The 55,154-nt window shown below is 66.1% G+C and carries 53 protein-coding genes (2 of these 53 cut by a window edge); 30 read left to right on the forward strand and 23 right to left on the reverse strand.

Annotated elements, in window-relative coordinates; genetic code table 11:
- The 5 genes from ACWKWX_RS23435 to ACWKWX_RS23455 all read left to right on the forward strand — a co-directional run.
- Nucleotides 1–546, forward strand: partial view of an MFS transporter gene (locus ACWKWX_RS23435; protein WP_483829047.1) — the 3' end only. It extends 660 nt beyond the left edge of the window; only the last 546 of its 1,206 coding nucleotides appear in the window; its start codon lies off the left edge, out of view; the stop codon is at nucleotides 544–546.
- 51 nt (nucleotides 547–597) lie between these two features.
- Nucleotides 598–1,032, forward strand: coding sequence for a hypothetical protein (locus ACWKWX_RS23440; RefSeq protein WP_483829048.1), 435 nt, complete (start codon nucleotides 598–600; stop codon nucleotides 1,030–1,032).
- Nucleotides 1,019–1,645, forward strand: a complete 627-nt coding sequence (locus tag ACWKWX_RS23445) for a hypothetical protein (protein WP_483829049.1) — start codon at nucleotides 1,019–1,021, stop codon at nucleotides 1,643–1,645. The genes ACWKWX_RS23440 and ACWKWX_RS23445 overlap by 14 nt, the downstream gene beginning before the upstream one ends.
- A 157-nt stretch (nucleotides 1,646–1,802) precedes the next feature.
- Nucleotides 1,803–2,903, forward strand: a complete 1,101-nt coding sequence (gene zapE, locus ACWKWX_RS23450; RefSeq protein WP_483829050.1) for a cell division protein ZapE — start codon at nucleotides 1,803–1,805, stop codon at nucleotides 2,901–2,903.
- 87 nt (nucleotides 2,904–2,990) lie between these two features.
- On the forward strand, nucleotides 2,991–3,470 hold the full coding sequence (locus ACWKWX_RS23455) for a P-loop nucleotide/nucleoside kinase family protein (RefSeq protein ID WP_483829051.1): 480 nt from the start codon (nucleotides 2,991–2,993) through the stop codon (nucleotides 3,468–3,470).
- On the opposite strand, the gene ACWKWX_RS23460 is transcribed toward ACWKWX_RS23455, so the two are convergent.
- The gene (locus tag ACWKWX_RS23460; protein WP_483829052.1) at nucleotides 3,456–5,327 is read right to left on the reverse strand and encodes an AMP-binding protein; all 1,872 of its coding nucleotides are present in this window, start codon (nucleotides 5,325–5,327) and stop codon (nucleotides 3,456–3,458) included. The two genes, ACWKWX_RS23455 and ACWKWX_RS23460, sit on opposite strands and share 15 nt — an antisense overlap.
- 89 nt (nucleotides 5,328–5,416) lie before the next feature.
- Between ACWKWX_RS23460 and ACWKWX_RS23465 the strand changes: the two genes are divergently transcribed.
- The gene (locus ACWKWX_RS23465; RefSeq protein WP_483829053.1) at nucleotides 5,417–6,700 is read left to right on the forward strand and encodes a leucine-rich repeat-containing protein kinase family protein; all 1,284 of its coding nucleotides are present in this window, start codon (nucleotides 5,417–5,419) and stop codon (nucleotides 6,698–6,700) included.
- A 135-nt stretch (nucleotides 6,701–6,835) separates the two neighbouring features.
- On the opposite strand, the gene ACWKWX_RS23470 is transcribed toward ACWKWX_RS23465, so the two are convergent.
- Both ACWKWX_RS23470 and ACWKWX_RS23475 read right to left on the reverse strand, forming a co-directional pair.
- Nucleotides 6,836–7,543, reverse strand: a complete 708-nt coding sequence (locus ACWKWX_RS23470) for a YebC/PmpR family DNA-binding transcriptional regulator (protein WP_027978204.1) — start codon at nucleotides 7,541–7,543, stop codon at nucleotides 6,836–6,838.
- A 140-nt stretch (nucleotides 7,544–7,683) separates the two neighbouring features.
- Nucleotides 7,684–8,997 (reverse strand): MFS transporter, encoded by a 1,314-nt coding sequence (locus ACWKWX_RS23475; protein WP_476295870.1) that lies wholly within the window; start codon nucleotides 8,995–8,997, stop codon nucleotides 7,684–7,686.
- Nucleotides 8,998–9,240: 243 nt separating this feature from the next.
- On the opposite strand from ACWKWX_RS23475, the gene ACWKWX_RS23480 reads away from it, so the two are divergent.
- Nucleotides 9,241–10,110, forward strand: coding sequence for a LysR substrate-binding domain-containing protein (locus ACWKWX_RS23480; protein WP_483829054.1), 870 nt, complete (start codon nucleotides 9,241–9,243; stop codon nucleotides 10,108–10,110).
- A 137-nt stretch (nucleotides 10,111–10,247) separates the two neighbouring features.
- Here ACWKWX_RS23480 and ACWKWX_RS23485 read toward each other — a convergent pair whose 3' ends face one another.
- Entirely contained in the window at nucleotides 10,248–11,105 is an 858-nt protein-coding gene (locus tag ACWKWX_RS23485) for a LysR substrate-binding domain-containing protein (protein WP_416425300.1), read from the reverse strand.
- Nucleotides 11,106–11,212: 107 nt separating this feature from the next.
- Between ACWKWX_RS23485 and ACWKWX_RS23490 the strand changes: the two genes are divergently transcribed.
- Together ACWKWX_RS23490 and phnX are read left to right on the forward strand one after the other, a co-directional pair.
- Nucleotides 11,213–12,322, forward strand: coding sequence for a 2-aminoethylphosphonate--pyruvate transaminase (locus tag ACWKWX_RS23490; protein ID WP_483829055.1), 1,110 nt, complete (start codon nucleotides 11,213–11,215; stop codon nucleotides 12,320–12,322).
- A gap of 40 nt (nucleotides 12,323–12,362) precedes the next feature.
- On the forward strand, nucleotides 12,363–13,190 hold the full coding sequence (phnX, locus tag ACWKWX_RS23495) for a phosphonoacetaldehyde hydrolase (protein ID WP_416425302.1): 828 nt from the start codon (nucleotides 12,363–12,365) through the stop codon (nucleotides 13,188–13,190).
- Nucleotides 13,191–13,298: 108 nt separating this feature from the next.
- On the opposite strand, the gene ACWKWX_RS23500 is transcribed toward phnX, so the two are convergent.
- The gene (locus ACWKWX_RS23500; protein ID WP_473003194.1) at nucleotides 13,299–13,853 is read right to left on the reverse strand and encodes an NADPH-dependent FMN reductase; all 555 of its coding nucleotides are present in this window, start codon (nucleotides 13,851–13,853) and stop codon (nucleotides 13,299–13,301) included.
- 175 nt (nucleotides 13,854–14,028) lie between these two features.
- Between ACWKWX_RS23500 and ACWKWX_RS23505 the strand changes: the two genes are divergently transcribed.
- Together ACWKWX_RS23505 and ACWKWX_RS23510 are read left to right on the forward strand one after the other, a co-directional pair.
- Nucleotides 14,029–14,247 carry a hypothetical protein gene (locus ACWKWX_RS23505; RefSeq protein ID WP_416425304.1) on the forward strand — a complete coding sequence of 73 codons (219 nt, stop codon included), beginning with the start codon at nucleotides 14,029–14,031 and terminating at the stop codon, nucleotides 14,245–14,247.
- 93 nt (nucleotides 14,248–14,340) lie between these two features.
- Entirely contained in the window at nucleotides 14,341–15,234 is an 894-nt protein-coding gene (locus ACWKWX_RS23510) for a LysR family transcriptional regulator (RefSeq protein ID WP_483829056.1), read from the forward strand.
- 79 nt (nucleotides 15,235–15,313) lie between these two features.
- On the opposite strand, the gene ACWKWX_RS23515 is transcribed toward ACWKWX_RS23510, so the two are convergent.
- The 3 genes from ACWKWX_RS23515 to dnaQ all read right to left on the reverse strand — a co-directional run bounded on the left by ACWKWX_RS23515 (nucleotide 15,314) and on the right by dnaQ (nucleotide 19,007).
- Entirely contained in the window at nucleotides 15,314–15,862 is a 549-nt protein-coding gene (locus ACWKWX_RS23515; RefSeq protein ID WP_416425306.1) for a GNAT family N-acetyltransferase, read from the reverse strand.
- Nucleotides 15,859–18,114 (reverse strand): Orn/Lys/Arg family decarboxylase, encoded by a 2,256-nt coding sequence (locus ACWKWX_RS23520; protein ID WP_483829057.1) that lies wholly within the window; start codon nucleotides 18,112–18,114, stop codon nucleotides 15,859–15,861. Before ACWKWX_RS23520 ends, ACWKWX_RS23515 begins: the two co-directional genes overlap by 4 nt.
- Before the next feature lie 134 nt (nucleotides 18,115–18,248).
- Nucleotides 18,249–19,007: a DNA polymerase III subunit epsilon gene (dnaQ, locus tag ACWKWX_RS23525; RefSeq protein ID WP_416425308.1), complete on the reverse strand. Its 759-nt coding sequence runs from the start codon at nucleotides 19,005–19,007 to the stop codon at nucleotides 18,249–18,251.
- A 283-nt stretch (nucleotides 19,008–19,290) separates the two neighbouring features.
- On the opposite strand from dnaQ, the gene ACWKWX_RS23530 reads away from it, so the two are divergent.
- From ACWKWX_RS23530 to ACWKWX_RS23540, 3 genes are all read left to right on the forward strand, one after another.
- Entirely contained in the window at nucleotides 19,291–19,464 is a 174-nt protein-coding gene (locus ACWKWX_RS23530) for a hypothetical protein (RefSeq protein ID WP_483829058.1), read from the forward strand.
- Nucleotides 19,465–20,127, forward strand: coding sequence for a hypothetical protein (locus ACWKWX_RS23535; protein ID WP_483829059.1), 663 nt, complete (start codon nucleotides 19,465–19,467; stop codon nucleotides 20,125–20,127).
- A 63-nt stretch (nucleotides 20,128–20,190) separates the two neighbouring features.
- A complete protein-coding gene (locus ACWKWX_RS23540; protein WP_483829060.1) occupies nucleotides 20,191–21,363 on the forward strand; it encodes a MalY/PatB family protein in 1,173 nt (390 codons plus the stop codon).
- Nucleotides 21,364–21,459: 96 nt separating this feature from the next.
- On the opposite strand, the gene rnhA is transcribed toward ACWKWX_RS23540, so the two are convergent.
- Together rnhA and ACWKWX_RS23550 are read right to left on the reverse strand one after the other, a co-directional pair.
- Nucleotides 21,460–21,909, reverse strand: a complete 450-nt coding sequence (gene rnhA, locus ACWKWX_RS23545) for a ribonuclease HI (RefSeq protein ID WP_416425312.1) — start codon at nucleotides 21,907–21,909, stop codon at nucleotides 21,460–21,462.
- Nucleotides 21,910–21,928: 19 nt separating this feature from the next.
- Nucleotides 21,929–22,687, reverse strand: coding sequence for a class I SAM-dependent methyltransferase (locus ACWKWX_RS23550; protein ID WP_416425313.1), 759 nt, complete (start codon nucleotides 22,685–22,687; stop codon nucleotides 21,929–21,931).
- 83 nt (nucleotides 22,688–22,770) lie between these two features.
- Between ACWKWX_RS23550 and gloB the strand changes: the two genes are divergently transcribed.
- The 8 genes from gloB (at nucleotide 22,771) to ACWKWX_RS23590 (ending at nucleotide 32,893) form a co-directional block, all read left to right on the forward strand.
- Nucleotides 22,771–23,550, forward strand: coding sequence for a hydroxyacylglutathione hydrolase (gene gloB, locus ACWKWX_RS23555; RefSeq protein ID WP_476300899.1), 780 nt, complete (start codon nucleotides 22,771–22,773; stop codon nucleotides 23,548–23,550).
- A gap of 99 nt (nucleotides 23,551–23,649) precedes the next feature.
- A complete protein-coding gene (locus tag ACWKWX_RS23560) occupies nucleotides 23,650–25,116 on the forward strand; it encodes a transglycosylase SLT domain-containing protein (RefSeq protein WP_483829061.1) in 1,467 nt (488 codons plus the stop codon).
- A 121-nt stretch (nucleotides 25,117–25,237) separates the two neighbouring features.
- On the forward strand, nucleotides 25,238–25,468 hold the full coding sequence (locus ACWKWX_RS23565; protein WP_475504178.1) for a hypothetical protein: 231 nt from the start codon (nucleotides 25,238–25,240) through the stop codon (nucleotides 25,466–25,468).
- A gap of 70 nt (nucleotides 25,469–25,538) precedes the next feature.
- Nucleotides 25,539–27,365: an extracellular solute-binding protein gene (locus ACWKWX_RS23570; RefSeq protein WP_483829082.1), complete on the forward strand. Its 1,827-nt coding sequence runs from the start codon at nucleotides 25,539–25,541 to the stop codon at nucleotides 27,363–27,365.
- On the forward strand, nucleotides 27,362–29,200 hold the full coding sequence (locus ACWKWX_RS23575; protein ID WP_483829062.1) for an extracellular solute-binding protein: 1,839 nt from the start codon (nucleotides 27,362–27,364) through the stop codon (nucleotides 29,198–29,200). The genes ACWKWX_RS23570 and ACWKWX_RS23575 overlap by 4 nt, the downstream gene beginning before the upstream one ends.
- A gap of 1 nt (nucleotide 29,201) precedes the next feature.
- Complete coding sequence (locus ACWKWX_RS23580) at nucleotides 29,202–30,275, forward strand: microcin C ABC transporter permease YejB (protein ID WP_416425318.1); 1,074 nt, start codon at nucleotides 29,202–29,204, stop codon at nucleotides 30,273–30,275.
- A 1-nt stretch (nucleotide 30,276) separates the two neighbouring features.
- Nucleotides 30,277–31,296, forward strand: a complete 1,020-nt coding sequence (locus tag ACWKWX_RS23585; RefSeq protein ID WP_416425319.1) for an ABC transporter permease — start codon at nucleotides 30,277–30,279, stop codon at nucleotides 31,294–31,296.
- A gap of 1 nt (nucleotide 31,297) precedes the next feature.
- Nucleotides 31,298–32,893: an ABC transporter ATP-binding protein gene (locus ACWKWX_RS23590; RefSeq protein WP_483829063.1), complete on the forward strand. Its 1,596-nt coding sequence runs from the start codon at nucleotides 31,298–31,300 to the stop codon at nucleotides 32,891–32,893.
- Between the two features lie 282 nt (nucleotides 32,894–33,175).
- On the opposite strand, the gene ACWKWX_RS23595 is transcribed toward ACWKWX_RS23590, so the two are convergent.
- Complete coding sequence (locus ACWKWX_RS23595) at nucleotides 33,176–33,478, reverse strand: DUF3077 domain-containing protein (protein WP_483829064.1); 303 nt, start codon at nucleotides 33,476–33,478, stop codon at nucleotides 33,176–33,178.
- Between the two features lie 360 nt (nucleotides 33,479–33,838).
- A complete protein-coding gene (locus tag ACWKWX_RS23600; RefSeq protein ID WP_483829065.1) occupies nucleotides 33,839–35,107 on the reverse strand; it encodes a sensor domain-containing phosphodiesterase in 1,269 nt (422 codons plus the stop codon).
- Between the two features lie 193 nt (nucleotides 35,108–35,300).
- On the opposite strand from ACWKWX_RS23600, the gene msrB reads away from it, so the two are divergent.
- Nucleotides 35,301–35,813 carry a peptide-methionine (R)-S-oxide reductase MsrB gene (gene msrB, locus ACWKWX_RS23605; RefSeq protein ID WP_473003217.1) on the forward strand — a complete coding sequence of 171 codons (513 nt, stop codon included), beginning with the start codon at nucleotides 35,301–35,303 and terminating at the stop codon, nucleotides 35,811–35,813.
- A 100-nt stretch (nucleotides 35,814–35,913) separates the two neighbouring features.
- Here msrB and ACWKWX_RS23610 read toward each other — a convergent pair whose 3' ends face one another.
- Complete coding sequence (locus ACWKWX_RS23610; protein ID WP_483829066.1) at nucleotides 35,914–36,801, reverse strand: LysR substrate-binding domain-containing protein; 888 nt, start codon at nucleotides 36,799–36,801, stop codon at nucleotides 35,914–35,916.
- 127 nt (nucleotides 36,802–36,928) lie between these two features.
- Between ACWKWX_RS23610 and ACWKWX_RS23615 the strand changes: the two genes are divergently transcribed.
- Genes ACWKWX_RS23615 through ACWKWX_RS23625 form a run of 3 tightly spaced genes read left to right on the forward strand, consistent with a single transcriptional unit; the run spans nucleotide 36,929 to nucleotide 40,024 of the window.
- Nucleotides 36,929–37,693, forward strand: coding sequence for a glucose 1-dehydrogenase (locus ACWKWX_RS23615; protein WP_473003219.1), 765 nt, complete (start codon nucleotides 36,929–36,931; stop codon nucleotides 37,691–37,693).
- A 24-nt stretch (nucleotides 37,694–37,717) separates the two neighbouring features.
- Nucleotides 37,718–38,533 (forward strand): shikimate dehydrogenase, encoded by an 816-nt coding sequence (aroE, locus tag ACWKWX_RS23620; protein WP_473003221.1) that lies wholly within the window; start codon nucleotides 37,718–37,720, stop codon nucleotides 38,531–38,533.
- Between the two features lie 57 nt (nucleotides 38,534–38,590).
- The gene (locus ACWKWX_RS23625; RefSeq protein WP_416425327.1) at nucleotides 38,591–40,024 is read left to right on the forward strand and encodes an MFS transporter; all 1,434 of its coding nucleotides are present in this window, start codon (nucleotides 38,591–38,593) and stop codon (nucleotides 40,022–40,024) included.
- A 479-nt stretch (nucleotides 40,025–40,503) separates the two neighbouring features.
- On the opposite strand, the gene ACWKWX_RS23630 is transcribed toward ACWKWX_RS23625, so the two are convergent.
- From ACWKWX_RS23630 to ACWKWX_RS23640, 3 genes are all read right to left on the reverse strand, one after another.
- The gene (locus ACWKWX_RS23630; protein ID WP_416425328.1) at nucleotides 40,504–41,235 is read right to left on the reverse strand and encodes an alpha/beta hydrolase; all 732 of its coding nucleotides are present in this window, start codon (nucleotides 41,233–41,235) and stop codon (nucleotides 40,504–40,506) included.
- On the reverse strand, nucleotides 41,232–42,008 hold the full coding sequence (locus ACWKWX_RS23635; RefSeq protein WP_483829067.1) for a class I SAM-dependent methyltransferase: 777 nt from the start codon (nucleotides 42,006–42,008) through the stop codon (nucleotides 41,232–41,234). Before ACWKWX_RS23635 ends, ACWKWX_RS23630 begins: the two co-directional genes overlap by 4 nt.
- Before the next feature lie 130 nt (nucleotides 42,009–42,138).
- Entirely contained in the window at nucleotides 42,139–43,116 is a 978-nt protein-coding gene (locus ACWKWX_RS23640; RefSeq protein WP_483829068.1) for a GlxA family transcriptional regulator, read from the reverse strand.
- A 115-nt stretch (nucleotides 43,117–43,231) separates the two neighbouring features.
- Between ACWKWX_RS23640 and ACWKWX_RS23645 the strand changes: the two genes are divergently transcribed.
- Nucleotides 43,232–43,873, forward strand: coding sequence for an HD domain-containing protein (locus ACWKWX_RS23645; RefSeq protein WP_473003228.1), 642 nt, complete (start codon nucleotides 43,232–43,234; stop codon nucleotides 43,871–43,873).
- Nucleotides 43,874–43,899: 26 nt separating this feature from the next.
- Here ACWKWX_RS23645 and ACWKWX_RS23650 read toward each other — a convergent pair whose 3' ends face one another.
- Nucleotides 43,900–44,847, reverse strand: a complete 948-nt coding sequence (locus tag ACWKWX_RS23650) for a GlxA family transcriptional regulator (protein ID WP_483829069.1) — start codon at nucleotides 44,845–44,847, stop codon at nucleotides 43,900–43,902.
- 40 nt (nucleotides 44,848–44,887) lie between these two features.
- On the reverse strand, nucleotides 44,888–45,439 hold the full coding sequence (locus tag ACWKWX_RS23655) for a cysteine hydrolase family protein (RefSeq protein ID WP_483829070.1): 552 nt from the start codon (nucleotides 45,437–45,439) through the stop codon (nucleotides 44,888–44,890).
- Nucleotides 45,440–45,628: 189 nt separating this feature from the next.
- Between ACWKWX_RS23655 and ACWKWX_RS23660 the strand changes: the two genes are divergently transcribed.
- Nucleotides 45,629–46,549: a cupin gene (locus ACWKWX_RS23660; protein WP_483829071.1), complete on the forward strand. Its 921-nt coding sequence runs from the start codon at nucleotides 45,629–45,631 to the stop codon at nucleotides 46,547–46,549.
- Here the strand turns inward: ACWKWX_RS23660 and ACWKWX_RS23665 are convergent.
- The 4 genes from ACWKWX_RS23665 to ACWKWX_RS23680 form a co-directional block, all read right to left on the reverse strand.
- Nucleotides 46,542–47,429, reverse strand: a complete 888-nt coding sequence (locus ACWKWX_RS23665) for a LysR substrate-binding domain-containing protein (protein ID WP_483829072.1) — start codon at nucleotides 47,427–47,429, stop codon at nucleotides 46,542–46,544. The genes ACWKWX_RS23660 and ACWKWX_RS23665 overlap by 8 nt on opposite strands.
- A 113-nt stretch (nucleotides 47,430–47,542) precedes the next feature.
- Nucleotides 47,543–48,970 (reverse strand): c-type cytochrome, encoded by a 1,428-nt coding sequence (locus ACWKWX_RS23670; RefSeq protein WP_483829073.1) that lies wholly within the window; start codon nucleotides 48,968–48,970, stop codon nucleotides 47,543–47,545.
- A gap of 4 nt (nucleotides 48,971–48,974) precedes the next feature.
- Nucleotides 48,975–50,627 (reverse strand): GMC family oxidoreductase, encoded by a 1,653-nt coding sequence (locus tag ACWKWX_RS23675; RefSeq protein ID WP_475504159.1) that lies wholly within the window; start codon nucleotides 50,625–50,627, stop codon nucleotides 48,975–48,977.
- Nucleotides 50,624–51,205, reverse strand: coding sequence for a sugar dehydrogenase complex small subunit (locus ACWKWX_RS23680; protein WP_476300865.1), 582 nt, complete (start codon nucleotides 51,203–51,205; stop codon nucleotides 50,624–50,626). The genes ACWKWX_RS23675 and ACWKWX_RS23680 overlap by 4 nt, the downstream gene beginning before the upstream one ends.
- A 1,654-nt stretch (nucleotides 51,206–52,859) precedes the next feature.
- Between ACWKWX_RS23680 and ACWKWX_RS23685 the strand changes: the two genes are divergently transcribed.
- Nucleotides 52,860–53,486, forward strand: coding sequence for a hypothetical protein (locus tag ACWKWX_RS23685; protein ID WP_416425339.1), 627 nt, complete (start codon nucleotides 52,860–52,862; stop codon nucleotides 53,484–53,486).
- A gap of 24 nt (nucleotides 53,487–53,510) precedes the next feature.
- Here ACWKWX_RS23685 and ACWKWX_RS23690 read toward each other — a convergent pair whose 3' ends face one another.
- Entirely contained in the window at nucleotides 53,511–54,413 is a 903-nt protein-coding gene (locus tag ACWKWX_RS23690) for a LysR family transcriptional regulator (protein WP_476300862.1), read from the reverse strand.
- A 99-nt stretch (nucleotides 54,414–54,512) separates the two neighbouring features.
- On the opposite strand from ACWKWX_RS23690, the gene ACWKWX_RS23695 reads away from it, so the two are divergent.
- Nucleotides 54,513–55,154: the start of an aldehyde dehydrogenase family protein gene (locus ACWKWX_RS23695; RefSeq protein WP_476300860.1), read on the forward strand. 780 nt of this gene lie beyond the right edge of the window; the window shows 642 of its 1,422 coding nt (coding positions 1–642); its start codon is at nucleotides 54,513–54,515; its stop codon lies off the right edge, out of view.

Consider the following 55,154-nt stretch of genomic DNA (forward strand, 5'->3'; position numbering starts at 1 on the left):
TTCGCCGACTTCAGCATCCTCTGGTCGAGCATGGCCCTGCCCCTCAGCGCCCCGCCGTGGTCACTCAACCACACCCAGGTCGGCCTGTTCGGCCTGGCCGGCATCGTCGGCGCCCTGGGTGCGGCCCGGGCCGGGCGCTGGGCCGACGCCGGCCTGGCCCGGCGCACCAGCGGCTGGGCCCTGGCGCTGCTGGCCGGCGCCTGGCTGCCGATCGCCTGGGCGCCGTCCAGCCTCTGGGCGTTGCTGCTGGGCGTGCTGATGCTGGACTTCGCCGTGCAGGCGGTGCACGTCACCAACCAGAGCCTGCTGCTGGCGGAGCCATCACAGGGGCAAAGCCAGCTGATCGGCGCGTACATGTGTTTCTATTCGGTGGGCAGCGCGCTGGGGGCGCTGGCGGCCACCCAGGTGTATGCGCAGTGGGGGTGGCAGGCGGTGTGCGCGCTGGGCGCAGGAGTGGCCGTGCTGGCGCTGGCCTGGTGGCTGCTACAGGTGCCAGGCCTTGGAAAATATTCCTACACATATTTCAGACCACGTCGGGATAGGTAAACCCGTCCATCACCGATAACCTTCTTGCACCCACCGAGACAGGATATCGACGTGAACACCTTCGAAACAATTCAACAATCATTCGACGATGTGGAATGGTGCAAGGAATGCAAAGGCTTTGAATTCAAGAGCCGTTACCCACAGTTTCCATGTATCTGCGACGTGCTGGTCGTGCTGCGTAAATCCGATGGCGTGGCCTGTGTCGTGTGCAGCGAGCGCAGTGATAATTACGGCAGGTCCATCTCCCAAGGGGTGATGGACATTCGTGAACTGCTTGTTTCAACACTGAACCTGCAAGCCCCACTACTGTGGCTTGAACACTACCCCCACGGCACCGTGAACTTCCTGGACAAGTACACGATCAGGCAAGTTTACTTCTATCCGGGCATGGCCGGTCGTAATCATCGTTTGTCATGGTGGGCCGCCGGGGAACTTTGCGGGCTAGCCCCTGAGCTGTTGGCCAGGGGTTACCATGATGAACTCTGACCCTATACACCTGCCCCCTTTGACCGCCAACCTGGAACTGAACTGGGAGACAGTGGCGACCCGACTGACGATCAAGATGATGGCTCTGTATTTCGATGCAGGGGCTGAAGTAGATCGTGCCATTGACGAATTCGTCATCCGCCAGGCACTGCGCGAGGTATTGGTCGACCTGTTATCAACCTCGTTCGTCTCCACTAAAGAAACCTTTTACCCCAACAGCAGGCAACGGATGGACCTCACCATCGGCCCAGCAAACTGCCCCGTGGATTTTGCCATTGAACTTAAAAGTACGAGTGCAAGCGTTAACCTGTTGGTGGAGGATTGGAAGAAAATGCTTCTGTTCAACAGTGGATTTTGTGTTTCGATACTGGCGGGCATAGTTTCAACGCAACGGTTCGATCGATTGAACGGCGTACTACAGCGGACCGATGGCAACCTCGGGGGCGGAAATCAAGCTCAGCAGATAGCCGGGGATTTTTTCCTGCTCTCAACTGACACCCTCAAGCGCCCCGCAGATGAGACAAAACAACAAGTTTCCTTCGTGTACATCTGGCACATCGGCAACTCGTCCAATCCATTGCCCAACATTGGCTATCACCTGCTCCCGTCCTGACTCGTATCGCAGGGCGTAGCTGGCCGACTTTGAAATCGACCACAGTCCGACAATCGCCCACCCCTTCACCCACCGCGCTGGCCGCCACCCCGCCGCTTTTGCTTAAATACCCGCCACGGCCCACCGTGGGCCTCCTGTCCAGTATGAGGAAAGCCCCTTGGCCGCGTTACCGCCAAAGAAATCCTGGTTCAAGTCCCGCCTGGGCAACGCCCTGGGCCGCCGCCACCTGGGGCGCGGGGCGCAGATCACCGAGTACTTCCAGCACAAGGCCCAGCAACAGGGTTATACCCTGAGCCACGGCCAGCAGCAGGTCATCGACAGCATGGCCGAGCGCGTGGAGCCGCTGTTGCAGGAAGACGTGGCGCAGCCGCGCAGCCTGTACCTGTACGGCGCCGTGGGGCGCGGCAAGAGCTGGCTGCTGGATGGTTTCTACCAGGCGTTACCGATGGCCCATAAACGCCGCCTGCATTTCCATGACTTCTTCGCCCGGCTGCACGAAGGCATGTTCCGCAACCGCGAGCAGGCCAATGCCCTGGAAACCACTCTGGACGAGCTGCTCAGCGACTGCCGGGTGCTGTGTTTCGACGAGTTCCACGTGCACGACATCGGCGACGCCATGCTGCTGACCCGCCTGTTCAAGGCGCTGGATGCGCGCGGCATCTTCCTGATGGTGACGTCCAACTACCCGCCCGAGGGCCTGCTGCCCAACCCGCTGTACCACGAACGCTTCCTGCCGGTGATCCGCCTGATCAACGCGCAGATGCAGGTCATGGAAGTGGGCGGCGCCCAGGACTACCGCGCCCTGCCCAGCGCCGCCAGCGAGCAGCAATTCACCCTGGGGCACTACGTGTGGCCGGGCACTGCGGCCCAGCGCCAGGCGCTGAAGCTGCCGGCCGCCGACCTGCCGCCCTTCCCCCTGGCCGTGGGCAAGCGCCAGCTGCGGGCGCGCATGAGCCATGAGCGGACCATTCATTTCACCTTCGACGACATCTGCGAGCAGCCTACCGCGGTGATGGACTACCTGGACCTGAGCGGGCGCTTCGACACCTGGATCATCGACCACCTGCCACTGCTGGACGAGTGCTCGATTGCCGTGCAACAGCGCTTCATCAACCTGATCGACGTGCTGTACGATCAGGACAAGCGCCTGATGCTGATCAGCGAGCGGCCGCTGGCCGAAAGCCTCGCCGGCCAGGCCATTGACCTGGCCCGCACGCGCAGCCGGCTCGGCCAGCTTCAGGAACACGCAGTCCCGTGACATTGTGGGAGCTGGCTTGCCAGCGAGCCGTTGGCGTCTGAAAAGCTCGCTGGCAAGCCAGCTCCCACTTCCAAGGACGAACACCCCATGGCCACCCTGCACCTGCTCTGCGGCAAGATCGCTTCCGGCAAATCCACCCTGGCCACGCGCCTCACCGAGGCGCCGAACACCGTGCGCCTGAGCGAAGACGTATGGCTGGCCCGGCTGTACAAGGACCAGTTGCACGACGTCAGCGACTACGTGCGCTGCGCCGCCCTGCTGCGCGACGCCGTCGGCCCCCACGTGGAGTCCCTGCTGCAATTGGGCGTCAACGTGGTGCTCGACTTCCCCGCCAATACCCCGGCCAACCGCCTGTGGATGCGCGGCCTGTTCGAGCGCAGCGGCGCCGAGCACCTGCTGCATGTGCTGCAAGTGCCCGACGAGGTGTGCAAGGCACGCCTGCGCGCACGCAACGCCAGCGGCGAACACGCGTTCGCCGCCAGCGACGCGCAATTCGAGCTGATCAGCCGTTACTTCAGCGCACCCGCGGCCGAGGAAGGCTTCAACGTGGCGTCAACCACGGCCTAGCACTGCCGCGATCTCCTCCAGGATCAGCGGATCGTCCAAGGTCGGCGGCGGCGCGAACACCTCGCCGTCGGCGATCTTGCGCAACACCGCGCGCAAAATCTTCCCCGAGCGGGTCTTGGGCAGCCGCTTGACCACCTGCACCCGCCGCAGGCACGCCAGCGCGCCGATGTGCTCGCGCACCTGGGCCACCAACGCTTCTTGCAGGCCGCTGGCGTCGACACCGTCCTTGAGCACCACCAGGGCCATGGGCACCTGGCCCTTGATGTCGTCGTGCACGCCGAACACCGCGCACTCGGCCACCGCCGGGTGCGCCGCCACCAGGTCTTCCATCTCGCCGGTCGACAGGCGGTGCCCGGCCACGTTGATGACGTCATCGGTGCGGCCCATGATGTAGACGAAACCGTCCTCGTCCAGGTAGCCGCCGTCGCCGGTGTGATAGTGCCCGGGATAGGCACGCAGGTACGCTTGCAGGTAGCGTTCGTGGTCGCGCCACAGGGTCTGGCAGCACCCGGGCGGCAACGGCAGGGCGATGACGATGTCGCCCTGCTGCCCCGGCCCGCACTCGCGGCCTGCTTCGTCCATCACCCGCACCGCATAACCGGGCACCGCGCGGTTGCTGGAACCGGCGCGGGCGCCGGAACCGTCCAGCCGTGCACAGGGCGCGGTCACCGGCCAGCCGGTCTCGGTCTGCCACCAGTGGTCGTGCACCGGCTTGCCGGTGATGGCTTCCAGCCAGGCGTGGGTGCTGGAGTCGAGTTTTTCCCCGGCCAGGTACAGGCAGCGCAACGCGCTCAGGTCGTGGCGCGCCAGCAGCAGGCCATCGGGGTCTTCCTTGCGGATCGCGCGCAGGGCCGTGGGCGCGCAGAACAACGCATTCACCCGGTATTGCTCAATGATGCGCCAGTAGCTGCCGGCATCCGGGGTGCGGATCGGCTTGCCCTCGTACATCACGCTGGTGCAGCCGGCCATCAGCGGCCCGTAGACGATCAGCGAATGGCCCACCACCCAGCCGACGTCGGAGATGCCCCACCACACATCTCCCGCCTGCAGGCCGTAGACCTGCTCCAGGGCGAAACGCATGGCCACCGCGTGGCCGCCGTTGTCGCGGACGATGCCCTTGGGCCGGCCTGTGGTGCCGGAGGTGTACATGATGTACAGCGGGTCGCCACTGGCCAGCTCCACCGGACCTACCGGCTGGGCGTCCTGTACCTCGCGTTGCCAGTCCAGGTCGCGCCCCGGCACCAGGCTGGCGGTGAGTTGCGGGCGCTGCCACAGCGCCACGCGCACGGGTTGGTGCCGGGCCAGTTCCAGGGCCCTGTCCAGCAGCGGCTTGTAGGGCACCACGCGGTCAAACTCCAGGCCGCAGCTGGCGGTGAGAATCAGCACCGGCCGGGCGTCGTCGATGCGCACCGCCAGCTCGTTGGCAGCGAAGCCGCCGAACACCACCGAATGCACCGCGCCCAGGCGCGCGCACGCCAGCATGGCGATGGCGGCCTGGGGAATCATCGGCAGGTACAGGATCACCGTGTCGCCCTTGCCCACCCCCAGGCTGCGCATCCAGCCGGCCAGTTGCGCCACCTCGTCGCGCAGCTGGCGGAAGCTGAAGCGCTGCTGGCTGCCGGACACCGGCGAGTCATAGGCCAGCGCGGTCTGCTCGCCACGGCCCTGCTCCACCTGGTAGTCCAGGGCCAGGTAGCTGGTGTTGAGGCGGCCGTCGGCGAACCATTCATGGGTGCCGTCGGGGCGTTCGTGGAGGGTGTGGGTGGGGGCGCGGAACCAGGCCACTCGCTGGGCCTGCGCGGCCCAGAAGGCGGCAGGGTCGGCGAGCGACTGTCGATAGGCGTGCTGATAGTTCATGAATCCTGTCCTGGATTGTTGTTATGGGACGGGCGAAATCTGAGTATGGCCGCTATGATGGGCATCGCGAATTTTCCAAGACGAGCCCTATGGATACCCTTGCCCTTCTGAAGGCCGGCAAACTGGCCGGCAGCACCCGCCTGGACCTGGCCTGTGGCCTGACCGAGTTCCCCCGCGAGATCTTCGAGCTGGCCGACACCCTGGAGGTGCTCAACCTCACGGGCAACGCCCTGCGCAGCCTGCCCGACGACCTGCACCGGCTGGCCCGGCTGAAGATTCTGTTCTGCTCCAGCAACCAGTTCACCGAGCTGCCGGCCTGCATTGGCCAGTGCCCGCAGCTGAGCATGGTGGGCTTCAAGTCCAACCGTATCGCCCAGGTGCCGGCCGCCGCGCTGGGGCCCAAGCTGCGCTGGCTGATCCTGACCGACAACTGCATCGAGGCGTTGCCGGACGAGATCGGCGACTGCCACTTGATGCAGAAATTCATGCTGGCCGGCAACCGCCTGACGCAGTTGCCGGCGAGCATGGCCAAGCTGCACAAGCTGGAGCTGCTGCGCCTGTCCGCCAACCGCCTGGCCGCCCTGCCCGACTGGCTGCACAGCCTGCCGAGCCTGGCCTGGCTGGCCTGGGCCGGCAACCCGATGAGCGCCGCGTTCACCACGCCCCACGACGAGGACGGCATCACCGCCGATATCGCCTGGCAGCAGTTGCAGCTGGAGCAGAAACTGGGCGAAGGCGCCTCGGGCATCATCCATCAGGCGCAATGGGGCGACACGCCGGTAGCGGTCAAGCTGTACAAGGGCGACATCACCAGCGACGGCACGCCGCTGAACGAGATGAACGCCTGCATTGCCGCCGGCCTGCACCCCAACCTGATTCGTATCGAAGGCAAGCTCAAGGGCCACCCCGAAGGCGTGGCGGGCCTGGTGATGGACCTGATCGGCCCGGCGTTCATCAACCTGGCCGCGCTGCCCAGCTTCGACACCTGCAGCCGCGACGTGTACCCCGAGGGCACGCGGTTCACCCCGCAGACCTTGCTGGCCATGGCGCAAGGCATGGCCTCGGTGGCGGCGCACCTGCACCGGCACGGCATCAACCACGGCGACCTGTACGGGCACAACACCCTGTACAACGCCCAGGGCGACTGTTTGCTGGGGGATTTTGGCGCCGCCTCGTTCTACCCGCAGGACGGCAGCCAGCTGGCCGCGACGCTGCAACGCATCGAGGTGCGGGCGTTCGGGATCTGGCTGGGGGAATTGATCGAGCGCTGCGAGGGAGTGGATCAGCGCTGGGTGGCGTTGCAGCAGGCGTGCGTGCAGCCCGACGTGCTGGCACGCCCGGACTTCAACGCCGTCACCACGGCATTGGCGTAACCACCACCAACGCGTAGCCGCTGCCGCAGGCTGCACTGGCCGCTGAGTACGCTGGAGATCTCCAGCGTGGACAAGGGCCAGCGCAGCCTTCGGCAGCGGCTACAGGTGCGCAGTTGCGGCGGGGTTGCGGCAGGTTTAGCCGGCCAGGCCCACGTACACGTTCTGCACGTCGTCGTTCTCGTCGATGGCTTCCAGGAACGCCTCGACTTCGGCCATGTGCTCGTCGCTCAGGCCCGACACCGGGTTCTTCGGCATGTAGCCGATTTTCGCCGAGACCACGTTGAAGCCTTGCTCCGGCAGGGCCTTGCACACGGCGTCCAGGTCGGCGAAGTCGGTGACGAACAGGGTCGAACCCTCTTCCTCGCCCGCTTCGAAGTCCTGCGCGCCGGCTTCGATGGCGGCCATTTCCGGGTCAGCGTCGGCGCTGGCCGGGGTGGCTTCGATCATGCCCACGTGGTTGAAGTCCCAAGACACCGAACCTTCGGCGCCCAGGGTGCCCTTGCGGAACAGCACGCGGATCTGCGAGACAGTGCGGTTGACGTTGTCGGTCAGGCACTCGACGATCACCGGCACCTGGTGCGGGGCGAAGCCTTCGTATTTGACCAGGGTGTAGTTGACCGCTTCGCCGCCAATGCCCGCGCCTTTCTTGATGGCACGTTCCAGGGTCTCGCGGGTCATGGAGGCTTTCTTCGCCTGCTCGATGACCAGGCGCAGGCGCGCGTTGGTGTCGGGGTCGGTACCGGCCCGCGCGGCAATCGAAATTTCCTTGGACAGCTTGCCGAAGATACGCCCTTTGGCGTTGGCTGCTGCTTCTCTGTGTTTAGCTTTCCACTGTGCGCCCATTTCAACTCTCTTTCTCTGGCGCCGATACCGGTATCGATCAGCGCATGGCGCCAGTTTATACGCCCTTAAACCGGCAATCGACAAAAAATCCCGGTCAGTCTGCCGAGACCTGACCGGGCAACGTCACCGCGCTTGAAGCTTCAGGTGCGCAGGGCCTTGGCCGCCAGCGGCGTCGGCGCGCTGGCCAGGGGCTCCTGGCTGAGCGCCGCCGGGCGGCTGTTCCAGTGCGGGACCAGCACCGCGGCGGCGAACAGCGCGCAGCCGGCAAAGACGATGAACACCGTCACCGTGTCGAAATAGCCGGGCAACAACCCGCCCAGCACCGCGCCCACCGAGCCGCAGCCGTTGACGAAACCGGCAGCGGTGGCGCCGGCCTTGGCGGTGCCGAAGTCGATGGCGGCGGCGCCGCTGATCATCGAGTCGGGGCCGTACAGGGTCAGGCCCATCACGAACAGCAGGCTCACCACCAGCAGCACGCTGCCGGTGTGCATGGCGCCCATGAACAGCGCCAGGGTCACGGTCAGCGCCAGCAGGCTGAGCACGCAGGCCGGCATGCGCCGCGCGCCGAACAGCTTGTCCGAGGCCAGGCCGATCATGATCGGCCCCAGCAGCCCGGCCAGCTCGAAGGCGGTGGGCACGATGGCGGCGCCGACCTTGCCCACCGACGGCATCTGCTCGAAGACGATCACCGGCCCCCACAGCAGAATCGCGTAGCGCGCCGGCTTGAGCATGAAATACGCAAGGCCCAGGATCAGCACGGTACGGTTGCGCAGCACCTCGCGCAACGGCGCCCAGACGCTGCTGACGTGGGCTGCGGCCTGGCGCTCGGGCTCCGGCTCCACCGCCGGCAGGCCGACGTCCTCGGGCTTGTTGCGCTGGAAGATGAAGAACAGCAGCGCGACGCCGGCGACCACCACGGCGCAGCTGATGAACGCCGCCTCCCAGTTGCCGAACACGTCGTAGGCCCACCAGCCGGCGAACGGCGAAGCCACCAGGCCGCCGAAGGCGTAGCACGAGCTCCACCAGCCCAGCACCTGGCCGCGCTCGCGGGCCGGGAAGAAGCTGCCGATGTTCTTGCACAGCCCCGACCAGCCGGTGGACTGCGCCAGGCCCTGCACCAGCATGCAGCTGGCGAACACCGGGAAGGTCGCCCAGGTGCCCATCACCAGGGCCGCGGCGGCGGAAATCAACAGGCCGCCGAGCACCACCACCCGTGGCCCGAAGCGGTCAGCGAGCATGCCCCAGGTGAACTGGCCTACGGCGTAGGCCGCCAGGTAGATACCGTCGAGGTTGGCCATGGCCATCTTGTCGAGGTGAAAGGTAGGGTCGTCGGCGATGCCGAGCTTGGCCACCGAGAAGGCCTTGCGGGTGAAGTAGAAAGCGGCGTAGGCCAACCAGGTGATGGCGAAGATCTGCATACGCCAACGCTTGATGGTTGCGATGTGCTGAGTCATGTGAGTCTGACCTCGGGGATGAGTGTGCCGGCAGAATTGAAGAAAAATTGCCTTCGTTCTTATTGTGTTGCGCACTTCAGGGGCGGGCCCGCACCTGGTCAGAGGAGGCGCGTGGGCGCCCCCGGCCCGTTGCGATTTCTGCGTCGGACAATCGGGCTGGACATGATGGAAACAATTCCTTAACCATAAGGGAAATCGATTTATCGTATTTCACACATAAGCCCAGCTTGTAAGGCGCACACCATGGCCGTCTCCAACGCACAACTCAAGGCGTTCCATGCCGTGGCGGTCCACGGCAGCTTCACCCGGGCCGCCGAGCGGCTGTTCCTGACCCAGCCGGCCATCTCCGACCAGGTGCGCAAGCTGGAGGAGCGCTTTGGCGTGCTGCTGTTTCACCGCAACAAGCGCTCGGTGCGCCTCACCGACCTGGGCGAGCGCCTGCTGGGCGTTACCCAGCGCCTGTTCGCCTGCGAGAACGAGGCCCAGGAGCTGCTGCAGGCCTCCCAGGCGCTGCAGACCGGCAGCCTGGTGCTGGCGGTGGACGCGCCGGTGCACGTGCTGCCGCAGATCGCACGGTTCTGCCAGCGCTACCCCGGCATCAACGTCAAGGTGGAGACCGGCAACACCGACGACGCCCTCACCCGCCTGTTCAGCTACCAGGCCGACCTGGCACTGCTGGGCCGCGACGTGGACGACGAGCGCCTGTTGGTCATACCCCTGCGCGATGCGCCCATGGTGGCGTTCGTGGCCCACAGCCATCCCTGGGCCGGGCGCCAGGCCATTCACCTCGCCGACCTCGACGACACGCCAATGGTGCTGCGCGAAACCCGCTCGGTCACCCGCCAGACCCTGGAGGCGGAGATGCACGGCCGTGGCCTGCGGGTGCGCGCGGCCATCCAGGTGGAAGGCCGGGAGGCGGCGCGCGAAGCGGTGGTGGCGGGGATTAGCGTGGGCGTGGTGTCGGCCGCCGAGTTTGGTGCCGACTCGCGGGTGTGCGTGCTGCCGATCCTGGACTGCACCCGGCGCCTGACCGAGAACCTGGTGTGCCTGAAGGAGCAAAGCAACCGCCGGGTGGTGGCAACGTTCTTGGACATCATGCGCGAGAGCCTGTAACCCTCGGCTGCTACGCGAATGCGTATACCGCTTGGACCGCGTTGCCTGCATCGCGGCCAAGGCCGGCTCCTACCACGTACGCGGTAGGAGCCGACTTTAGTCGCGATGCAGACGACGCCATTTCAAAACAGTTGCTGCTACGGGGGTGGGGCCAGGTCGAGGAAGGCGCGAATCAGCCGCAGCTCGCGCCGGCGTTCCAGGCAGCCGATCATGTGCCGGTTGACCAGCCCCTCGCCGCGCACCGGCACCGCCACCACCCGCGGGTCGTGGCTGACCTCCACCGACGAGACAATGCCAACCCCCAGCTGCGCCGCCACCGCCTCGGTCACTGCCTCACGGCTGTCCAGCTCCAGCAGCACCCGCGGCGCCACCCCAACCTCGGCGCACGCCTGGTCAAAGGTGCGGCGGGTGATGGAATGGGGCTCGCGCAGCACCATGATCTGCTCGTGCAACTGCGCCAGGTCGATGGCCTGCCCGGCCCACTCATGCCCCGCCGGCACCAGCGCGCAGATCTGCGACGGGCTCAACGCCTGCAGGTGCAGACCCTTGCGCGGCTCCACCTCGGTCATCACCGCCACGTCAGCGTGCTCGGCGGTCAGCGCCGCCAGGGTTTCCTGGGCGTTGCCCAGGCGCAGGTTGACGGTGATGCCGGGGTACCGCTCGCGCAGGCTGGCCAGCATCGGCATCACCCGGTGCGGGCCATCGGCAGCCACTTCCAGGCGCCCGGTGAGCAACTGGCGGTTGGCCTCCAACATCGCCTGGGCCTCCTCGGCGAGGCTGAACATGGCCCGGGTGATGGCTGCCAGCTTGGTGCCCTCCTCGGTCAGTTCCACTCGTCGGGCGGTGCGCCGTAACAGCGTCAGCTGGTAGTGCTCCTCCAGCGCCTTGATGTGCCCGGTGACCGCCGGCTGGCTAATGAACAGGCGCTCGGCGGCGCGGGTGAAGCTGCCCTCGCGGGCCACGGCGTCGAAGGCGCGCAGCTGGAAAAGGTTCATGAATCGGCCTGACTTATAGTTGGGATAACAACAAACAATTTGATTGATGCTTCATGGAATTGCAACTTAGGCGCCGTAAGTTCAGCCCACCGCTTGCGAGGAACACCATGAGCACCACTGCCCCGATCCTGCTTACCCCTGGTCCACTGACCACTTCGGCCCGCACCCGTCAGGCAATGATGATGGATTGGGGCTCCTGGGATGCCAGCTTCAACCAGCTCACCGCCAGTGTCTGCGAACAACTGCTGAGCATCATCAACGGCGCCGCCAGCCACCACTGCGTGCCCCTGCAAGGCAGCGGCACCTTCGCCGTGGAAGCCGCCATCGGCACCCTGGTACCGCGCGACGGCAAGGTACTGGTGCTGATCAACGGCGCCTACGGCAAACGCCTGGCCAAGATCTGCAAGGTGCTGGGCCGCGCCTTCAGCACCTTCGAGACCGCCGAGGACGAGCCCACCACCGCCGCCGACGTCGACCGCCTGCTGGGCGAAGACCCCAGCATCAGCCACGTGGCGCTGATCCACTGCGAGACCAGCACCGGCATCCTCAACCCGCTGCCAGAGATTGCCCAAGTCGTGGCCGGCCACGGCAAACGCCTGATCATCGACGCCATGAGCAGCTTCGGCGCACTGCCGATCGACGCCGCCAAGGTGCCGTTCGACGCCCTGATCGCCGCCTCCGGCAAGTGCCTGGAAGGCGTGCCGGGCATGGGCTTCGTGTTCGCCAACAAGGCCGCGCTGGCCCAGGCCGAGGGCAACTGCCACTCGCTGGCCATGGACCTGCACGACCAGTATCAGTACATGGCCAAGACCGGCCAATGGCGCTTCACCCCGCCCACCCACGTGGTCGCGGCGCTGCACGAAGCCCTGCTGCAATACAACGAAGAAGGCGGCCTGGCCGCGCGCCACGCCCGCTACGCCGACAACTGCCAGGCGCTGCTGGACGGCATGGCCGCCATTGGCCTGCGCAGCTTCCTGCCGGCGGCCATCCAGGCGCCGATCATCGTCACCTTCCACGCCCCGCAAGACCCGCGTTACCAGTTCAAGGAGTTCTACGAGCGCGTCAAGGCCAAGGGTTTCATCCTCTACCCGGGCAAGCTGACCCAGGTCGAAACCTTCCGCGTCGGCTGCATCGGCTGCGTGGACCGCAGCGGCATGCAGGCCGCCGTGGACGCCGTGGCCCAGGTGCTGCGCGAAATGGAAGTGCTGGATATCTGACCTCTCTCCCTCTATTTGAAGTATTGATCAGGACGTACCCATGAACTACAGCAACCCCAGCAAAACCCAGGCCGTGATCCTCGACTGGGCCGGCACCGTGGTCGACTTCGGCTCGTTCGCCCCTACCCAGATCTTCGTCGAGGCCTTCGGCGAGTTCGACGTGCAAGTGTCCATCGAGGAAGCCCGCGGCCCCATGGGCATGGGCAAGTGGGACCACATCCGCACCCTGTGCAACGTACCGGCCATCAGCGAGCGCTACGCCAAGGTGTTCGGCCGCGCCCCCACCGACGACGACGTGACCGCCATCTACAACCGCTTCATGCCGCTGCAGATCGAAAAGATCGCCACTCACTCGGCGCTGATCCCCGGCGCGCTGGACACCATCACCGCGCTGCGCAACGACGGCCTGAAGATCGGTTCGTGCTCCGGCTACCCGGCCGTGGTGATGGCGAAGGTGGTGGAACTGGCCAAGCAGAACGGCTACGTCGCCGACCACGTGGTGGCCACCGACGAAGTCCCCAATGGCCGCCCATGGCCGTCCCAGGCCCTGGCCAACGTCATTGCCCTGGGCATCGACGACGTCGCCGCCTGCGTCAAGGTCGACGACACCGTGCCGGGCATCCTCGAAGGCCGTCGCGCCGGCATGTGGACCGTGGCGCTGGTGTGCTCGGGCAACGCCCTGGGCCTGACCTACGAAGGCTACAAGGCGCTGGCGCCTGAGAAGCTGGACAGCGAGCGCAAGCGCATCCACGCGCTGTTCGAAGGCTCGCGCCCGCACTACCTGATCGACACCATCAACGAGCTGCCGGACGTGATCGCCGACATCAACCGCCGCCTCGCCGCCGGCGAGATGCCGCAAAGCGCGTAATCCTGCACGCCTTGTAGCCGCTGCCGCCAGGCTGCGCTGGCCCTGACGTACGCTGGAGGTCTTCAGTGTGGTCCAGGGCCGGCGCAGCCTGGCGGCAGCGGCTACAGGTCAGGCGTGATACCGCTCCACCCACTTCGCATACGCATCGATGAAGCCCTGCAGGAACGGCTTGCTCTTCTCCGCCAGCGCCCCGCTGTCATCGAACAACGCCCCCGCATTGCCCACGTACGCCTCGGGTTGCTGCATGCACGGCACATCCAGGAATACCAGGGACTGGCGCAGGTGATGGTTGGCGCCAAAGCCGCCAATCGCCCCCGGCGACACGCTGATCACCGCACCCGGCTTGCCTGCCCAGGAACTCTTGCCATACGGCCTTGAACCTACGTCAATGGCATTTTTCAACGGCGCCGGCACCGAACGGTTGTATTCGGGGGTGACGAACAACACGGCATCCGACGAACCGAGCGCATTGCGAAAGGCCGTATAGGCCGCCGGTGGTGTACCATCGATGTCTTCGTTATAAAGCGGCAAGTCGCCAATTTCGATGATCTTCAATGACAGGCTCGGTGGTGCCAGGGCGATCAAGGCCTGGGCGACCTTGCGGTTGAGGGATGCTTTTCTCAAGCTGCCGACCAGGACGGCGACGGAGTACACCTTGCTCATGACTGCTCCAACATTTCCGGCAAAAGGAGGTGTAGGTATAGATGAGCCTGGCGTGGTTTGCCTCGCGACGTTCCGGGAGACGGTTTTTTTTCATCAACGGTAAAACTTCCCAGGTAAAACAGTGGTCTACAGGGCGCAAGTTTCACACGTGGATATATTCAGAGGTTGTAATTCAATGGCTGCAGTACTCGTTGGACAGTTTCATGCGCGGGATGCCGAAGGTCGGATCTACCCGGTGCATGAATTCCAGGAAGCCACCTTGGAGGCGGACGGCAGCAGCGGCTCGGCCCCTAGAACCACTTATCGTCTGGCCATTGGCGACCGCGTCAACCACCTGGGTGATGACCGTTTCGAACTGGTCCAGAGCGGCGTCGAGATCATCCGTATCCCGTGAGCCCTTCCCGCGTCGCTGGCAGTGGTCGCGCAACGCCCGGCATAATGCCCCATCGAGCCGGCCGGCTCCCCTCACCGGGCACGGATTGCACTCATGCGACTACGCCACATTGAAGTGATTCAGGCGCTCATGCACGGCGGCAGCCTCAGCGCTGCCGCCGAGTTGCTGCAACTTCCCCAGGATACCCTCAACGCCACGCTGCAGGACGCCGAGACCCAGAGCGGCCTGTTGCTGTTCGCGCGCGTGCGCGGGCGTTTCCAGCCCACCGCCGAAGCCCTGGCCCTGGCCGCCACCCTCGACCTGCTGGACGCGCCGCTGGAACAGCTGCGCCGCCAGGCCGCCGACCTGCGCCTACACCAGGAAACACCCCTGCGGGTAATCTGCACTGAAGCCCTGGCCCACCGCCTGCTGCCGCAAAGCCTGGCCGCCCTGCGCCGGCGCTTCCAGGACACGCCCTGCCAACTACTCAGCCAGCCCACCGCCAGCATCGTCCGCAGCCTGCTGCTGCGCGAAGGCGAACTGGGCCTGAGCCTGCACCCGCCGCACCATCCCGACATCGACTGCACGGCGCTGCTGGAGGGCAAGCTGCAACTGCTGGCGCCCCACGGCTGGCTGTCGCCCAAGCACAAGTACATCGGCATCCAGGAGCTGGCCGGTCAGGCCATGATCGGCCTCGAAGGCCAGGACCCGCTCAGCCTCAAGCTGGACGCCAAACTGGAAGCGCTGCGCCCGGCGCCCAAGGTGCAGACCCGGGTGCAGAACTACTCGATGATGCGCAGCATGGTCGAGGCCGGCGAAGGCCTGGCGGTGGTGGACCCGTTCACTGCGGCAGGTGCGCGCGAGGCCGGGCTGGACGTGTGCCCGATCTCGCCGGCGGTGCCGGTGACCTTGTACGCGCTGACGCTCAAGGGCAGCGAGCCGAGTGCGGCGTTGAAAGCGTTGCTGGAAATCGTCGAGCAAAAGGCCCAGGGGATGTTGAACCCATGACGCGGCCTGCGGCCGCTGCTACGGGAACCGGCGGGTTTCGCGCGTCCCTGTAGCAGCGGCCGCAGGCCGCGTCCAAGGCCTAAAACATCAAATACCAGAACATCGCCACCTCGCTGGTCTGCGGGTCGATGCCGCGGTAGCGCAGGTGGTCGATGCCGCCCAGCTCGAAGCCGAAGCCTTCATACAAGCGGCACGCCGCCAGGTTGTTGTTCTGGGTTTCCAGCATGATTCCCGGCAGGCGCTTCTTGCGCGCCCACCACTGCGTCACCCCCAGCAAGGCGCGGGCCACGCCATGGCGGCGGGCCGGGGCGTGCACCGCCAGTTCGTCGACGTGGGCCAGGCCGTTCCAGTTGGTGCTCACCACCACGTGGCCCACCGGGCGGCCGTCCAGCCAGGCGACGAAAATCGCGCTGTCGTCCTTGTCGCGGTAGCTGCGGAATTCGTCCGGGTCGATGCCGTAGCACTTCTGGTACGGCGCCACCGCCTGCACTGGCCACTGGGCCACGGGCTTGCCGATCTGCGGGCACGCATAACCGCGCACCTCAAAGGCGTATTCGCTGTCCAGCACATAAGGCGCGAAGGCGTCATCCGCCAGGCGCACGGCAATGGCCGGGTTGACCGTACTCATGACTTCTCGGTCTCCTTGATGCAGTCGACCGTGTAAGGGCCGTATTCGTGTTGCAAGCCGTGCACGTCGGCGACAAAGCCGGGGAAGCCCTGGTCGAACGCGCGGGCGAAGGCCAGGTAGTCGATCACCGAGCGCGTGGAATCGCTGAAGCGCTCCCCCGGCATGATCAACGGAATGCCCGGCGGGTAAGGCACCAGCATGACCGCTGCGATGCGCCCCGGCAACTCGTCTATGGGCACGGCTTCCACTTCACCGCGCACCAGCGCGTCGTAGGCGTCGGCCGGGCTCATGGCCGCTTCGGGCAAGGTCGTGTACATGCGCTTGAGGTGCTTGGCCGTGGCGTTGCTGCGGTAACAGCCGTGCAGCTGGTCGCACAGGTCGCGCAGGCCCATGCCCTGGTAGCGCACCGGGTCCAGGCGCGCCACGCAGGGCAGGCACTGCATCAGCTCAATGTTGGCGTCGTAGCTGCGCTTGAACTCCAGCAGCTCGGTGAGCAGCGTGCTCCATTTGCCCTTGGTGATGCCCATGGAAAACAGCACCAGGAACGAATACAGCCCGGTCTTCTCCACCACCAGGCCGCGCTCCCAGAGGAACTTGCTGACCACTGCCGCCGGTATGCCGTGCTCGCTCAAGGCGCCCGAGGCGGTCAGCCCCGGCATCACCAAAGTCACCTTGATGGGGTCGAGCAGCACGTAGTCCTCGGCCACCTCGCCAAAGCCGTGCCAGTCGGCCTCGGGCGCCAGCAGCCAGTCGCCTGTGCTGACCTGCTCCGCGCCCTCCACTCCCGGCGGCTGCCAGATGCTGAACCACCAGTCATCGGCGCCGAACGACTGCCGCAGGTTGGCCAGGGCACGCCTGAAGCTCAAGGCCTCGTCGAACATTTCCTGCAGCAGCGAGCGCCCGGCCGGGCCTTCCATCATCGCCGAGGCCACGTCCAGCGAGGCGATGATGCTGTACTGCGGCGAGGTGGAGATGTGCATCATGAAGGCTTCGTTGAAGCGGTCGCGATCCAGTTGGCGCAGGCCGCCGTCCTGCACGTGGATCATCGATGCCTGGCTGAACGCGGCCATCAGCTTGTGGGTGGAGTGGGTGCTGAATACCAACGGGCTGTCGTCGCTGCGGGTGGTGCCCATGCCGTAGCGGCCGGCGAAGAACTCATGGAAGGCGGCATAGGCGTACCAGGCCTCGTCGAAATGCAGCACCTCGACGCTGCTGCCCAGGGTGCGCTTGATCAGCTCGGCGTTGTAGCACAGGCCGTCGTAGGTGGAGTTGGTGACCACCGCCAGCTTGACCTTGGGCGGCCGCCCGCGCGTGAGCGGGTTGGCCTGGATTTTGGCTTGGATCGACGCCGGGCTGAACTCGCCCAGGGGAATGGGGCCGATGATGCCCAGTTCATTGCGCTCCGGCGTCAGGTACAGCGGGATGGCGCCGGTCATGATGATGGCGTGCAGCACCGACTTGTGGCAGTTGCGGTCCACCAGCACCAGGTCGCCACGGGCGACGGTGGCGTGCCAGACGATCTTGTTGGCGGTGGAGGTGCCATTGATGACGAAAAAGGTGTGGTCGGCGCCGAAGTTGCGCGCGGCCCGCGCCTCGGCCTCGGCCAGCGGCCCGGTGTGGTCGAGCAGCGACCCAAGCTCGGGCACCGACACCGACAGGTCCGAGCGCAGGGTGTTTTCCCCAAAGAACTGGTGGAACGCCTGGCCCACCGGGCTCTTGCGGTAGGCCACGCCACCGCCGTGGCCGGGGGTATGCCAGGAATAGTTCGATTGCGCGGTGTGCTGCACCAGCGCCTTGAAGAACGGTGGCAGCAGGCCGTCCAGGTAATTGCGCGCAGCGCGGGCGACCTGCCGGGCCAGGAACGGCACCGTGTCTTCGAACAGGTAAAGGATGCCGCGCAGCTGGTTGAGTTCGCTCAAGGCATCGGCCGAGGCGTTCTCCAGCGTCACCTGCTCGCCCAGGGCAAAGATCGGCAGGTTCGGCGCGCGCACCCGCGCCAGGCGAATCAACGTCACCATGTTCTTCAGCAGGTGGGTGTGCTCGCCCGCGCCCTCGGCGGCAATCAGCATGCAGGCCAGGCCATGGTGGGTGGCCGCCACCAGCCGCGCTTCGGCGTCGTCGGTGGCCAACAGGATGCTGAAGCCTTCCTGCTCCAGTTCCTGGGCAATGCCCCGCACCCGCGCGCCGGCCACGGTGTCAGCCTTGACGTCGCGGTGCACGATCAGCACGGGAAACTTCAGGTCTTTGTACATCGCAGGCAGCCCCGAGACGGCCGCAAAAAGGCGGCCCATGGTCTCAGGGTAGAAGGTTGGCGGCCTGCGTGTCAGGCAAGACGGTGCGGGTGTAATAAAAGGTCGCCCCTGGATAATTCAGGGGCAAAGCGCTATCAGGCGGGTGCGCCCTGTTCCGCTTCCAGCAGCTGGCTCCACAGCGCCGGGGCGCCGGCCGACTTGGCGATGATCGCCAGGCGCGCTTCGTGCTCGGCCAGTTCGGCCTCGCTGGCGCGAATCACCGGGGCGTGGCGGCGGTCGGCGGGCAGGCGGCGAATTTCGCTGCCCTGGTTGCCCGAGCCATCGCCGGCGCCGTCGCTGGAGTTGCCGGCCAGCGACAGGCTGGTCTGGCCACCGGTCATGGCCAGGTAGACGTCCGCCAGAATCTCGGAGTCGAGCAACGCGCCGTGCAGCTCACGGCCGGAGTTGTCCACGCCATAGCGCTTGCACAGGGCGTCGAGGCTGTTGCGCTGGCCGGGGTGGCGCTCACGGGCCATGGCCAGGGTGTCGAGCACCGTGCAATAAGTGGTGACGTCGGCCCGGTCCTGCTGGCCCATCAAGGCGAATTCGTTGTTGATGAAACCAACGTCGAACGCCGCGTTGTGGATGATCAGCTCGGCGCCCTTGATGAACTCGAAGAACTCCTCGGCCACCTCGGCAAAGCGTGGCTTGCCGATCAGGAACTGGTCGGTGATGCCGTGCACGCCGATCGCGCCTTCGTCGCTTGAGCGGTCCGGCTGCAAATAGACGTGGAAATTGCGCCCGGTCAGGCGCCGGCCGATGACTTCGACACAACCGATTTCGATGATCCGGTGACCATCGGTGACCGGCATGCCGGTGGTTTCGGTATCGAGGACTACGTATCTCGTCGCCATGGGTGCAACACTCTCGTCATTTCAACAGCGGGGACAGCCGCGCACTTTAGCATAAGTGGGGGCTGTTAGAGGTGTCGCGGTGCGTCCATTGCCTTGTGCAGGATCCGCACAATGGCGATGCCATAAACCTGTACTGTCAGGTCCATCTGTGTAAGCGTTGGCCCGTGTCGAGCAAGGCACCCACAGACACTCTCCTGGCTGATCACTCGCGGTTACAGTTTGCCCAGGCAGGCACCCTGGCAAGCGCATAGAATGGCCCGACTTCGCCCCTAGGACACTTTCAATGCCTGAAACCGCCACCAAAGCCGGCCAACCGGCACTCTCCCACTTTGAAGCGGGAGAGCGAATGCGAGCTTTCGCCCTGCGCCTGCGCACCGACCGCATCGAAGCCAAGGCCTTCCGCGAAAAAACCGAGGTTTTCGACAAGGCCGGCGAACTGACGCCCGAATATCGCTAGATGTATCAGTTACTGCCTTCCTTCGTACTCGGTTTCCACGGCTGCGACCGGGCGGTCGGCGAAGCGGTGCTGGCAGGCGATCATCTTCGCTCCAGCGAAAATGATTGGGACTGGCTCGGTGCCGGTGTCTACTTTTGGGAAAACAGCCCGCACCGTGCGTTGAGCTACGCGCAAATGCTGAGGCAGTTGACCAAACAAACCAAGGGCACCATCAAGGACCCCTTCGTGATTGGCGCAATCATCGACCCAGGCCTGTGCCTTAACCTCAGTGACGAAGGCGCATTGTTTGAACTTCGGGGCGCCTACGAGATATTGGCGGCCTCGGTCGAAGACCCAATGATGCTGCCCCGCAACGTGGCAGGCTATTCAAGTGATATCGACGCGATCAAGCGCCACCTGGATTGCGCGGTATTCGAGACGCTTCACGCATGGCGTGAAAACGAGGCACTTTCCAGCTACCACACCGTGAGATCCCCTTTCCAGGAGGGCAGTTCGCTGTACCCCGGCAGTGGGTTTAACGAAAAATCCCATGTGCAGATCTGCGTACGGGACCCGTCGCATATCAAAGGTTACTTTCGCCCGCTGGACGCCAACGGTAAAACCTTCCAACACCATAACCCCTCCCGGCAGCAGCTGCCGCCAGGCGGCGTCCGAGGCCGGTAGCCTTCTCCACAAGTGCAGCACCGCCAAAAATACCGCATATTATCGCCCTCGCCCGCCCAACCCATGGAGACCCGCGTGGCCAACACATTCAACCTGGACACCGTCCACGACCGCCACAACACCGGCAGCACCAAGTGGAGCCGCTTCCCCGCCGACGTGCTGCCCATGTGGGTGGCCGACATGGACTTCGCCGTGGCGCCGGGCATTGTCCAGGCCCTGCAGGAGCGCCTGATGCACCCGATGCTGGGCTACAGCGTGGCCCAGGACAGCCTGCGCGGCACCTTGGTCAAGGCCCTGCGCGAGCTGTTCGACTGGCAGGTGGCGCCCGAGGAGCTGGTGTTCCTGCCCGGCGTGGAAGGCGGCGTGAACATGGCGCTCAATGGCCTGCTGGCGCCCGGCGCTGGGGTGGTGGTGCAGACGCCCAACTACCGGCCGCTGCTGAACGCCGCCGGGCACTGGAACCAGCCGCGCATCGACCTGCCGCTCCACGTGGACGCCAACGGCCTGTACCCCACTGACCTGAAGGCGCTGGACCAGGCCCTGGGCCAGGCCGGGGCGATGATCCTCAGCAACCCGCACAACCCGCTGGGCAAGGTGTTCGAACGCGCTGAACTGCAGGCCATCGCCGACGCCTGCGTGGCCCACGACACCCTGCTGATCAGCGACGAGATCCACGCGCAGATCCTGTTCGACGGGCGCAAGCACATTCCCATCGCCAGCCTGAACGATGACATCGCCCAGCGCACCATCACCCTGATGTCGGCCACCAAGGCGTTCAACATTGCCGGCATGAAGAACGCTTTCGCAGTGATCAAGAACCCTTCGCTGCGCCACCGCTTCAACAACGCGCGGCTGGGCATGGTTGACAGCGTCAGCACCCTGGGCCTGGTGGCCACCGAGGCGGCCTTCACCCACGGCGGCGAATGGCTGGCCGAGGTGACCGCCTACCTGCAGGCCAACCGCGACTACCTGGCCAACGCCGTGGCCACCCGGCTGCCGGGCGTGACCATGACGCTGCCCCAAGGCACCTACCTGGCGTGGCTGGACTGCACGGCGCTGGGGCTGAACGACCCGCACGCCTTCTTCCTCAAGGAAGCCAAGGTGGGGCTGAGCCCAGGCACCGATTTCGATGACGCGGTGGGTGGGCAGTTCGTGCGCTTGAACTTCGGTTGCCCGCGGGCGCTGCTGGAGGAAGGGATTGCACGGATGGAGCGGGCGCTGAAGGCCCGCAATTGATGTAGCCGCAGCCACATTCTGTGGGAGCTGGCTTGCCAGCGAGCTTTTGACGCCCTGAAAACTCGCTGGCAAGCCAGCTCCCACAACTGCTACACGTCAGCGCTTGAGCGCGCGAACCTCATCCACCCCACGGTTCGCCAGCTGGTCGGCACGCTCGTTGCCATGGTGGCCCGTATGGCCGCGTACCCATTTCCAGGTCACGGTGTGGCGCCCCACCTGCTCATCCAGCATCTGCCACAGGTCGGCGTTCTTCACCGGCTGCTTGGCGGCGGTCTTCCAGCCGCGCTTCTTCCAGTTGACCATCCACTCGTTGATGCCCTTCATCACATACTCGGAGTCGGTCACCAGCAGCACCTCGCAGGGGCGCTTGAGTTCTTCCAGGCCGCGGATGGCCGCCATCAGCTCCATGCGGTTGTTGGTGGTGGCCGCCTCGCCGCCCCACAGTTCCTTTTCCACGCCCTTGCATACCAGCAGGGCGCCCCAGCCACCGACGCCCGGGTTGCCCTTGCAGGCGCCGTCGGTGAAGATTTCAACGCTATCGCTCATTACTACCTATCCGTCGATGTCAGGGTTCGCTGTTGCGTCGATTGACCTTGGCCATCGGCAACGGAATCAACTTGCCCATGGGTTCGCGACGCACCTGGCGCAGCGGGCGCAGGCCCACCACCAGTTTGCGCGCGACCAATATATAGAAGCCGCCACCGGCACTTTGCCAGTGGCCGGCGCGGCGCTCCCAGCCGGCCAGGCGTGCCTGCCAGGCGGGGGACGCAAGCGGCGGACGATAGCACCCGAACCGGCGTTTCTCCAGCGCAAAGCCCAACAGGTTGAGCCAGTCGCCCACCCGCGAGGCGGAAAAACAGCGCGCCTTGCGCAGGGCATCATGGGCGAAGGCACGGCGCAGGCCCCAGGCACTCCAGGGGTTGATGCCGACGATGATCAGGTGGCCGCCGGGGCGCACGGCGCTGGCCGCCTCGCGCAGCAGGCCGTGTGGCGACAGGCTGAAATCCAGGCCGTGCTGCAGCACCACCACATCGGCGGCGTGCTCGCTCAGCGGCCAGGCCTGCTCCTCGCAGACAATCTCCACCCCCGGCAGCGGCGCCCCCAGGCGTACGTTGCGCTGCACCTGCGGGGCCTGGGGTGGCAGCTGGGCGCTGGGGCCGTAATGCACCAGGTAGCCGCCGAAGAAACGGCCCAGCTCTTCTTCCAGCAACGCCTGCTCTTCAGTAAGCAGGAACTGGCCCAACGGGCCCTCGAACCAGTCCCTGGCCTGGCCGATCAACTCCAGCCACTCCGGGTCGGCCTGCGCAAACGCTTTATCGGTCATTGCCTTCTCCCATCGAAGAGGTTCACCAATAGCCCCAACAGGTTCTAAGATGCACCATTATTCAACGCTTAGCGAATCGCGCCATGATACAGATCGACGCACTGCCAGCCTTCACCGATAACTACCTGTGGTTGTTACAAGACGCTGCAAGCAAACGCTGCGCCGTGGTCGACCCGGGCGACGCCGCGCCGGTGCTGGCCTGGCTGGCCGCCCACCCGGGCTGGCAGTTGAGCGACATCCTGGTCACCCACCACCACCACGACCACGTGGGCGGCGTGGCCGAGCTCAAGCAGGCCACCGGCGCCACGGTGTACGGCCCCGCGAATGAAACCATTCCGGCCCGCGACGTGGCCCTGGACGACGGCGCCCGCATCGAGGTGCTGGGCCTGGGCTTCGACGTGATGGCCGTACCTGGCCACACCCTGGGCCACATCGCCTATTACCACGCCCAGGCAGAGACGCCGCTGCTGTTCTGCGGCGACACCCTGTTCGCCGGCGGTTGCGGCCGCCTGTTCGAGGGCACGCCGGCGCAGATGCATGATTCGCTCCAGCGCCTGGCCGCCCTGCCCGCCGCCACTGCGGTTTACTGCACCCACGAATACACCTTGAGCAACCTGCGCTTCGCCTGCGCGGTGGAACCGCAAAACCCGCAGCTTGCCCAACGTTTCGCTGACGTTACCGCCCTGCGCGAGCAAAATCGCATCACCTTGCCATCAAGCATGGCCCTGGAATTGCAGACCAACCCGTTTTTGCGTGTCAATGAAGCAGGTGTCAGAAAAAAAGCAGACGAACGGACAGGCGTCGTAAACCCTTCTCCCGTGGCCGTTTTTGCTGCGCTTAGGGCATGGAAAGATAAGTTCTAAAGCCCTCGCGCTTGCGTCCAAAAATTCTGAAAGGTTGACCCGGGGGTGGGCAGTTTCTAGAATCGCCCGACATTTTTGCCCGGATCACCTTCCCAGCCAATGTCGTCCAACACTCGAAAGCCCTTCAATTCAGACGCATTGACGCGGTTGGCACAGGCCATCGCGCTGACCCTGCCGGTGATTCTGGCGGGCTGCCAAAGCACGGGCCAGGTTCCGGATGCCGAGAGCGTCAGGCTGCACAGCCTGAACGCACGCATCAAGCAGAAACCCATCTTCCCGGATGCCCAACAGGCCCACCAGCAAGCGCCCCAGGACGTCTGGGAACGCATGCGCCAGGGCTTCCAGCTGCAGGATGGCGTGGCGGTGAACCCGCGGGTCGAGCAACAACGCCTGTGGTTCGTCAGCAACCCGTCCTTCCTGGAAAACGCCAGCGGCCGCGGCAGCCTGTACATGCACTACATCGTCGAGCGCCTGGAAGAACGCAACATGCCGCTGGAGCTGGCCCTGCTGCCAGTGATCGAAAGCGCCTACAACCCCATGGCCTATTCGCGCAGCGATGCCAGCGGGCTGTGGCAGTTCATCCCCTCCACCGGCCGTTACTTCAACCTGCGCCAGACCCGTTTCTACGACGGCCGCCGCGACGTGACCGCGTCCACCGCCGCCGCGCTGGACTACCTCAGCCGCCTGCACGACATGTTCAACGGCGACTGGCTTCTGGCCCTGGCCGCCTACAACGCCGGCGAAGGCACGGTCAGCCGTGCCATCGAGCGCAACGAGAAGCTGGGCCTGCCCACCGACTACTGGAACCTGCCCCTGCCCCAGGAAACCCGCGACTACGTGCCCAAGCTGTTGGCACTGTCGGAGCTGGTGATGTCCCCCGAGGCCTACGGCGTGAACCTCAACCCCATCGCCAACCAGCCGTATTTCGAGGTGGTGGAGGTCAACCAGCAGATGGATCTGGGCCGCGTCGCGGCGCTGGCCAACATCGACGAGGACGAGCTGTTCCAGCTCAACCCGGCCCTCAAGCAGCGCGTCACCGTGGACGGCCCCCAGCACCTGCTGGTACCGACCGCCAAGGCCCACCTGCTGACCGAGAGCCTGGCCAAGATGGGCCCCGAGGAACTGCTGACCCTGGCGCCCAAGCGCAAGCTCGTCGAAGACGTGGCACGCGTGGACATGCCGGCGCGCCGCCGCACCTACAAGGTCAAGCGCGGTGACAACCTGGGCCTGATCGCCCGGGCCAACAAGGTTGACGTGAAAGACCTGCAGCACTGGAACAAGCTGTCGGGCATGCACCTGAAGGTCGGCCAGACCCTGGTGATGCAGGACAACAGCCGCCCTGCCACCAAGGCCCGTGGCAAGACCACCGCCTTTGCCAGCGCACGCACCAGCAAAGGCGGCAAGAGCGGCCAGGTCGCCACCCGCTACAAGATTCGCAAGGGCGACTCGCTGTACGTGGTGGCCCAGCGCTTCAACGTCGAGGTCAACCACCTCAAGCGCTGGAACCCCAACACCGCACGCGCGCTGAAGCCAGGCCAGACCCTGGTCGTCTACCGCGACCGCTGATATCCCGACACCCCCGTAGGAGCCGCGCTTGCGCGCGATGAGGCCGTGCCTGACACACCGCGGCGCTACCATCGCGACCAAGGTCGGCTCCTACGCGAAACTTTTTACGCAAGGCATCTTCATGACCACCGAAACCCCTGAAGCGCTCAAAGCCCGCAAACTCGCCCACCTCGACGCCGTCCTCGAAGCCCTGGCCGCCGAGACTCGCGACGTGTCCCGCGCCTTCTACCACGGCTGGGTGCTGTCCGCCGCCATGGAGCTGTGGGACCGCGGCGTGCTCAGCCAGGAAGAGCGGCTGGACATCGAAGCCAAGGTCAAGGCCATTACCCAACCTCCGGCCGCCACCGAGTAAGCCCGGCGGACTCTTCTTCAACCAGAGACAAACTGTTACTGTACCGGTAATAAATCGGATCTCTGACTTGATGCGTTCGCTCCTGCTCTCACTAGGCCTGGTCCTGAGCTGTCACGCTGGCGCGACGGTGTTCCAGAGCCATGGCTACGCCCAGTTCGGCACCCTCAAATACCCGGCCAGCTTCACCCATTTCGACTGGGCCAACCCCCAGGCGCCCAAGGGCGGCACCCTGCGGGTGATGGCGTTCGGCACCTTCGACACGCTCAACCCCTACACCTTCAAGGGCAGCAGCCCGGTGAGCACGCCGAACTTCATCCAGTACGGCGTCAGCGAGCAGAACGAAACCCTGATGGTCGGCACCGGCCAGTACGACCCGTCCGGCGACGAACCCACGTCCAGCTACGGCCTGATCGCCAAAAGCGTGGAGTACAGCGAAGATCGCAGCTGGGTGGTGTTCAACCTGCGCCCCGAGGCGCGCTTCAACGACGGCGTGCCGATCACCGCCCGCGACGTGGCCTTTTCCTACCGCACCCTGCTCAAGGAAGGCCACCCGCAGTACCGCACCAGCCTGCAGGAAGTGCAGCGCGTGGACATTCTGGGCCCCCAGCGCATCCGCTTCGTGTTCAAGCGCAGCGCCAACCCGCTGCTGATTCTGCGCATGGGCGAGCTGCCGGTGCTACCCGAGCACTACTGGCAAGGCCGCGACTTCCAAGCCACCACCTTTGAGCCACCGGTCACCAGCGGCCCCTACCGCATCACCCAGGTGGTGCCGGGCCGGCGCCTGGTGTTCGAGCACGTCAAGGACTGGTGGGGCCAGGACCTGCCGGTGAACCGCGGCAAGTACAACTTCGACCGCGTGGAGGTGGAGTTCTACCGCGACAACGACGTGGCCTTCGAAGCCTTCAAGGCCGGCGAGTTCGACATCTACCTGGAACACCAGGCGAAGAACTGGGCCAACGGCTACAACTACCCCGCCGTGCTGCGCGGCGACGTGATAAAGGCGCAGATCCAGCACCAGATCCCCACCCAGACCCAGGGCCTGTTCTTCAACACCCGGCGCCCGGCCCTGGCCGATGTGCGCGTGCGCGAGGCCCTGGGCCTGCTGCTGGACTTCGAATGGACCAACAGCGCCCTGTTCAACGGCGCCTACCGTCGCGCCACCAGCTACTACCCCAACAGCGAATTCAGCGCCACCGGCCTGCCCGCCGGCAAGGAGTTCCTGCTGCTGGCACCCTACCGCCAGCAACTGCCCGCCACGCTGTTCACCCAGCCGTACAGCGTGCCCGTCACCCAGGGCCGCGGCATCGAGCGCGAGACCCTGCGCCGCGCCCTTGGGCTGTTGGCCGACGCCGGCTGGAAGCTCGACAGCCAGCGCCTGCTGAACGCCCAGGGGCTGCCGTTGCGCCTGGAACTGCTGCTGGTGAACCCGGGGCTGGAAAGGATCCTGCAACCTTATGTCGAAAACCTTCGCGGCATCGGCGTCGATGCGCGCTTGCGCACCGTCGACCGCGCCCAGTATAAGCAGCGGCTGGACCAATTCGACTTCGACATGATTCTGATGACCCTCAACCAGACCCTCAGCCCCGGCCTCGAGCAGTGGCAGTACTTCCACTCCAGCCAGGCGACGGTCAAGGGCAGCAAGAACTACGCCGGCATCGCCAACCCGGTGGTCGACCACCTGCTCGACGACCTGCTGGCCGCCCATAGCCGCGATGACCAGGTGGCCGCCGCGCGCGCCCTGGACCGCGTGCTGCTGGCCCAGCACTACATGATTCCCAATTGGTACCTGGACGCCCATCGTCTGGCCTACCGCAACCGTTTCGCTTTCGTCACCACGCCGCCCTACACCCTGGGCCTCAATACGTGGTGGCTCAAGCCTGTGGAGACTCACCCATGACGCGCCTACGCACCCTGTTGCCGGCCGCCTGCGGGTTGCTGCTGAGCGGGCTGGCCTGCGCCGCCCCGCAGCACGCCGTGACCCTGTACAACGAGGCCCCCAAGTACCCGGCCGACTTCCAGCACTTCGACTACGTGAACCCCGACGCGCCCAAGGGCGGCACCTTCCGCAACGCCGCCTCGGGTGGCTTCGACAGCTTCAACCCGTTCATCAGCAAGGGCGTGCCCGCCGATGACATCGGCCTGATCTACGACACCCTGGCGCGCCAGAGCCTCGACGAGCCGCTGACTGAATACGGCCTGGTGGCCAAGACCATCGAGAAGGCCCCCGACAACAGCTGGGTGCGCTTCACCCTGCGCCCCGAGGCGCGCTTCCACGACGGCCAGCCCATGCGCGCCGACGACGTGGTATTCACCTTCAACCTATTGATGAAGGACGGCTCGCCGCTGTACAGGAATTACTACGCCGACGTCGCCAAGGTGGAAGCCGAAGACCCGCTGCACGTGCGCTTCGACTTCAAGACCCGCGACAACCGCGAGCTGCCGGTGATCCTCGGCCAGCTGCCGGTGCTGCCCAAGCACTACTGGGCCACCCGCGACTTCAGCCGCGCCAACCTCGAATTCCCCCTGGGCAGCGGCCCCTACAAGGTGGCGGCGGTGAACGCCGGGCGCTCGGTGCGCTACGAGCGGGTCAAGGACTACTGGGCCAAGGACCTGCCCATCAACCGCGGCTCGTACAACTTCGACGTGCTGACCACCGACTACTACCGCGACAACAACGTGGCCCTGGAAGCGCTGAAGGCCGGCGCCTTCGACTACTGGCTGGAGATGACCGCGAAGAACTGGGCCACCGCCTACGACGTGCCGGCGGTGCGCGAGAAACGCCTGATCCGCGAAGAGCTGCCCAACGGCAACCCGGTGGGCATGCAGGGCTTTGTCTTCAACCTGCGCCGGCCGCTGTTCCAGGACGTGCGCGTGCGCCAGGCGCTGGGCCTGCTGTTCGACTTCGAATGGAGCAACCGCCAGCTGTTCAACGGCGCCTACACGCGCACCGACAGCTACTTCGAAAACTCCGACCTGGCCTCCTCCGGCCTGCCGGACGCCGAAGAGCTGAAAATCCTCGAACCGTTGCGCGGCAAGGTCCCCGACGCGGTGTTCACCACGCCGTTCAAGAACCCGGTCACCGACGGCAGCGGCATGATCCGCGACCAGCAGCGCCAAGCCTACAAGCTGCTGCTGGAGGCTGGCTGGCACGTGGTCAACGACCGCATGGTGGACGCCAGCGGCAAGCCGGTGAGCATCGAGTTCCTGCTGGCCCAGCCCGAGTTCGAGCGGGTGCTGCTGCCCTACAAGCGCAACCTCGCCGACCTCGGCATCGAACTGGTGCTGCGCCGCGTCGACGCCTCGCAGTACGTCACCCGCCGGCGCAACCGCGACTTCGACATGATGGTCTCAAGCTTCCCGCAGTCCGACTCGCCGGGCAACGAACAGCGCGAGTACTGGGAGTCGAGCAGCGCCGACCGCAGCGGCAGCTACAACATCATGGGCATCAAGGACCCGGCCGTGGACCAGCTCACCGAAAGCCTGATCAACGCCGACACCCGCAAGAGCCTGGTCGCTCACTCACACGCCCTCGACCGAGTGCTGCTGAACAACTACTACCTGGTGCCCAACTGGCACATCAAGACCTGGCGCGTGGCCTACTGGAACCACCTGGGCCACCCGGCCGTGTCGCCGCGCTACGACGTCGGCACCATGACCTGGTGGGCCAAGCCGGACGTCAAGCCGGCCATCCCCATCACCACCGACACCGACTCGCCGGGCAAGGAGCGCTGAGATGCTGGCCTATATCTGCAAGCGCCTGCTGCTGATCATCCCGACGCTGTTCGGCATTCTCATCATCAACTTCCTGATCATCCAGGCCGCCCCCGGCGGCCCGGTGGAGCAGGCCATCGCCAAGCTTGAAGGCTTCGAGGGCGCCACCAGCCGCTTCAGCGGTGGCGGCTCGGAGGTGTCCATGGGCGGCTCCAGCTACCGTGGCGCCCAGGGCCTGGACCCGGCGCTGATCAAGGAGATCGAAAAACAGTACGGCTTCGACAAGCCCGCGGGCGAGCGCCTGTGGATCATGATCAAGAACTACGCCCACTTCGACTTCGGCTCCAGCTTCTTCCGCGACGCCAAGGTCACCGACCTGATCCTGGAGAAGATGCCGGTCTCCATCTCATTGGGGCTGTGGAGCACGCTGATCATGTACCTGGTGTCCATCCCCCTGGGCATCGCCAAGGCCACCCGCCACGGCAGCCACTTCGACGTGTGGACCAGCTCGGCGATCATCGTCGGCTACGCCATTCCGGCGTTCCTGTTCGCCATCCTGCTGATCGTGGTGTTCGCCGGCGGCAGCTACCTGGACTGGTTCCCGCTGCGCGGCCTGACCTCCAACAACTTCGACCAGCTGAGCCTGGGCGGCAAGGTGCTGGACTACTTCTGGCACCTGGCGTTGCCGGTGACGGCCCTGGTGATCGGCAACTTCGCCACCATGACCTTCCTGACCAAGAACAGCTTCCTCGACGAGATCGGCAAGCAGTACGTGGTCACCGCCAAGGCCAAGGGCCTGAGCAACAACCGCGTGCTTTACGGCCACGTGTTCCGCAATGCCATGCTGCTGGTGATCGCCGGCTTCCCCTCGGCGTTCATCGGCATCTTCTTCACCGGTTCCTTGCTGGTGGAGGTGATCTTCTCCCTCGACGGCCTCGGCCTGATGAGTTTCGAGGCCGCGGTGAACCGCGACTACCCGGTGGTCTTCGGCACCCTGTTCATCTTCACACTGCTGGGGTTGCTGGTGAAACTGATCGGCGACCTGACCTACAGCCTGGTCGACCCACGCATCGACTTCGAACGCCGGGAGCACTGAGATGAGCCTTTCCCCCCTCAACGCCCGTCGCCTGCAGCGGTTCAAGGCCAACAAGCGCGGCTGGTGGTCGCTGTGGCTGTTCATGATTCTGTTCGTGGCCAGCCTTGGCGCCGAGCTGATCGCCAACGACAAGCCCTTGGCGGTGCACTACGACGGCAGCTGGTACTTCCCGGCGTTCCAGCGCTACCCGGAAACCACCTTCGGCGGTGAATTCCCGCTGGAGGCCAATTACAAGAGCCCGTACATCCAGCAGCTGCTCAAGGCCAAGGACAGCTGGACGCTGTGGGCGCCCATCCCGTTCAGCTACCAGAGCATCAACTACGACCTCAAGGTACCAGCGCCAGCGCCGCCGTCGGCGCAGAACTGGCTGGGCACCGACGACCAGGGCCGCGACGTGCTGGCGCGGGTGATCTACGGCTTCCGCATCTCGGTGCTGTTCGCCCTGACCCTGACCATCCTCAGCTCCATCGTCGGCGTGATCGCCGGGGCCCTGCAGGGCTTCTACGGCGGCTGGGTGGACCTGGCCGGGCAGCGTTTCCTGGAGGTGTGGTCGGGGCTGCCGGTGCTGTACCTGCTGATCATCCTGGCCAGCTTCGTGCAACCCAACTTCTGGTGGCTGCTGGGCATCATGCTGCTGTTCTCGTGGATGAGCCTGGTGGACGTGGTGCGCGCCGAGTTCCTGCGCGGCCGCAACCTGGAGTACGTGCGCGCCGCCCGCGCCCTGGGCATGCGCGACGCCAGCATCATGTTCCAGCACATCCTGCCCAACGCCATGGTCTCGACCATGACCTTCATGCCGTTCATTCTCACCGGCGCCATCGGCACCCTCACCGCCCTCGACTTCCTGGGCTTCGGCCTGCCCGCCGGCTCGCCATCGCTGGGCGAACTGGTGTCCCAGGGCAAGTCCAACCTGCAGGCACCGTGGCTGGGCATCAGCGCCTTCGCCGTGCTGGCGCTGATGCTGAGCCTGCTGGTGTTCATCGGCGAAGCCGCCCGCGACGCGTTCGATCCAAGGAAATGACATGCACCCTGACAACCTGATCGAAATCCGCGACCTGGCGGTGCAATTCGACAACAACGAACGCTCGGCCCGGGTGGTGGAAGGCGTGAGCTTCGACATCCGCCGGGGCGAGACCCTGGCGCTGGTGGGCGAAAGCGGCTCGGGCAAATCCGTCACCGCGCACTCCATCCTGCGCCTGCTGCCCTACCCCATCGCCAGCCACCCCAGCGGCACGGTGATGTACGAAGGCCAGGACCTGCTGCACATGGACGAAAAGCGCCTGCGGCAGATTCGCGGCAACCGCATTGCCATGATCTTCCAGGAGCCCATGACCTCGCTGAACCCGCTGCACAGCATCGAGAAGCAGATCAACGAAGTGCTTGGCCTGCACAAGGGCCTCACCGGCAAGGCCGCCACCGCGCGTACCCTGGAGCTGCTGGAGATGGTCGGCATTCCCGAGCCGCGCCAGCGCCTCAAGGCGCTGCCCCATGAGCTGTCCGGCGGCCAACGGCAGCGCGTGATGATCGCCATGGCCCTGGCCAACGAGCCGCAACTGCTGATCGCCGATGAGCCCACCACCGCCCTCGACGTCACCGTGCAGCTGAAAATCCTCGAACTGCTCAAGTCCCTGCAACAGCGCCTGGGCATGGCCCTGCTGCTGATCACCCACGACCTCAACCTGGTCAAGCGCGTGGCCCAGCGGGTGTGCGTGATGCAACAGGGCTGCATCGTTGAACAGGGCGGCTGCGAGCAGCTGTTCAACCACCCCCGGCACCCTTACACCCGCGAGTTGCTGGGCGCCGAACCGCGCGGCGAGCCGGCGGCCACCGTGGCGGGTGAGCCGATGCTGGAGGTCGACGACCTGAAGGTGTGGTTCCCGATCAAGAAAGGCCTGTTCAAGCGCACCACCGACTACGTCAAGGCCGTGGACGGCATCCAGTTCAGCCTGCCGCGCGGGCAGACGTTGGGCATCGTCGGCGAAAGCGGCTCGGGCAAATCCACCCTCGGCCTGGCCATCCTGCGGCTGATCGCCAGCCAGGGCGCCATCCGCTTCCACGGCCAGCCCCTGGAGCGCCTCAACCGCGAACAGGTACGCCCCCTGCGCCGGCAGATGCAGGTGGTGTTCCAGGACCCGTTCGGCAGCCTCAGCCCGCGCATGAGCGTGGCGCAGATCGTCGGCGAGGGCTTGCGCATTCACGGCATCGGCACGCCTGCCGAGCAGGAACACGCCATCATCGAAGCGCTCCAGGAAGTGGGCCTCGACCCCGCCACCCGCCACCGCTACCCCCACGAATTCTCCGGCGGCCAACGCCAACGCATCGCCATCGCCCGCGCGCTGGTGCTCAAGCCGGCGCTGATATTGCTGGACGAACCGACCTCGGCGCTGGACCGTACGGTACAGCGGCAGGTGGTGGAACTGTTGCGGTCGCTGCAGCTGAAATACAACCTCACCTACCTGTTCATCAGCCATGACCTGGCGGTGGTCAAGGCCTTGAGTCATCAGTTGGTGGTGATCAAGTCAGGCCAGGTGCTGGAGCAAGGCCCCGCAGCGCAAGTGTTCTCAGCCCCGCAGCACCCCTACACCCGCCAACTCCTGGAAGCCGCCTTCATGGCATAACCCCGCCGCTGCTACATCCTGTGGGAGCTGGCTTGCCAGCGAGCTGTTAGGGCCATAAAAGCTCGCTGGCAAGCCAGCTCCCACAAGACAGTTGCTGCTACGGGTTGTGTGCCGCGCCTCTCAACACGGCGTCCAGCAGAGCCTGCGCGCTTTCCACTGACTGCACTCACAAAGCCGGCCAGTTCACCACACCCTGCGTAGCCGCTGCCGCAGGCCGCGTCCCCGGCCGCCGCGGTGCACCAGCCATTGCGCGGCGCCCTCGGACGCGGCCTGCGGCCGCTGCTACGGGGTGTGTGCCGCGCCTTTCAACACGGCGTCCAACAGCGCCTGCGCGCTTTCCACTGACTGCACCACAGACCACACCAGGCCTTGGCACCCGCAACCGTTGTCCGTCAGCTCGTACGCGCTTTCATGAGCACATTTGAGCAGCAACGCCAACTGCGCCAACGCCGTTTCAGCCTTCACGCCTGCGCGCACCTGAAAAAGCGGTTCGTCGTTGTCGTCGAGGGGGCCGAAGGTGCAACTGGCGGTGCGGGGATCTTGAAGGGATTCTGTAGCGGGATGATCGAACGTGAGCTTGTCCATTAAAACGCTTTCCTTGATCGGTGAAACCGTCCCGAGTCGCTACCAAACGAATAGGGTGGCGGCTGTTTGCAGGTTGGTAGACCGGGGATCAAGAAACCCGGCGCGCACAGGGGCGCCCCGCGCACAGCCGCCATGAAGCAGCGGTACTGACGCGCCTTGATCTGAGCCGGGCTACCAAACCCGATCGCTGATGAGTTCAGCGACGGAGGGAGGGTATGGAGAGCAGCCGGTCTAAACAAGGCAACGAGGCGATAATAGACGCTTCCTACACGAAAGGGTCAGGCTTCCCACAAAGCCGGCCATTCCACCACATCCCGCGTAGCAGCGGCCGCAGGCCGCGTCCCGGGCCGCCGCGGTGGCTCAGGCCGACGATGCCATGGAATCATCCAAACTGTTCACCGCCACCCGCTCCACCAGCGCCAAGGCATCGATCAGGCTCAACGGCCGCCCTAGCAGATACCCCTGCACCTTGTTCGCCCCCAGCAAGCGCAACGCGTCCAGTTCCGACTGGGTTTCCACCCCTTCGGCGACGATGGTGCTGCCGGTCTCGCGGGCAAAGGCGATAAGCGCCGAGGCCATGGCGCGTTTCTGTGGGTCGTGGTCGATGCCCTGGGTCAGGCTCATGTCCAGTTTGATCATGTCCGGGCGCAGTTGCAGGATGTGGCGCATGCTGGCGTAGCCGGCGCCGGCGTCGTCGATGGCCACGCGCACGCCGTTCTGGCGCAGGGGCTTGAGGGCCTTGAGTAGGCCGGTGTAGTCATTGACGATGGCGTGCTCGGTGATTTCCAACACCAGGCGGCTGGCCGGGCACGGGCTGAGCAGGTCGGTCAGGCGGCCGCTGAGCATCAGTTGCGGCGAGCAGTTGATGGTCAGGTAGGTGCCCGAGGGCAGCGCGTCCATGCCCTTGAGGGCGGCGGCGATGGCGTGGCACTCCAGCTCCACGCCGAGGCCGGCCTCGGCGGCTTCCTTGAACCATTGGTCGGGGCTGCGCACCGGCTCCAGGTTGAAGCGCGACAGGCACTCCCAGCCGCAGATGCTCATGCCTTGGAAGTCGAAGATCGGCTGGTAGACGATGCTCGGCTGCTGGCTGGCCAGCACCGCGGAGATGCGTCGGTGCTTGGCCACGCGGTCGCGCACCAGGGTCAGGTCGCCCTCGATGCGGTCGGCGATCAGCTCGGCGAACACCTTCATCACCAGCAGGTCGCGCTGGCCCAGGCTGCTGTCGGCGCTGTAGCCAAAGCAGCAGAAGGTGCCGTACAGCCGGCCGTCGCTCAGGTAAATAGGCACGCTCATGTGCGAACCGATGGGCAGCGCCAGGGTTTCCGGGATGGCCAGCGCCTCGGGCAGTTCGCCAGTGTTGGCGATCAGCTCGGGCAACTCGCCCTCCACCACTTTCAGGCAGTAGCCCACGTCCAGCGGCAGCGCATCGCCCGGCCGGATCGGGCCATCGCCGTCGGTGTCGACGTGGATGAACACCCGGTCACTGGTGCGAAATTGCGAGACGAACGCCACGTCCATGCCCAGATGGGTGCGCAACGCCCGCAACACCTTGTCGATACAACCCGTGCCCGTCGGTGCCTCGGATTTCAGGCTCACCACGCTGGCAAGCTGTGTGGCTGACATGTCCATGACGGCCTCCTTGATCCCTGGATCCCAAGATTCTAGGACTGTGACCTCGGAATTTCGCCGACCGCTCGGCGCTTCCTGACGAAATGCGAGGGAAATGCGAAAGGTGTCACAAAACGTTTAACCCTGCGTGAGGACTTGGCGAACGGCCGCGGCCGACACTGGCCCCATGATTCGGCCCACCAGGAGCGCCACCATGCAATCCAGACGATGGTTTTTGATCCAGGCCGCGGCAGTGACCTCGCTGGCCGCCTACGCGCTGATGAGCGGCCGCATGCGCCTGGCCATGGCGGCGGACAGCACGCCGGGCGAGACCTTCGCCGTGCAGCACAGCGATGAACAGTGGCACCAGCTGCTCAGCGACGAAGCGTTCGACGTGCTGCGCCGCGCGGGCACCGAGCGCCCCTACAGCAGCCCGCTGAACAACGAGCACCGCAGCGGCCGCTTTGCCTGCGCCGGGTGCCAGCTGCCGCTGTTTTCTTCCAGCGCCAAGTTTGACAGCGGCACCGGCTGGCCGAGCTTTACCGCGCCGTTGCCGGGCGCGGTCAACGTCAGCCGCGATACCACGCTGGGCATGGAGCGCAACGAGGTGCATTGCCACCGCTGCGGCGGGCACCTGGGCCATGTGTTCGACGACGGCCCGGCGCCGACCGGGCTGCGCTACTGCATGAATGGCGTCGCCATGGCCTTCACCCCCGGCACCGCATAGACCCGTAGCAGCAACTGTCTTGTGGGAGCTGGCTTGCCAGCGAGCTTTTATGGCCTCAACAGCTCGCTGGCAAGCCAGCTCCCACAGGATGCGGCCGCTGCTACGGGTCAAGGGGATAGAGCTCATCCAGCACCTGCATCAGCGCCCGTTTGCGCGGGCTTTCCAGGCCGGTCCAGGCCACGCCGATGCCGGCGCCGCTCATGGCCAGCGCCAGCGGCCGGGTGACCACCCCGGCGGGCAGCGCCGACGCCGCGCCCGCCGGCACGATGCCCACGCCCAGCCCCGCCGCCACCAGCGCCAGCAAGGTAGTGAACTCGCCCATCTCCCGGGCAATGGTCAACGTCACCTTGCGCCGATGAAAGCCCACCAGCATCTGGTCATGCAGCCCCGGCGCGTACTTGCGCGCCAGCACCAGCGCCGGGCGCCCGGCCAGGTCCTGGGGCTGGATGCGACGCTGGGCGCACAGCGGATCGCCCGCCGGCAGCGCCACCACCAGCGACTCCTCGAAGAGCATGCGCGTGTGCACCCCGGGCACGCTCAGCGGCAGGCGCACCAGGCCGAAATCCAGGGCGTTGTCCTGCAGCGCCCGGGCCTGCAGCAGCGAGGGCATGTCCTTGAGTTCCAGCTCGATGCGCGGGTAGCGCTGCTCCATCTGCCGCACCAGCTCGGGCAGCAACTGCGACAGCACCGACGACACGAACGCCAGGCGCACCACGCCCACCTCGCCGGCCGCCGCCTGTTGCAGCACCTCGCGCGCACGCCCGGCCTGGCGCAGGGTGGCCAGGGCCTCAGGCAGGAACAACGCGCCCTCCTCGGTCAGTTCCACGCCATGGCGGTCACGCTCGAACAGCTGCGCGCCGACGTCCTCTTCCAGCGCGCGAATCTGCGCGCTCAAGGCCGGTTGCACGATGTGCAGGCGCTCGGCCGCGCGGCCGAAATGCAGTTCCTCGGCCAGGGCCGCAAAGGCCCGCAAGTGTTTGAGTTCCACACAGCCTCCATTGCTGGTGATCACGAACGGTGATCACGGCATCACCATAAACGATTGGCAGGCCCCGGCGATAGCGGTTGAAAGTAGTGCCATCCCTATTCCATAAATCCAATACCGGGAGACTCACATGACAGCAAGCTTTCGCCTGGACGGCCGGCGCGCGCTGATTACCGGCTCGGTACGCGGCATCGGCCTGGCCCTGGCCCGCGGGTTGGCCCAGGCCGGCGCCCAGGTGGTGCTCAACGGCCGCGACGCCGAGCGCGCCCAGGCCGCCTGCGCCTTGCTGCGCGACGAAGGCCTGGCCGCCGAATACGCGGTGTTCGACGTCGCCGACCACGACGCCAGCGCCCAGGCCATCGATGCCCTGGAACAGCGCCTGGGCGCCATCGATATTCTCGTCAACAACGCCGGCATCCAGCACCGCCAGGCCCTGCAGGACTTCAGCAGCCAGGACTGGCACCGGCTGATGAGCACCAACCTCGACGGCGTGTTCAACGTATCGAAGGCCGTGGCCCGGCACATGATCGCGCGCCAGAGCGGCAAGATCATCAACATCGCCTCGGTGCAGAGCGAACTGGCCCGCCCGTCCATCGCCCCCTACGCCGCCAGCAAGGGCGCGGTGCGCATGCTCACCCGCGGCATGTGCGCCGACTGGGCCGGCCATGGCCTGCAGATCAACGCCCTGGCCCCCGGCTATTTCCGTACCGAACTGAACCAGGCTTTGGCCGACGACCCGGCGTTCGACGACTGGCTGGTGAAACGCACACCTGCCGGGCGCTGGGGCAAGGTCGAGGAGCTGTGCGGCGCCGCCGTGTTCCTGGCCTCGCCCGCCGCCGACTTCATCAACGGCCAGACCCTGTTCGTCGACGGCGGCCTGACCAGCGTCGTCTGACCCACTTTTTTCAAGGATGCCACCATGCCTCAATCACTCCCTACCCTGTGCGGCTCGATCATGGGTTCGCCGTTCTCGCTCTCGGCGAAGATCCACAACGCCGCCTACGCCGCCCTGGGCCTGGACTACACCTTCGTGTGCTTCGGCGTCGAAGACCCGGTGGCCGCCGTCGGCGCCATCCGCACTCTGGGCGTGCGCGGCATGAACGTGTCCATGCCCTACAAGCAGGCGGTCATGCCGCACCTGGACGCCATCGACGAGTCGGCCCAGGTGATTGGCGCGGTCAACACCATCAACAACGTCGACGGCGTGCTCACCGGCTACAACACCGACTACCTGGGCGCCGTGCGCGCGCTGCAGGAAGTCACCCGCCTGAACGACAAGCGCATTGCCGTGATCGGTGCCGGTGGCGCCGCCCGCGCGGTGGTCTACGGCTGCGTCAAGGCCGGCGCCCAGGTCACCGTGTTCAACCGCAGCGCCGAGCGCGGCAGCGAGCTGGCCCAGTCGCTGAAAGCGCGCTGGGGCGGTGCGGTGGAGCGTTTCGACGCCAAGGCCTTCGACATCGTCATCAACGCCACTTCGGTGGGTTTCAAGCAACCCGACAGCAACCCGCTGGACGGCCGCCTGCAAAGCCACCTGATCGTCATGGACGTGGCCTTCATGCCGGTGCAGACCGCGCTGCTGCGCCAGGCCCGCGCCCTGGGTTGCGGCACCGTGGCGGGCACGCGCATGCTGGTGCACCAGGCCTGCCGGCAGATCGAGCTGTACACCGGCCACGACGCGCCCATCGATGTGATGGAGCAGGCCATGCTCCAGGAAATCCAGCGGTTGAACCTGTAACCCATCCCGGTTGCCTATCAATAACAAGACGCCATGAAGGCGCCTGGAGGAACGAACATGACCCACGCCCGCTCCCCGTCCGACACCGCTGAACCGGTTGACCCGCAGGTGAAGAAAGACCTGCACCGCGCCGCCTGGGCCTGCTCCCTGGGCAGCGCCCTGGAGTACTACGACTTCGCCCTGTACACCCTGGCGTCGGCGCTGATCTTCGGGCCGCTGTTCTTCCCCGAACAGACCCGCGCCATGAGCCTGATCGCCAGCTTCGGCACCTACTTCCTCGGTTTTGCCATCCGCCCCCTGGGCGGCGTGCTGTTCGGCATGATCGGCGACCGCGTGGGGCGCAAGTTCGTGCTCTCGGCCACGGTGCTGCTGATGGGCGTGTCCAGCACCCTGATCGGCGCCCTGCCCACCTTTCACCAGGTGGGCTACCTGGCGCCGGTGCTGCTGGTGGTGCTGCGCCTGCTGCAAGGCCTGGGCGCCGGTGCCGAGCAGGCTGGCGCGGCGGTGATGATGACCGAGTACGCGCCCAAGGGCCGTCGCGGCTTCTACGCCGCGCTGCCGTTCCTGGGCATCCAGCTGGGCACCATCATGGCCGCCCTGGTGTACTTCCTGGTGGTCAGCGGCAACGACAACATCACCCAGACCAACCTGTGGCGCGTGCCGTTCTTCATCAGCGTGATCATCGTCGCGCTGGGCCTGTACATGCGCCTCAAGCTCAAGGAGTCGCCCACCTTCGTGCGCCTCAAGGCGCTGAAGCGTGAATGCGCCAACCCGCTGAAAAGCGCCATGACCCACTCCAAGCCGACCCTGCTGCTGGGCATCGGCCTGCGCCTGGCGGAAAACGGCGGTTCGTCCATCTACCAGGCCCTGGCGGTGAGCTACATCGTCGGCGTGGTCGGCCTCAAGGGCCCGGTGGGCGTGCTGACGCTGATCTGCGCCGCCAGCCTGGGCGCGCTGACCGTGCCCATTGCCGGCAAGCTCAGCGACCGCTTCGGCCGCGTGGTGGTGTACCGCGCCTTCGCTCTGCTGCAACTGGCGCTGGCGTTCCCGGTGTGGTGGGTGTTGAGCCTGGGCAACATCGTCGCCAGCATCGTTGCCATCTCCATCGCCCTGGGCATTGGGACCTGGGGCATGTTCGGCACCCAGGCAGCGCTGATGCCCGAGCTGTTTGGCTCACGCCACCGCTACATGGGCGTGTCGATTGCGCGGGAAGTGTCGGCGGTGATCGCCGGCGGCATCGCGCCGATGATTGGCGCGGGCATCATCGCCGTGGTCATGGCCACCCATGAAGGCGACAGCAACGCCGGCATCGGCGCCTGGGTGCCGATTGCCTGCTACCTGGCGCTGCTGACCGCGACTACGCTGTACACCACCTTCAAGACCCCGGAAACCCTGAACCGCGACCTGGATGAACCGCGTGACGCGTGGGAAGTGGCGAAGGCCGATGAGGCGGTGAAGGCGCACCATCACGCGATTCCGGTGCGCCACTGACGCGGCCTGGCTGTCGCTACGGCGCTCCCTGCGGGAGCGGGGTCTGACCGCGAAGACCCCGCGCCCTTGATCTTGATCCCGTGCGGCCCTTGATCTTGATTGTGTGCCCCATAAAGCGCCAGGGCCGACTGGAGGCGTTGACCGAGCGGTCCACGGCGTAGCCCGCTTCGGCGATTTCGGACATATCCATTTTCGCGGGGATACCACCGACCGTTTCGGCCTTACGCCGACTCACTTTTTTTCAGACGCCAAAAAAAGTAAGCAAAAAACGCTTGCCCCTGCTTGGGCCCTACGCTTCGCTACGGGTCCCCTCCTTCCGGCGTCGCCCAGGCGGCCCGGGCGCTTTACGGGGCATACAATCAAGATCAAAAACCAGATCAAGATCAAGATCACGAGCAAGATCACGAGCAAACCACAACCTGATGCCGTGCGGTGCCCGTTTCGTGGGCAGAACCCACTCCCACGGAAGACAGTCGCTGCTACAGGGTTTGGGGGGCGAGCACGTCGCCTAGCCAGGCGTTGAGGTCCTCGATTTCGGTCTTGCTGATGGAGTGTTTCAAGTCGGCATAAGCGTGGAAGTCCGGCTCCAGGCCCAGCTCATGCAAAATGCGCTGGGCCTCGCTGGCATCGGTGAACGGCACCTGCGGGTCGTCCACGCCATGGCCGATGAAAATCGCCAGCGACTTCAGCGCCGGGTCCGGCTTCAGCTCGCTGCGCAGCACCGGCAGGATCTTGCCACTCAGCACCGCAATGCCCCGTACCGCCTGCGGTTCGCGCAGGCCCAGCTCGTAATTCATGATGGCGCCCTGGCTGAAGCCGATCAGCACCACCTTCGACTTGTCGGTGTGGTACTTGGCCACCGCCTGGCTGATGAAGTCCTTGAGCGTCTGACGGCTGCTGGCCAGGTCTGCGGTCACGCCGTCGTAGGGGCCATCGCCCTGGCGGTGGAACCACTGGTAGCTGCCCTCTTCCAGGGTCTGCGGCGCGCGCACCGACAGGTAGGTGTAGCCATCGGGCAGCGAGTCTTTCAGCTCGAACAGGTCGGCCTCGTTGCTGCCGTAACCATGCAGGAAAATCACCAGCGGCTTGTCGCGCGTGACCGTCGGCGCCTGCTCCAGGTATTTCAGCGGCAGGTCGGTGTGCAGCACGGGGTCGGCGGCGTGGGCCAGGCCCGACACCAGCAACAGCGCAAGGGCCATTCGTTTGATCATGGAGTCTCCGATTTAACTGCGCAGAAGGCAGCGGTCGTATAAGGGACAGTGACTTCGGCCTTGCCGGCCAGCAGAGGTTCACTGGCGATCAGTGCGCGCACCTGGGCGTCCACCGCTTCGCGCTGGGCAGCGGGCAGCCCGGCGATGAAACTGGTGGAGCGCACGCGGTCGATGATCACCGTGTCGGGGCTGCCGGTGTGGCCGTTGCCAAAATGGGTTTCCTGCAGCGCGCTGAAGCCGGGTGCGGGGAATGCCTGGCGCCAGGCGCCGCTGTAGTAGCGCGGCGTGTCGCCTTCGTAGTGGTTGACCAGCGCATCCAGGCGCGCCACCCACGGCACGCTGTTGTCACGCAGGTTCCACACCAGGCCCAGGCGGCCGCCGGGCTTGAGCACGCGGCGGATCTCGGCCAGAGCTTCAGGCGTGGCGAACCAGTGGAACGACTGCGCGCATACCACCGCTTCCAGGGAGGCATCGGGCAGCGGGATGGCGTCGGCGCGGCCGTCCAGCGCCTGCACGTGGCCGTAGCTGGCGTGCAGTTTCTCGCGCATGGCCGCCACCGGCTCCACCGCCACCACGCGGGCGCCGGTGGCCAGCAGCCGCGGGGTGAACTTGCCGGTGCCGGCGCCCAGGTCCAGCACCGTGCTGCCGGTGTGCAGGCCCAGGGTGTCGCGCAGCCAGGCATCCAGCGCCGGCGGGTAGTCCGGACGGCCGCGGGCGTAGGTGTCGGCGGTGGCCTGGGTGTCGTAGCCTTCGGCGGCGTGGTGAATGCTCATGGTGCGCCCCTGCTGGATGAGAAGTGCATCATCATAGGCTGCGGCTGCGCATCACACCAAATGTGGGAGCTGGCTTGCCAGCGAGTTGTTGAGGCCCGAAAGCTCGCTGGCAAGCCAGCTCCCACAATAATCAAACGTTTCCACCACGGCCGGCGAAGCGCTTGCGGTACTCGGCGGGGCTTACGCCCACGGCCTTGCTGAACGCGCGGCGCAGGGTGTCGGCGTTGGCGAAGCCGCAGTGAGCGGCCACCTGCTTGGGGGTTTCATGGCCCTGCTCCAGGCGTTCGCGGGCGGCCTGAATGCGGGCCTGCTCGACCCAGCTGGCCGGAGTTTCGCCCACCTCTTGATGGAACAGCCGGGCAAAGTGCCGCGGGCTGAGGCCGGCGCGCTCGGCCAGGGCCTTGATGCTGTGGTCTTCGGCCGGGTGCGCGGCCACGTAGCGCTGCACCTCTTGCAGCGCCGAGCGCCCGGCCGGCAGCGACTCGCCCTTGCGGCTGAACTGCAACTGCCCGCCGGGGCGCTTGAAAAACATCACCAGTTGGCTGGCCACGCGCCGGGCGATGTCCTCGCCCAGGTCTTCCTCGACCAGGGCCAGCGCCAGGTCCAGGCCGGCAGTGACTCCGGCCGCGGTGCGCAGCTTGCCGTCGCGCACATGGATGGCGTCGGCGTCCACCTGCACCTGCGGGTAACGGCTGGCCAGCGCCTCGGCGGCCACCCAATGGGTGGTCACCCGGCGGCCGTCCAGCAGCCCCGCCGCTGCCAGCGCAAAGGCCCCGGTGCACACCGACCCGAAGCGCCGCGCCTGGGGCGCGTGCAGGCGCAGCCAGTCCAGCAGCGCCTGGCTGAAGCGCGCGTGCGGGGCATTGGGCGCGCCGGCGACCAGCAGGGTGTCGATACCGGCCAGGGCATGGTCGGTGTTGGTCTCGGGCAGCAGGCGGGTGCCCGATGAGCTGGTCACCGGGCCGCTGCCGCAGCCCACCAGCAGCAGCCGGTAGCGCTCGCGACCGGCCTCGCGGTTGGCCTCGGCGAACACGTCCAGCGGGCCGCTGACGTCGAGCAGCTGCACGTTGGGCAAGGCCACCACGGCGATGGTGCGTACGGGAGTCATGACGGCGTCCGCTTGGGGAGGGAAATGGCAGTATATGACGTATTACGCCAATTGAGGCCATGTGCCGACGAGCTGATACTGGCTTCACACCCACCCCTGCTTGCGGAGACACCCCATGACCTTCAGCCTCGACGACATCAAGATCCCCGACACCGCCATGGCGCGGGAGATCACCGAACTGGTGCGCGACACCGAGTCGGACCTGCTGTTTCATCACTCCAGCCGCGTGTACTACTTCGGCGCCCTGGCCGGGCGCAAGCGCGGGCTGAAGTTCGACGCCGAACTGCTGTACGCCGGCTGCATGTTCCACGACATGGGCCTGGTGCACCAATGCAGCAGCGCCTGCGAGCGCTTCGAGGTGGACGGCGCCAACGCCGCCCGCGACTTCCTGAAGGGCCACCACATCAACCAGCACGACATCGACACCGTGTGGACCGCCATCGCCCTGCACACCACCCCCGGCATCCCCCAGCACATGCACCCGGTGGTGGCGCTGGTGACCGCAGGCGTGGAGATGGACGTGCTGGGCCTGACCTACCCGCAGTACAGCGACGCCGAGCGCGACGCCATCGTCAGCGCCCACCCGCGCAGCGCGCAGTTCAAGGAAGACATCATCCAGGCGTTCTACGACGGCATCAAACACAAGCCCGAGACCACCTTCGGCAACGTCAAGGCCGACGTGCTGGCCAGCAAGGACCCGCTGTTCCAGCGCGGCAACTTCTGCGAGGTGATTCGCGGGTCGGCGTGGAAGGCGTAAATCGCGGACGCGGCCGCCGGCCGCTGCTACGTAGCAGCGCCCCTAAGGCCGCGTCCAGCCGCACCACCCTTCGCCAGCCTGGCCCGATACGCCCCCGGCGCCACGCCGGTGAGGCGCCGGAAGATAATTCGGAATGTCGCCGGGTCCTGATAGCCCACGCTCCAGGCCACCTGGTCGACGCTGTCGCGGGTCCACTGCAGCAACTCCCGCGCAGTATTCACCCGCAACTGCTGGCAGTACTGCGTGGGGGACAACCCGGTGGCCGCGCGAAAGCGTCGCAGCAAGGTGCGCGCCTCAAGCCCCGCCTGGGCCGCCATGGCCGCCGCGCTCACGCCCAGGGCGCCGTTGGCCTGCAGCCAATGCTGCAGCTTCAGCACCTGTGCATCGCCGTGGTCCAGCACCGGCGCGAAATACCCCTCGCCCTGCAACGGCGCCGCCACCGCCAGGAACTGCGCGGTCTGCCGCGCAATGTCAGCCCCCAACAACCGCGCCACCAGGCGCAGGCCCAGGTCGGTCCAGGCCATCAGGCCGGCGCTGGTCAGCAGCTCGCCATCGTCGATGATTGGCACTTCGCTGTGCACCCGCACCGCTGGGAAACGGGCGGTGAATTCCGCTGCCTGGCTGGCATGGGTAGTGGCGCGACGGCCGTCCAGCAGGCCTGTGTCGGCCAACAGGAACGCGCCGATGCACACCGCGCCCAGCACCGCGCCGCGAGCGTGTTGCTGCAGTAGCCACGGGCGGCAAGCGGCGACGGTGTCGGCGCTGGGCAAGCTGCCCAGCGACGGCGGTATCACCACCACGGCCGGGCTGCCGGCTGCATCATCGCCAGGCTGCCACTGGCTGACCTGCAAGGCCGCGCGGCCGCAGGCCTGGCCCAACCGGCTGGCCACGGCGAACAGGTCGACCAGCCCGTGCACAGCCGCCGCTTGGGCGCCGGGGTACACCAGCAGGGTGATTTCATGCGTGTCGGCCATGGCCGCCGGGCTCCAGGGTTGCATCGCAGCCTTAACGATATCAGCCCTGGGCCAGGAACGCCTCGGTCGCCAGCAGTTGCGCGTAGCCGAACGCCAGCGTCGCCATGGCCCCGGCGTGCACCTGGGCGGCCGGCACGGTGTGGCCATTGAATACCAGTTCGCGGGTGGCGCAGGCGTCGTGCAGCACGGTAACCCCATAACCCAAGTCCGCCGCCGCGCGGCCGGCGGCTTCGATGCACATGTGGCTCATGGCGCCCACCAGCACCAGTGACTCGATGCCGTGCTGGGCGAGTACAGCGTGCAGCTCGGTCTCACGAAAGCTGTTGGGGTAGTGTTTGACGATCACCGGCTCGTTGGCCGCGGGGGCCACCGCGCCGTGGATCTGCGCGCCCGGCGTGCCGGGGCGGAAGAACGGCGCATCGGCGGCCAGGGACTCGTGGCGCACGTGGATGATCGGCTTGCCGGCCTGGCGGAACGCTGCCAGGACACGGGCGGCATTGGCGGCGGCCGGCTCGATGTTGTCCAGCGGCCACAGGCCGTTGGCGAAGTAATCGTGCTGCAGGTCGATGAGGATCAGGGCTTGCTTGCTCATGGGGACGGCTCCTTGGAAGAGCGCCCAGTTTGCGCGCTGGCGACGGGCAACGGGATAGGCGCAGCGGACAACCACCGAGGGTTTTCGGACACGCCCTTTTTCGCATAACTGCTGTGCCGCCCGGGCGGTTAATCTCGCGGCGCGCCGTTCGTATAGTGGCCCCATCTTCCCACAACAAGAGCCATGCCCATGAACAGCGCCGTGAAGCCCGATGCCACCCTGGACGCCGAGTATTTCGAGTACAGCAAGGCGGCCAACCCCATCAGCGCCAAGCTGATCAGCCGCGTGCCCTACCACAGCTTCCCCGCCGCCCTGTGCGCCGACGGGCCGTCGCGGGTGGTGCCGCTGGACCTCAGCGAGGCGCTGGGCTGCCAGGGGCCGGCCACTGGCCCCGGCCTGTGCGCCCATTTCATTCGCCTGAACGCCGGCGACAGCCTGCGCCTGGCGCCCACCGCCACCTCCCAGGTGCTGTACGTGATTGCCGGCGACGGCCAGTTGCAGCAGGGTGACAGCCAGTTCGCCTGGAACAGCGGCTGCTTCATCGCCCTGCCCGGCCTGCAGCCCACCGTGCTGACCGCCCGCGCGGACAGCCGCTTCTATTACGTGCACGACGAACCGCTGCTGCGCTACCTGGGCGTGCGCCCGGCCGAGGACCGCTTCACCGCCACCCTGTACCCCGCCGAGGTGGCCAACGCCAAGCTGCGCGAGGCCGCCGATGACCCGCGCGCCCAGGACCGCAGCCGCATCAGCATCCTGCTGGGCAACCGCCACTTTCCCCAGACCCGCACCGTCACCCACGTGTTGTGGGCCATGTACGGCATCCTGCCGGCGGGCTCGGTGCAGAAGCCCCACCGCCACCAGTCCATCGCCCTGGATTTCATCATCGATGCGCCCCAAGGCTGCTACACCCTGGTGGGTACCGAGCTGGACGACGACGGCCAGATCCGCAACCCCACCCGCGTGGACTGGACCCCGGGCCTGGCCTTCGTCACCCCGCCCGGCTACTGGCACGCCCACTACAACGAGTCGGGGCGCGAGGCCTACCTGATCCCGATCCAGGACGCCGGCCTGCAAACCCACCTGCGCGCCCTGGACATCCGCTTCAGCTGAGCCAGTACGGCGGCGTGCCGATGCGCTCGAGCATGAAGTCGATGAAGCTGCGCACCTTCGACGAGACGATGCGCTTGGGCGGGTAGACGAACCACAACGCCGCCTCGGCGTCGGCGACCTGCCAGTCTGGCAGCCAGCGTTGCAGGGTGCCGCTGCGCAGGCCGTCGGCGGCCAGCCACAGCGGCAGCAGGGCCATGCCCAGGCCTTGCTCGACGGCCACGCGCCGGGCGTCCAGGTCATTAAGACGCAGCGCGCCTTGCAGGGTGACCGTCGCGTGCTGGTCGCCCTTGCGCAGCACCACTTCATCACTGCTGCCCAGTATCGCCGGGAAATCACTCAGGGCTGCCGGGGCTGTCGGTGGCGCGGCGAAGTCCTTGGCCGCGCACAGCACCCACTGCTGCTCGGCGATTCGGCGCGCCTTGAGGCCCGAGTCCGGTAGGGTGCCGATGCGAATCGCCAGGTCCATGCCGGCGTCGATCAGGTTGACCCGCGCCTCGTCCAGCACCAGCTCCACGCGAATGTCCGGGTAGCGTTGCAGGAAGTCGCCCAGCCAGGGCAGCACGTGGTGGCGGGAGAAGGCCGGTGGCACGCTGACCTTGAGCAGGCCGCGCGGCTGTTGGTTGAGCGCCGAGGTGGCGGCGCGCGCCTGGTCCAGTTCCGCCAGCACGCGGCGGGCATGGTGCAGGAAGGTCTGGCCGCCCTCGGTCAGATGCAGGGTGCGGGTGGAGCGGTTGAACAGGGCAATGCCCAGGTCGTGCTCCAGCTCCTTGATGTAGCGCGACACCGTCGACGCCTTGATATTCAGGCGTTCGGCGGCGCGGGAGAAGTTGTTGCCGTCGGCGGCCTCGACGAAGGCAGTGAGTGCGGCGAAGTAATCCATCAAGTGGCTCCTGACCAACCCGTAGCAGCGGCCGCCAGGCCGCGTCACAGCCACCGCGCCAGGCGCTGGCACCGTGAGGCCCCGGACGCAGCCTGGCGGCAGCTGCTACGGGATCAGCGGCGGCGCCACCACAGCCATACTAACGCCAACACCAGCAGCGCACCCAAGCCCATCGCCGGCACAATGAACGGCTGCACCACCGCCAGCAGCGGTTTCTCGCCGCCCTGGCGCGCAATCATCACGTCATGGGCGCTGATCTCGTGGGACGGGTTGCCGAAGTTGCGCAGCACGTAGTTGGCGATGTCGGCGACCTGCTGGTCGTTCAACTGCGCCACGTAGCTGACCTCGTCGAAACGCGGCATCAGCACGTGGTGCCCGGCCTCCTGGCGGTCGACGCCGTAGAGAATCGCGGCGATCAGGTTGGCCGAGTTGGCCATGCCGGTGGCGGTGTTGTGGAACAGCGACGGGTAGGCCTGGTTGGCACTGCCCTGCCCGCCCGGCTGGTGGCAGCTGGCGCAGTAGCCGCTGTACAGCTGGGCGCCGGTCTTCACGCTGTCATGGGCATTGGACGGGGCCGTGCCGCGCACCTGGTCTTCGCCGCTGTGCTTGGCGCCGAACTCGTAGGCGGGGCGCACTTCGCCTTCGCTGCGCACCGGCGCGGTGCTTTTCAGGTAGGCGGCGATGGCCGCCAGGTCGCTGTCGGGCAGGAACTGCAGGCTGTTCTGCACTGCTTCGGCCATGCCGCCGGCGGCCTGGTTCTTGCCCTCGGCGTGGCCGGTGCGCAGGTACTGCACCAGCTCGTCGTTGCTCCAGCCGCCGATGCCGCTGACCTTGTCGGAGGTGATGTTGGGCGCGTACCACGGCCCCACCATGCCGCCGGACAGGGCCTTGTCCTTGATCTCGGCCATCAGCGGGTTGCGCGGGGTGTGGCAGGCGCCGCAGTGTTCCAGGGTGTTGGTCAGGTATTCGCCGCGCACCAGTTCCGGGGTGGGCATGGGCGCAGGCGTGGCGGTGCGGCTGTCGAGGAACAGCAGGTTCCAGCCGGCCATGGACAGGCGAATGTTGAACGGGAAGTTCAGCGCCGTGGTCGGCGCCGGGGTGTCCACCGGCTGCACCGCGTGCATGAAGTAGGCGTACAGGGCCGCCACGTCGCTGTCGCTCATGTGCACGTAGGAGGTGTACGGCATGGCCGGGTACAGGTAGCTGCCATCGGCGCGCACGCCGTCGCGCACCGCGTGGGCGAACTGCGCCTCGGTGTAGTGGCCGATGCCCGCCGTCTTCGACGGCGTGATGTTGGTGGAGTAGATCGAGCCGAACGGCGAGTTGATCGCGTAGCCGCCGGCGAACGATTTGCCGCTGTCGGGCACGGTGTGGCAGGCCATGCAGTCGCCGGCCACCGCCAGGCGGCGGCCCTGCTCTTCCTGGGACAGCACGCCGCCCACTGGCGTTACCGCCGGCGCCGGTACGGTTTCTTCAGCCCGGGCCAGGCCACTGGCCGCCAGCAGTGCCACCAGCAGGTGGGCTTTGATCGAGAAAGTCATTCGCTCAACCCCGCGCCAGTGCTTTGCTCATGTCGTCGGCGGCCTTGATCGCCAGCGCCGCCATGGTCAGGGTGGTGTTGACGACGCTGGCCGAGGCCATGGCGCCGCCACCGGGCAGCCACAGGTTGGCGTGGTCGTGGGTGCGGCAGTCGCCGTTCACCACCGAATCGCGTGGGTCCTTGCCCATGATGGTGCCGCCCATGATGTGGTTGTTGGCGTTGAGGCTGGTGGTGATGTTGAACTCGGTGGCGCCGAACAGGCTGCCGATGTGTTCCAGCTGCGCATGCGCCGCTTCCGCGCCCTTGCGCACGTAGTCGCCGACGTCGTAGTAGATGTCCGGGCAGGCCAGGCCGTGGGGGTCCTTGCGGGTGGTGCTCAGGGTCAGGCGGTTGTTGGGGTCCGGCAACGGCTCCAGGCTGATCGACAGGTCGACGCCGTGGGTGGAACGGCGGCGGATCTCGGCCTCCAGCGCCTTGCCCACCAGGCCCATGGCCAGGGCCTGCTCGGTGGCCTTGGCGACCTGGGTGATGTTGTTGAGGATCATCTTGTTGGCCGAGTACTTGGAGCGGAACTCGCCGTCACGCGGGCCGACGATGCAGCTGCTCTGCGCCGGGCCGCGGCCGATCCACAGCGGCTCGTTGGCAATGAACGAGCAGTGGAAACCGGAGTGGTCCATCATGTTGCGCCCCACCTGGTCGGAGGAGTTGGCAATGCCGTGGGGGTTGCGTTCGTTGGCTGCCAGCAGCAACAGGCGCGGGGTTTCCAGGGCGTTGCAGGCCAGGGCGAAGACCTTGCCGCTGGCCTTGTGGGACTTGCCGTCGGGGCTCAGCCAGTGCACGGCGGTGACGCGGTTGCCCTCGTCGGTGTCGATCTTGTAGACCACCGCCTCGGTCAGTGCCAGGGCGCCATTGCGCTCGGCTTCCTCGATGGTGTGGATGGCGTTGTACATGGCGCCGATCGGGCAGATCGGCTGGCAGTTGTTGTTGCCACAGCAGGTCGGCCGGCCTTTCCACGGGCGCGTGCTACGGCCCTGGGGAATGGGGATGTGCTTGTAGCCGTGGGCGTTGACCACTTCGGCGAAACGCTTGTCGCCGTAGCCCCACGGCACCATGTCCATGGGGTATGGCTGGCTGCGCTCGCGCGGGCTCTGCATGTCCGGGTCGCTGGGGCCGGCCACGCCCATGGCTTCCTCGGCGCGGCAGTAATAGGGCTCCAGCTCGTCGTAGCTGATGGGCCAGTCGCGGCCCACGCCGTATTCGGACTGCATGCGCATGTCCACCGGCAGGTGGCGCCAGCACGACGCCGCCCAGTGCCAGGTGGTGCCGCCCAGGGTGCGCAGGTAGCCCTGCTGGAAGCTGCTGCCGCTCGGACCGCTGAGGCCCACGTAGTTGTTCTTCGGGAAGTACAGCGGCGCTGGCGCGTGCTCGGCCTGCGGGTACAGGCCCTGGAAGTCGGAGCCGATGCGGTTGTCGAACGGCATGTTGCGCCAGTTCTCCACGGCCTGGGCGCGCTGGATGCGCAGGCCAGCTTCGAGGATCAGCACCGAGTGCCCTTCGGCCACCAACTGGTTGGCGATCAGCGCCCCGGCCACGCCGGAACCTACCACCACCACGTCGGCGGTCACGTCGCCATTGGCGTCAAATACGGGCTTTCTCATGCTGCGTTCCTCGGGCCATAGATGGATGCGTTCGCGTCAGGTACCGCGGCGGTCCACCACAGCGGGCCGTTGCCGCAGTAGGTGGGCACGATCAGCCCGTCACTGGCGGGGCGGTACATCAGCGCATCCTTGTAAGTAATCAGCACCGCGTCCTGGCCATGGCCAACGGTGCCCTTGAACCAGGCGGCCACCACCGCCAGCGCGGCGTCACCCTCGTTGATCCCCTTCGCCGCCGCCAGCAGCGCTTCGGCGCTGTCACGGTTGGCCGGCACGGCCGCCAGCTTGCACAGCGCGGCCAGGGAACCAGCCATGGCCGGCTGCTTGGCAATCAGCGCGCGGGCAATGCGCCCGGCAATCAGCGGGTCGAGGTCGTCGTAACCGGTCAGCACCTGGGACACGGTGAAGAAGCCTTGCGCGTCCACGTCCGGCCCATCGGCCAGCGCCAGCGGCGACCAGCCTAGGGTGCTGGCCATGCCGGCCTGCACGGCGGCCACCGCCAGGGCGGTCAGCACGGTGCGGCGTTTGAGCGGCGCATGCCACGGGGAAGGTTGCGAAGGATCGGGATCAAGGGGTTGCATGGTTTTTTTCCTGTCAGGCAGTGCACGGCTGCGTCGAGCTCTGTTTTATCTGGTCTGAAACCGGTTTCAGACACACACCAAAAAAAACCTGCACGGGTCTCCGGGCAGGTCGTCCTTGGGGTGTGAGGTGGCATCCAGCCAGCTGCCGCGCGGTTGTGTGCGGCAGAGTGTCGCGAGTGTATAGGAAAGTGCCATCAGGCCAGGAAAGATTTGGTTACATATTCGGTAAAACATTGTTTTAAAAGGCGTAACAATTGCACCCACTCGGTCTTAAGCCATGCGCCAAGGCCGGCAACGCCGATCCATCAGGCCATGGCACGTTGCAACAAATGTAGATGCTGCCGCCAGGCTGCGTCGCGCCGCGCGGGCGGCGCTCGATCTCAAGCGCACCAAAACACCCAAGACATGCACCTGCACGCCACACCGCAGTCCCGTAGCTGCTGCCGCCAGGCTGCGCTGGCCTTGGTGTGCACTGGAGATCTACAGCGAGGCGCAGGGCCAGCGCAGCCTGACGGCAGCGGCTACGCGGACTTTTGCGGGGGGCCCCGGGCCTGTCGCAAGATTGCATCAAGGCCACCAGGCGCATGCCATTGCCTCTCCGGCGCCCTCAAGACCGAGCGCCGCCCGCGCGGCGCGACGCAGCCTGGCGGCAGCATCTACATTTGTTGCAACGTGCCATGGCCTGTGGGATTGGTGTCGCCAGCCTTGGTGTATGGCGCTACATAAGTAGCGCAGCCAAGAGGCAACAACCCCTGCCTAGGAAACATCCCACAAAGTCTGCGATAATCACCCTACAGCATTGAAATACTTACAAAATATTTCAAATTCGCCGATACATTTCGCCGCTTGTACTGAACCACTGCTACTCCTACTCTCCGCTCGCCGCTGCCTTCAGCGGCCGGGTTTAGTAGCCCGAGCGACTTCAGTGCAAATGCCTCCGTGTCATGGTGGCTGTGCGCAGGGCACCTCGTGTGCGCTGGGTTCCTGAAGTATCCCCGGTCTACTAACCTGTCGCACAGCCGCCACCCTTCGTTTAGTAGCGAAGGAGGACATAACCTGAGCAGCCTTGCCCTGTGGGCCGCTCCCTATGAGCGCTAACGAACGTGACAAGCAGTGAACTCATCACGGCAGCCTTCTACCTGACTCTATCGATCGCGGGATTCGCAGGCTGCCGGTGGCTCTCGATTGTGCTGTCAGGCCCCAAAGCCTCCACCGGATGGTACTGGCTGAGCATAAGCGTCACGTTTTTCTGGGGCATGGTTCAGCTTAATACCGCGCGCAACGGATCGATTTTGTTCCTTGACCCTACCAGCAATACCTTCCTGGCAAATGAGCCCGTGAGGTGGTCAGCTTTTGTTGGCAGCTTGCTTCAAGCGCTCTGTATTCCCCACGCAGAAAATCCGAGGCGGTGGTATTGGTTCTAGGGGCTTTGGGATCGGCGTTGGCAGCCTTTGGCGCATAACGAAGGATTGGCGCGGCCCACCGGCGGCAATCCCTGTTCGGCAACGGCCAGCTTCTGCCGCCCCACTTGGCGGCTCGCATGCCCGTCGCGCAAGCACAAGCCCCGTATTCATTGGCCTTTGCGCCCTGCCCCAGCCCCTGGCACCCATCTTGCTGTAAATCCCCACCACCTACACTCAACAGGAGGTGAACGGTGATTATCAACAGTACCAACCGCACCACCGCAACAACCGTCACGCCGGCCATTGCGTCGCTGTCGTCGCAGCAGCCGGATCAATACACCACGATCGCCACCTCGGCCACGCCGGTAGCGGCAACGTCGAGCAGCACCGATTCGTCGTCGCAGTCCAGCACCGACAGCTCTTCCTACGACGAAGCCTTCGCCCGGATGATGGTGAATCTGAAGGCAGCGATGGCCAGCACCGTCGACGACGCCACCGCCACCCAGGCGGCGACGGCGTCGGTGGCTTCGGCCGTGGCGGCAGCGGACAACAGCGGCACGGCGACCAGCACCGCCGCCACGTCGGACTCGCAGGCCAATTCGGCCAGCGTGGCCATTGCCGCCTCCGACCTGTCGGGCAGCAGCACCACCACCGCGTCCTCCGCCGCCCAGGAGTTCTCGGACTACATGAGCCAGAGCGACGCGGAAAAAGCCCGCCAGCAGCTGACCGGGGTGTCCAAGGAAGAGTACGACGCCATGACGCCGGAGCAAAAAGCCGAAGTCGACAAGAAGGTGGCGGACCTGACCAAGGAAAAGGCCCAGGTAGCGCAGCAGGACATCAACACCAAGATCGCCATGATCAAGTCCGAACTGGCGTGACCCCGTGCGCGGCGGCCGGGCAGTTCAGGCCCGCCGCGCCTCCGCGTGCTCGCGAATCACCTGGATCAGCGCACGCAGCCCCGCCGGCGCATGCCGCCGCCCCGGGTAGTACAGGCACAGGCCATCGAGCGGTGGCGTCCACTCTTCCAGCACCCGCACCAGCGTGCCGGCGGCCAGGTCCGCGGCCACGTTCCATTCGGTCAGGTAGGCCAGGCCCAGCCCTGCCCGCGCTGCCGCCAACATCAATTCCGGCTCATCCAGGGTCACGGCGCCCTCGCCGTTGATGCGCAGGGTTTCACCGAAACGCTCGAACTCCCAGTGATACAGCAGGCCGCTGGGCAGGCGCGCGCGGATGCAGCGGTGCTGATGGAGTTCCAACGGCGTCCGGGGTGCCGCGTGGCGGGCGAAATACGCCGGGCTGCCGACCACGGCAAAGCGTTGCCGGTCGCCGAACGGCACGGCGATCATGTCCTGGGGCACGATGTCGTTGAGGCGGATGCCGGCGTCGAAGCCGTCGGCGACGATGTCCACCAGCCGCCCTTCGGTCACCAGGTCCAGGTGCATGGCCGGGTAGCGCTGCAGGAAGTCGATGAGCACTGGCATCACCTGCCGCGCCGCGCCCGCCGAGGTGTTCAGGCGCAGGGTGCCGGACGGCGTGGCGCCCAGGCTGCCGGCCTGGTCGATGGCGTCACGAATGGTCGATAGCGCCGGCGCCACGCTGTCGACGAACTGCGCGCCCGCCTGGGACAGCGACACACTGCGCGTGGTGCGGTTGAACAGGCGCACGCCCAGGCGCGCTTCCAGGCCGGCCACCGCGTAGCTGAGCGCCGAGGTGGACAGGCCCAGGTCCTGGGCGGCAGCACGGAAGCTGCGGTGGCGGGCCACGGCCAGCACGGCTTCGAGTTCGGCAAGGCCGGAGGTTTTCATTGTCCTGATTCACTCAATGATTCATCCACAATTGTACCGCTAGTCCGGGCAATGCGCCGCGTCTATGGTGGTTGCACCTAACCCACAGGACTTCGCCCCATGCACCTTATCGACACGATCTACATCAATGGCCAGTTCGTCACCCCGCACGGCGAGGAATGGTTCGACCTGATCAACCCGTCCACCGAGCAGTTACTGGGCCGCGTGCGCCTGGCCGACGCCGAGGACGCGCGCACCGCCATCGCGGCGGCCAAGCAGGCCTTCCCAGGGTTCTCCCGGACCAGCCGACAGCAGCGCATCGACTGGCTGATGGCCATGCACCATGCCGTCGCTGCCCGCGAAGACGAACTGTTCGAGGCCATTACCCTGGAGTACGGCGCCCCCGTGTCCCGCGGCCGCTGGATGGCCCGCCACGCCAGCCAGGTGCTGCTGGAAGCCACCAAGGTGCTGCAGGACTACCCGTTCAAGCGTCGCGCCGGCAGCGCCGAGGTGATCATGCAACCGTTGGGCGTGGCCGGGCTGATCACGCCCTGGAACAGCAACGCCGGCTTTATCTGCGGCAAGCTGGCCGCCGCCCTGGCCGCCGGCTGCACAGCGGTGGTCAAGCCCAGCGAGCTGAGCGCGCTGCAAACCCAAGTGGTGACCCAGGCGCTGCACGAGGCGGGCCTGCCGCCCGGGGTGTTCAACATTGTCACCGGCCGGGGCGAAACGGTGGGCGCGCAGATCAGCGCGCACCCGGAC

The sequence above is a fragment of the Pseudomonas imperatae genome (assembly GCF_057128625.1).

Bases quoted from the DNA above. Each gene is read 5' to 3' on its own strand.
- ACWKWX_RS23650 (WP_483829069.1), bottom strand. From the start codon at position 44,847: ATGGCCGACACGCATGAAATCACCCTGCTGGTGTACCCCGGCGCCCAA.
- ACWKWX_RS23520 (WP_483829057.1), bottom strand. From the start codon at position 18,114: ATGTACAAAGACCTGAAGTTTCCCGTGCTGATCGTGCACCGCGACGTC.
- gloB (WP_476300899.1), top strand. From the start codon at position 22,771: ATGATACAGATCGACGCACTGCCAGCCTTCACCGATAACTACCTGTGG.
- ACWKWX_RS23500 (WP_473003194.1), bottom strand. From the start codon at position 13,853: ATGAGCAAGGTGTACTCCGTCGCCGTCCTGGTCGGCAGCTTGAGAAAA.
- ACWKWX_RS23480 (WP_483829054.1), top strand. From the start codon at position 9,241: ATGGCCGTCTCCAACGCACAACTCAAGGCGTTCCATGCCGTGGCGGTC.
- ACWKWX_RS23535 (WP_483829059.1), top strand. From the start codon at position 19,465: ATGTATCAGTTACTGCCTTCCTTCGTACTCGGTTTCCACGGCTGCGAC.
- msrB (WP_473003217.1), top strand. From the start codon at position 35,301: ATGCAATCCAGACGATGGTTTTTGATCCAGGCCGCGGCAGTGACCTCG.
- aroE (WP_473003221.1), top strand. From the start codon at position 37,718: ATGCCTCAATCACTCCCTACCCTGTGCGGCTCGATCATGGGTTCGCCG.
- ACWKWX_RS23575 (WP_483829062.1), top strand. From the start codon at position 27,362: ATGACGCGCCTACGCACCCTGTTGCCGGCCGCCTGCGGGTTGCTGCTG.
- ACWKWX_RS23530 (WP_483829058.1), top strand. From the start codon at position 19,291: ATGCCTGAAACCGCCACCAAAGCCGGCCAACCGGCACTCTCCCACTTT.
- ACWKWX_RS23560 (WP_483829061.1), top strand. From the start codon at position 23,650: ATGTCGTCCAACACTCGAAAGCCCTTCAATTCAGACGCATTGACGCGG.
- ACWKWX_RS23570 (WP_483829082.1), top strand. From the start codon at position 25,539: ATGCGTTCGCTCCTGCTCTCACTAGGCCTGGTCCTGAGCTGTCACGCT.
- ACWKWX_RS23680 (WP_476300865.1), bottom strand. From the start codon at position 51,205: ATGCAACCCCTTGATCCCGATCCTTCGCAACCTTCCCCGTGGCATGCG.
- ACWKWX_RS23445 (WP_483829049.1), top strand. From the start codon at position 1,019: ATGATGAACTCTGACCCTATACACCTGCCCCCTTTGACCGCCAACCTG.
- ACWKWX_RS23470 (WP_027978204.1), bottom strand. From the start codon at position 7,543: ATGGGCGCACAGTGGAAAGCTAAACACAGAGAAGCAGCAGCCAACGCC.
- ACWKWX_RS23510 (WP_483829056.1), top strand. From the start codon at position 14,341: ATGCGACTACGCCACATTGAAGTGATTCAGGCGCTCATGCACGGCGGC.
- ACWKWX_RS23465 (WP_483829053.1), top strand. From the start codon at position 5,417: ATGGATACCCTTGCCCTTCTGAAGGCCGGCAAACTGGCCGGCAGCACC.
- ACWKWX_RS23475 (WP_476295870.1), bottom strand. From the start codon at position 8,997: ATGACTCAGCACATCGCAACCATCAAGCGTTGGCGTATGCAGATCTTC.
- ACWKWX_RS23565 (WP_475504178.1), top strand. From the start codon at position 25,238: ATGACCACCGAAACCCCTGAAGCGCTCAAAGCCCGCAAACTCGCCCAC.
- dnaQ (WP_416425308.1), bottom strand. From the start codon at position 19,007: ATGGCGACGAGATACGTAGTCCTCGATACCGAAACCACCGGCATGCCG.
- ACWKWX_RS23490 (WP_483829055.1), top strand. From the start codon at position 11,213: ATGAGCACCACTGCCCCGATCCTGCTTACCCCTGGTCCACTGACCACT.
- ACWKWX_RS23665 (WP_483829072.1), bottom strand. From the start codon at position 47,429: ATGGATTACTTCGCCGCACTCACTGCCTTCGTCGAGGCCGCCGACGGC.
- ACWKWX_RS23625 (WP_416425327.1), top strand. From the start codon at position 38,591: ATGACCCACGCCCGCTCCCCGTCCGACACCGCTGAACCGGTTGACCCG.
- ACWKWX_RS23675 (WP_475504159.1), bottom strand. From the start codon at position 50,627: ATGAGAAAGCCCGTATTTGACGCCAATGGCGACGTGACCGCCGACGTG.
- ACWKWX_RS23615 (WP_473003219.1), top strand. From the start codon at position 36,929: ATGACAGCAAGCTTTCGCCTGGACGGCCGGCGCGCGCTGATTACCGGC.
- ACWKWX_RS23635 (WP_483829067.1), bottom strand. From the start codon at position 42,008: ATGAGCATTCACCACGCCGCCGAAGGCTACGACACCCAGGCCACCGCC.
- phnX (WP_416425302.1), top strand. From the start codon at position 12,363: ATGAACTACAGCAACCCCAGCAAAACCCAGGCCGTGATCCTCGACTGG.
- ACWKWX_RS23585 (WP_416425319.1), top strand. From the start codon at position 30,277: ATGAGCCTTTCCCCCCTCAACGCCCGTCGCCTGCAGCGGTTCAAGGCC.
- ACWKWX_RS23595 (WP_483829064.1), bottom strand. From the start codon at position 33,478: ATGGACAAGCTCACGTTCGATCATCCCGCTACAGAATCCCTTCAAGAT.
- ACWKWX_RS23645 (WP_473003228.1), top strand. From the start codon at position 43,232: ATGACCTTCAGCCTCGACGACATCAAGATCCCCGACACCGCCATGGCG.
- ACWKWX_RS23630 (WP_416425328.1), bottom strand. From the start codon at position 41,235: ATGATCAAACGAATGGCCCTTGCGCTGTTGCTGGTGTCGGGCCTGGCC.
- ACWKWX_RS23580 (WP_416425318.1), top strand. From the start codon at position 29,202: ATGCTGGCCTATATCTGCAAGCGCCTGCTGCTGATCATCCCGACGCTG.
- ACWKWX_RS23505 (WP_416425304.1), top strand. From the start codon at position 14,029: ATGGCTGCAGTACTCGTTGGACAGTTTCATGCGCGGGATGCCGAAGGT.
- ACWKWX_RS23590 (WP_483829063.1), top strand. From the start codon at position 31,298: ATGCACCCTGACAACCTGATCGAAATCCGCGACCTGGCGGTGCAATTC.
- ACWKWX_RS23655 (WP_483829070.1), bottom strand. From the start codon at position 45,439: ATGAGCAAGCAAGCCCTGATCCTCATCGACCTGCAGCACGATTACTTC.
- ACWKWX_RS23600 (WP_483829065.1), bottom strand. From the start codon at position 35,107: ATGGACATGTCAGCCACACAGCTTGCCAGCGTGGTGAGCCTGAAATCC.
- ACWKWX_RS23640 (WP_483829068.1), bottom strand. From the start codon at position 43,116: ATGACTCCCGTACGCACCATCGCCGTGGTGGCCTTGCCCAACGTGCAG.
- ACWKWX_RS23690 (WP_476300862.1), bottom strand. From the start codon at position 54,413: ATGAAAACCTCCGGCCTTGCCGAACTCGAAGCCGTGCTGGCCGTGGCC.
- ACWKWX_RS23540 (WP_483829060.1), top strand. From the start codon at position 20,191: ATGGAGACCCGCGTGGCCAACACATTCAACCTGGACACCGTCCACGAC.
- rnhA (WP_416425312.1), bottom strand. From the start codon at position 21,909: ATGAGCGATAGCGTTGAAATCTTCACCGACGGCGCCTGCAAGGGCAAC.
- ACWKWX_RS23515 (WP_416425306.1), bottom strand. From the start codon at position 15,862: ATGAGTACGGTCAACCCGGCCATTGCCGTGCGCCTGGCGGATGACGCC.
- ACWKWX_RS23455 (WP_483829051.1), top strand. From the start codon at position 2,991: ATGGCCACCCTGCACCTGCTCTGCGGCAAGATCGCTTCCGGCAAATCC.
- ACWKWX_RS23550 (WP_416425313.1), bottom strand. From the start codon at position 22,687: ATGACCGATAAAGCGTTTGCGCAGGCCGACCCGGAGTGGCTGGAGTTG.
- ACWKWX_RS23460 (WP_483829052.1), bottom strand. From the start codon at position 5,327: ATGAACTATCAGCACGCCTATCGACAGTCGCTCGCCGACCCTGCCGCC.
- ACWKWX_RS23670 (WP_483829073.1), bottom strand. From the start codon at position 48,970: ATGACTTTCTCGATCAAAGCCCACCTGCTGGTGGCACTGCTGGCGGCC.
- ACWKWX_RS23485 (WP_416425300.1), bottom strand. From the start codon at position 11,105: ATGAACCTTTTCCAGCTGCGCGCCTTCGACGCCGTGGCCCGCGAGGGC.
- ACWKWX_RS23660 (WP_483829071.1), top strand. From the start codon at position 45,629: ATGAACAGCGCCGTGAAGCCCGATGCCACCCTGGACGCCGAGTATTTC.